This window comes from Labrenzia sp. VG12 (genome assembly GCF_002237595.1).
Classification (GTDB): Bacteria; Pseudomonadota; Alphaproteobacteria; order Rhizobiales; family Stappiaceae; genus Roseibium.
This window is the reverse complement of the sequence record NZ_CP022529.1, coordinates 3,380,854-3,436,984: the sequence shown is the minus strand read 5'-3', so window position 1 is coordinate 3,436,984 and position 56,131 is coordinate 3,380,854. Positions and strand designations below refer to the sequence as shown.

The window sequence follows — 56,131 nt, the reverse complement described above, 5'->3', positions numbered from 1 at the left end:
GTGGTGATCGCCACAGAAGACCAGCGCATTGTCGATCATGCTGCATCCTTCGGCGCCGAAGCCGTGCTGACACCGGAGAGCTGCCGCAATGGCACCGAGCGGACCTATGCCGCGCTGGCCGCGGCGGACATACAGGAAGAGGCGATCATCAACTTTCAGGGCGATGCATTGCTGACACCGCCCTGGGTTCTGGAAGCCATGGTCGAGGAATTTGACAGCGCCGACCGGTTCGACATCGTCACGCCCGCCGTCCGGCTGGATGACAATGCCCTGGCAGCCTTCATGGAGCACAAGAAGGACAACCCGTCGAGCGGCACCACAGTTGTTTTTGATGGCAAGAAAAACGCGCTCTATTTCTCCAAACAGGTCATTCCTTACCTCCGGAAAAAAGATGCTGCATCGGTTCACCGGCACATCGGGCTTTACGGCTACACGCGGGCCGGGCTGAAGGCCTATGTCGGCCTGCAGGAATCGCTGCTGGAACGCACGGAAGGCCTGGAGCAGCTGCGCGCCCTGGAAAACGGGCTGGTGGTGAGGGTCACCCTTGTTGACTACCGCGGCCGTACGCATGCCTCCGTCGACAACAAGGGCGACATCGAACTCACCGAACAGATTATCGACCGGGAAGGGGAGCTCGTCGGCGCATGAGGATTTTTCTTGTCCGGCACGGCAATACCTTTGGCCCCGGTGACAAGGTCGTGTGGGTTGGAGCTCGCACGGATCTGGACCTGACACCTGAAGGGCGCGCGCAGGCCAAAGCCGTCGGTAAAGCACTGAAGTTCCTGGGCGCTGCACCCGGAGCGCTCTATTTCGGTCCCCTGAAGCGCACAGTGCAGTCAGCCGAGGAGATCAATGAATTGTTCGGCCTTTCGCCAGACCGGTGCCACGTCTGCGAGGAACTTCGGGAAATCGACTACGGCACCTGGGAAGGGCGGTCCAACGACGACATCCGGGCCGATCATGGCAGCGAGGCCATTGACGGCTGGCAGAAGCGAAACGTCTGGCCCGACGGCTTCAACTGGTCACCTTCACTCGACCGGATCAAGGCGAACTGGGCGGGCCTGATTGGCAGGGTCATCGCCGGCCGCGAGGAGGGGGATGCGGTGATCGTGTCGAGCAATGGCATCTTCAAATTGGTCGCGGAAGAACTTGGGATTCCAAAGGAAAACGCAAAAATGGCAACCGGTTCCATTTCGGTGCTCAACGTGTCGGAGACCGGCGTGATCAGCGTCGAACTCTGGAGCCAGCGCCCGGGCCAGATCCTGCCAGACTGAGGGCCGAATAGCAGTTCTCTTCGCATCTTTCCGGGCGCGCTGGTCCGATTTCCTTGCGTAATGGCGGGTGTTGAGCTATCCCCATAGGTGGGCCACCCCTCCCCAACGAGGGGCTACTATCTGCGAGGGTAGACAGATATGACTGAGCTTACCGCAAAGCCGGACGTGCGTCCGGCCAATCCCAATTTTTCGTCCGGTCCCTGTTCCAAGCGCCCCGGCTGGTCTCTCGATCAGCTTGCTGGTACACCTTTGGGCCGCTCCCACCGCGCCAAACCGGGCAAGGCCAAACTGGCCGAAGCCATCGACCTGACCCGCAAGGTTCTTCAGGTGCCGGAAAACTACCGGATCGGCATTGTGCCGGCCTCCGACACCGGTGCCGTTGAAATGGCGCTCTGGTCCCTGCTGGGCGCGCGCGGCGTTGACATGCTGGCCTGGGAAAGCTTCGGCTCCGGCTGGGTGACGGACGTGATCAAGCAGCTCAAGCTCGACGATGCGCGGGTTCTGGAAGCGCCTTATGGCGAACTGCCGGATCTTGCTGCCGTCGACTTTTCCAGGGACGTGGTTTTCACCTGGAACGGTACGACGTCGGGTGTGCGGGTGCCGAATGGCGACTGGATCCCGGCCGACCGGGAAGGCCTGACCATCTGCGATGCAACCTCCGCCGCGTTCGCCCAGGATCTCGATTTCGACAAGCTCGACGTGGTGACCTTCTCCTGGCAGAAGGTCCTGGGCGGAGAAGCGGCCCACGGTGTCCTGATCCTGAGCCCGCGCGCCGTCGAGCGTCTGGAAAGCTATACGCCGAGCTGGCCGCTGCCGAAGATTTTCCGCCTGACCAAGGGTGGCAAGCTGATCGAAGGAGTGTTCCGCGGCGAGACCATCAACACCCCGTCCATGCTCTGCGTCGAGGATTATCTCGATGCCCTGAAATGGGCCGACGGACTTGGCGGTCTCGACGCGTTGCGCGGTCGAGCGGATGCCAATCTCAAGGTGCTGTCCGACTGGGTTGAACGAACCGACTGGGTGGATTTCCTGGCTGTCGACCCGAACACCATGTCGAACACGTCCGTCTGCCTGAAGGTAACGGATGCGGGCGTCCGGACGCTGTCGGCCGACGACCAGGCGGCGTTCGCGAAAGGCATGGTCAGTGCGCTTGATGCCGAAGGCGTCGCCTATGACATCGGCGCCTATCGGGACGCTCCGTCCGGTCTTCGGATCTGGGCAGGGGCAACCATTGAAGCTTCGGATCTCGCAGCCCTGACAGCCTGGCTGGACTGGGCGTTCCAGAGCGAAAAAGCGAAACTGCCTCAGGCTGCCTGAGACACTTCCCCAAACAGGATTCTTCTTCCGGGCGGCCTGCTGCCCGGAGCGTTCTTCGTATAAAGGGAGATGCTTTCATGGCACCCAAGGTACTGATTTCAGACAAGTTGTCGGATGCGGCCGTCCAGATCTTCAAGGACCGCGGCGTTGATGTGGATTTCCTGCCGGATGTCGGCAAGGACAAGGAAAAGCTGCTGGAAATCATCGGCCAGTATGATGGTCTGGCCATTCGCTCGGCCACCAAGGTCACCGAGAAGGTGATTGCGGCCGCCGACAATCTCAAGGTCATCGGCCGGGCTGGCATCGGGGTCGACAATGTCGATATTCCGAAGGCAACCGCGCGCGGCATCATCGTGATGAACACGCCTTTCGGCAATGCCATCACGACGGCCGAACATGCAATCTCTATGATGATGGCGGCCGCCCGCCAGATCCCGGCGGCAGATGCCTCGACCCAGGCCGGCAAATGGGAGAAATCCCGGTTCATGGGCCGGGAACTGACTGGCAAGACGCTGGGTCTGGTCGGCTGCGGCAACATCGGCTCCATTGTTGCCGACCGCGCCATCGGCCTCAGGATGAAGGTGATTGCCTATGATCCGTTCCTGACCCCGGAACGGGCTGTGGCGCTCGGTGTCGAAAAGGTCGAGCTGGACGGGCTCTTCAGCCGGTCTGACTTCATCACGCTGCACACGCCGCTGACCGACAAGACCCGCAACATCATCAATGCGGATTCGATTGCCAAGATGCGCAAGGGCGTCTACCTGATCAACTGCGCGCGCGGCGGCCTTGCCGACGAGGCGGCTGTACGGGCAGCCCTGGAGGAAGGCAAACTGGCCGGAGCGGCTTTCGACGTCTTTGTCGAGGAACCGGCGAAGGACAACGTGCTCTTCGGGGCTCCGAACTTCGTCTCGACCCCGCATCTCGGCGCCTCGACCGCGGAAGCCCAGGAAAATGTCGCGCTTCAGGTCGCCGAACAGATGTGCGACTACCTGCTCGACGGAGCGGTCCGCAATGCGCTCAACATGCCGTCGATCACTGCCGAGGAAGCGCCCAAGCTTGCGCCGTTCGTGCGCCTTGCCGAACAGCTTGGATCGTTTGCGGGTCAGCTGACCGAAACAGGCATTGAAGGGGTCCGACTGGAATATGCCGGTGCCGTTGCCGAAATGAATGTCCAGGCCCTGACGGCGGCTGCGCTCACCGGTCTGCTGACGCCCCTTTTGCAAACCGTGAACATGGTCTCCGCGCCGATCCTTGCAAAGGAACGGGGCATGAAGATCGAGGAAATCCGTCGGGAGAAGCAGGGCGCTTATGAAACCTATATCCGCCTGACGGTGATGACGGAACGCCAGGAGCGCTCTGTTGCTGGAACCGTCTTTGCCGATGGCAAGCCGCGCATCATCCAGGTGAAGGGCATCAACATGGAGGCCGAACTCGGGTCTCACATGCTCTACATCACCAATGAGGACAAGCCCGGCTTCATCGGTCATCTGGGCATGGAACTCGGCAACAACGGCGTCAACATCGCCACGTTCCACCTCGGACGGCTGGCGCCAGGCGATGACGCGATCTGTCTAGTGGAAGTGGATGGGGCCGTGTCGCAGGAGATCATGACGCGGCTGGAAACAGTGTCCCACGTCAAGCAGGTCAAGGCCCTGACGTTCTAGGGTCATGAGACTTCCCGGCGGCGGCTCACTGCCGCCGGGGTTTGCTCATGCCGTTTCCGTTACTTTCCGTTTGAACAGGCGGCCGTCGAGCACGACAAGGCCCGCCAGCAACACACCGAACCCGGCAAGCTGCAGCGGACTGAGATTTTCGCCGAGAATCAGCCAGCCGAAAAAGAGCGCGCTTGCCGGCACCAGCAGCGTGACCAGCGACGCATTGGTGGCGCCGGCGTCGCTGAGGAGCCGGAAGTAGATCAGATAGGCAAGCGCGGTTGCCAGGATCCCGAGCGCGATCACATTGCTCCAGGCGACCAGGCTGGTGTCAAAGGGTGACCAGTCGGATGCTGTAAAGAGGGCTACAGGCAGCATGATCAGACTTGAGCCGAGGAGCTGTCCCGTGGCGGCGACCTGGGTCGGCAGAGTTCTGAAGCGCCTGGCGAAGGTCGCGGCACAGGCATAGGAAATCGCTGCGTCCAGGCAGCAGAGCTGGGCCCAGAGCGGGTCCGTCGCCAGCCCGGAAAGACTGCTCGACAGCATCACGGCAACGCCGGCCACACCAAGCAGAACGCCGGCAATCTTGTGCATGTCCAGGCTTTCCTGGCGAACAAGAAGACCCGCAACAACAACGGTGAAAATCGGAGTGGTGGCGTTCAGGATGGACGCCAGACCTGCGCCGATGACAGTCTGGCCGAGAAACAGCAGCGAGAAGGGGACCGCGTTGTTCAGCAGACCCATGACAAGGAACGGTCCGGCCAGCCGCCACTCAAGATGATCCAGCAGTCCCTGATGCCAGAGAACGATCATCAGCGTCGTGCAGGCAATGAAAACCCGCAGGAAAACCAACACGAATGGCGGGATCTCGGCAACGGCGACCTTGGCAAACAGAAATGCCCCGCCCCAGATGGCACCAAGAACAACAAGCAGGATCCAGTTTCGCAGCGACATTGATTTTCTCGTTGAATGCGGGAACGATGGTATCGCCTATCACGGGGCCGCTCCGCCTGACACCCGAAACCGAGCAGCCGCACACCACAAGAAGAAGTCCTATGGCACAGCCCACATCACCTGTTGCGCAGCGTTCGCTGACGGGGCGCATCTCGCCGCTGCTGGCCGGCGCAGCCTGTCTGCTTGGCGCCAACGGTCTTGCCATGACCATGATTGCCGTCAGGGCGCGTGCGGAAGGTCTGCCCGATTCCAGCATCGGTCTGCTCGGCTCACTCTATTTCGCCGGTCTGATTTTCGGTGTACTGCTGACACCGTTTCTGATCGCCCGGGCTGGCCATATCCGGGTTTTCGCGGCACTGGCTTCCGTCAGCGCAATCTCCATTCTAGCGATTGCCTTCCTGCCGACCGGGTGGCTGTGGATGGGCGCGCGGCTCGTCAGCGGTGCCGCCTTTTGCGGCACGGCGATGGTGCTGGAGAGCTGGCTGAATGCGATTGCCTCCAACGCGTCCCGCGGCCGGATTCTTTCCGTTTACCGGATTGTCGACATGTCCGCCGTGATGGGAGGACAGTTTCTGCTGCCGGTGTTCGGAGCGACCGGCACCGACATCCTGATCGTGCTCGCCATCCTGTATTGCCTGGCACTGGTGCCGATTTCGCTCGCCAGCGAAGGCAACCCGCCCGCACCGCCGGCCCGGCTGGTCAATCCCCTGATGCTCTGGCGCGTGTCGCCGGTCGCCATTGTCGGCATCTTCACCATCGGGCTGACAAACGGGGCATTCCGCATGGTGGGACCGGTCTATGCCGAATCCATCGGCCTGGATCTGGAAACGGTTGCCGCTTTCATTGCTTTCTGGGTGTTGGCGGGCGCGCTCTTTCAGTACCCGGCGGGGTGGATGTCGGATCGGGTCGACCGGCGTCTGGTCCTGATTGCCTTCACGGTTGCGGCAGGGCTGTCATGTCTGTTGATCGCACAGGCCATCAGCGAAACCACGCTGTTTCTGGGCGTTTTCCTGTTCGGTGGATTTGCCCTGCCGCTTTATTCCCTGTCGGCCGCCCATGCCAATGATCATGCAGCTCCCGGACAATTCGTCGATGTCGCGGCCGGGCTGACCCTGTCCTTTGGATGTGGCGCCATGATCGGGCCGTTTATTGCATCCCTTTTAATGGGGGCCTTCGGACCGGCGGCTTTCTTCATCTATACGGCCAGTCTGCATCTGGCTCTCGTGCTGTTCATTGCGCTGCGCATGTCGCGCCGGGGGGCGGTGCCGGCCAGTCAGCGCCGCCGCTTTGTCTGGCTCCTGCGCACCTCGCCGATGATCTTCAGGCTTGCCGGTGGCGACCGGTCAGATGACGGCCAGGATTTGACAGAAAGCGCCGAGGAAAAATCCGGCAAATCAACCGATTAGAACAAGTGTTCGGCCTGGGGTGTCTGCAGGTTTCAGCAAGCATCCGGAAAATCCTTTCCGGCAGGTGTAATAAATCGACGCAGAGACTCGCCTGCGGGTGGAAACCTGTCTATAGTCCGCGCCGTTTGCCCCGGTCCGGTTGCCGGGGCTTGTCGTGTTGGCACCCGGATGCATGCCGGGGTGCAAAAGTTGCTGCAGGAGAGCAAAGTCTAGATGGCGAATGTGGTTGTTGTCGGTTCGCAGTGGGGGGACGAAGGCAAAGGCAAGATTGTCGACTGGTTGTCGGAACAAGCCGATGTCATCGTAAGGTTCCAGGGCGGACACAATGCCGGCCATACGCTTGTGATTGACGGTGTCAGCTACAAGCTGTCCCTCCTGCCGTCGGGTGTGGCCCGTGAAGGCAAGCTCTCCGTGATCGGTAATGGTGTGGTGCTGGACCCGCACGCGCTGGCCGAAGAAGTCGAGCGCCTCGGCGGCCAGGGGGTTGTGGTCACGCCGGAGACGCTTCGGGTTGCCGAAAATGCGACGCTGATCCTGTCCCTGCACCGCGAACTGGATGCACTGCGTGAAAACTCCAACACCGGGACACGCATCGGCACCACCAAGCGCGGCATCGGTCCGGCTTACGAAGACAAGGTCGGTCGTCGTGCCATTCGTCTGATGGACCTGAAGAACCTGACCACCCTGCCGGCCAAGATCGACCGGCTGCTGACCCACCACAATGCCCTGCGGCGCGGTCTAGGCCAGGAAGAGATTTCGGCCCAGGCAATCTATGACGAACTGGCAAGCGTCGCCGACAAGGTCCTGCCTTACATGGACAAGGTCTGGTATCTGCTCGACGATCTGCGCCGCCAGGGCAAGCGGATCCTGTTTGAAGGCGCTCAGGGCGCGCTTCTGGACATCGACCACGGCACCTATCCGTTCGTGACCTCCTCCAACACAGTGGCTGGGCAGGCTGCCACGGGCTGCGGCCTTGGGCCGGGCTCCGTCGATTATGTCCTGGGCATCACCAAGGCTTACACCACGCGTGTCGGCGAAGGTCCGTTCCCCACCGAACAGGAGAACGAGGTCGGTGAGTTCCTCGGCACGCGTGGCCACGAATTCGGGACGGTCACCGGACGCCGCCGCCGCTGCGGCTGGTTTGATGCGGTGCTGGTGCGCCAGACGGTCTGCACCTCCGGCATCAACGGTATTGCCCTGACGAAACTCGACGTTCTGGATGGCCTCGACGAGATCAAGATCTGTATCGGCTATGAGCTGGACGGAGAGAAGATCGATTATCTGCCGGCGTCCCAGGGCGCGCAGGAGCGGGTCAAGCCGATCTATGAGAGTCTGCCGGGCTGGAAGGAATCGACGGAAGGTGCGCGCACCTGGGCGGAACTGCCAGCACAGGCGATCAAATATGTGCGCCACGTTGAAGAACTGATCGGCGCACCGGTTGCCCTGCTGTCGACCAGCCCGGAACGGGACGACACAATTCTTGTGCAGAATCCCTTCCAGGATTGAGATATTTGTCTTTTAAAGGCCAATATTAAGAAATACGGCTGTGCGTCGCGAATCACTGCGGCGCACGTCCCCCATCGGCGGACCGCTTGAGGTTCGCCTGACCATGTTTAGTAGGAAGGAGTGCTGTAAGGACGATTGCCGGTGCAAACGCCCCGAAGAATTCGCACCGTCTATCCAAAACTTGATATAAGCCTGAGACCGAATGGAATTCTCAGGCCGTGGACCAGTTCCTTACAGTCGGCCGGTAGGCAGGAAGATGGCTGATTACTATTCAATTCTGAAGAAAACGATCGCGTCTTTGCCTGAAAACAATGGTGCTGCGCGCCGAAGTGTCTACAGCCGCGCACGCAACGCCATTGTCAACCAGCTGAAAGCCTACGAACCTCCCCTCGCACCGTCCGAAATCACCGCAGAGCAGCTGCGCCTGGAAGAAGCCATTCGCAAGGTAGAGGCGGAAGCAGCACGCGAAAGCCTTGGCCTTGGTGCACCGCCTGTCAAGGCGACACCACCTGCGGAGACACCACAGCCGGCAGCACCCGTCGTGGAACCTCCCGCAGTCGTCGATGAGCCGACCTCCGAGCCGCAGGCCGACAATGCTACGTCGCAGCCGGCCGAAGAACCTGTCGCTGCCCCTGTCGAACCGGAGACGCCGTCTCCGCTGAAGGAAACGCTGGCCGAGGCCGAGACGCTCGGCGCGGCCGCCAGCCAGGCAACACAAAGCGCCCGGGACGCTGTTGCGCCTCAGGACGACAATCTTGCGGCGGACGCAGCGCCTGTTCGTCAGGAGCCTGCGTTTGAAAGCCAGCCGGAGCCGGATGAGGGCCTGTTCGAGCCGGCGCAGCAAGCAGACATCACCCCGGACCCAAAGCCGGAGCCTGGATCAGACAAGGCTGCAGAAAAACCGGCCGCGAAAGCCGGCCGCGGCCGGCGTGCCCGACCGAGCGCTTCGGATGCGCTGAAGAGCGGCTCGTCAGGTGGCAAGATCGTGCCGATCGCCGCAGCGCTCGTGCTGGTGGTGATCCTGGCCGGCGTCGGGGCCTATTTCCTGCTGCCGGCGGACAACCAGACGCCAGACAGCACATCGGTGCTGCAGCCTTCAGATACGCAGACGGCGACGGCACCGGAACCCACACCGGCCGCTCCGGAGCCTGCCGCACCTGCCGAAACGCCAGCCTCCGATTCGTCCAAGAACACGGACCGGCTGCTTGATGACGGCAACGGTGATGTGGTTGCGCCCGACGCCCGAACCGTGACGACGACCCTCATCACGCCCGACCCTGCACCGGTCGCTCCGGAGCAGCCTGCGATTGCAAGCACTCCCGGAGAGGAGCCGGCGCCCGTAGCTGAACCGTCCGTACCTGCCATTGCAGAACAACCGGCCCTTGCCGCGCCTGGCGACAGTATTGCGGCGATCTCACCGGAAGAAACGACCCCGCCGGCAACTTCGGAAGGTGGTGCGCAACGGTCCATCCTCTATGAAGAAGGGGAGGATTCCGGTGGTGCCGGAACGGCTGCCCAGGGCGCAGTTGTCTGGACGCTGGACGAAGAGACCAATCTCGACGGTCAGTCGCAGGCCGTTCTCAGCGCGGAAATCGAAATTCCGGAACGGGATATCAAGGTCGACATTCGCATCAAGCCGAATGACGACACGTCGCTGCCAGCCAGCCACCTGGTCGAGATCAAATACGAGTTTCCGGAAAGCTTTGCTTCTGGTGACGTGGTCAACGTCCCGGGTCTTGTCATGAAGCCGACCGAGGAAGCCCGAGGCGACGCGTTGATCGGTGCGTCGGTCAAGGTGTCTCCGGGTTTCTTCTGGATCGCCCTGTCCAGTCTGCCGAACGAACAGCAACGCAACCTCGCACTTCTGCGCGAGCGCGGCTGGATCGACATTCCGATGCTGTATGAAAACGGCAAACGCGGGATCCTCACCCTGGAAAAAGGGTCGGCTGGTGCAGATGCCGTGGAAAAGGCGATTGCCGCCTGGCAAGCCGGCTAAGAACGAGCGACCTCCCCTAAATTTGAAAAGCCGCATCCCTGCGGCTTGCCTTTTTCCGTGTTTGCGGGCATGGTCCGCCCTGGTCCGAGGGGTGTTCCGTTTGACGGAACTGAGATGGCGTCAGCCGAACCCTTAGAACCTGATCCGGGTCATGCCGGCGAAGGGACGGAATCCTTAGCCTTATCCCGGATCTCCAATGTCATTTTCGGCCAAGTCCGAAGACGGGAGATCCTATGCGTTCGTGTCAGCCAAGGCGGCCCATGCCGTCCTGTCATCTGCCGGTTCCTGCTGTCACACCTGTCAATGGGTGCGGCCGACAGGAGCATGTGCGATGAAACCTGTCCTGGCATCGGCGGCCAAGACCGTCCTCGGGCTCGGAGTGACGGTTGCGCTCTGGGCGATGATCGTCACCGTTTTCGACACACCGCACTACATCCTGCCCGGTCCCGAGCGGGTGTTTGCCGCATTCGCAAAGAACGCTCCGTTTCTGATGCATCACGCGGGCATCACGGCCTTTGAGACCGTGCTCGGATTTGTGGTCGGGGCTGCGGCCGGGGCGCTGCTCTCGGTTTTTCTGTGGCTGTTCCCGCTGGCCGCCCGTTTCGCCATGCCGCCCATCCTCGTGACGCAGGCCCTGCCGGTCTTCGCCATCGCGCCGATCCTGGTGTTGTGGTTGGGCTTCGGCCTTGAATCCAAGATTGTCGTCGTCGTGCTGGTGATCTTTTTCACGGTGACATCGACGTTTTTCGATGGCTTGCAACGGCTTGACCCGGGACTTGGAGATCTCGCCCGGCTCTACCGGCTGCCGCGGCTGCGTGAATTGTGGCTGTTCCGGCTGCCGTCGGGATTGCCGGCCTTTGCGTCGGGGCTCAGGGTCGCCGCCGTCTTCGCCCCGATGGGCGCCATCATCGGCGAATGGGCCGGGGCCAAGGGCGGTCTGGCCTTCATCATGCTTCAAAGCAGCAATCGCATGCAGGCGGACATGATGTTCGCCGCTTTGATCCTGCTCGCGGCGATGGTGCTGATCATGCGCTTTATCGTCAATCGTTTCACCCAGTTTCTAGTACCTTGGCAGCCCGTCACCTGACGGCCGCCCAATTGGAGGACCCCATGAAAAAACAACTCCTGTCCCTTGCTTTCGCCGCCGGCCTGATGGCCGCTCAACCGGCGCAGGCAGCCGACAAGCTGACCCTCTTGCTGGACTGGTTCATCAATCCCGATCACGCCCCTCTGGTCACGGCACAGACCAAGGGGTTCTTCGCAGCCGAAGGCCTGGAAGTGGAGATCATCGAACCGGCGGATCCGGCCATGCCGCCCAAGCTTGTGGCCGCCGGACGCGGCGACATCGCCGTGTCCTACCAGCCGACACTGCATGCCCAGATCGAGGAAGAGCTTCCGCTGAAATGGATCGGCACGCTGGTGGAAACGCCGCTCAACTCGCTGATTGTGCTGAAGGACGGGCCGATCAAGGAGCTGAAGGAGCTGAAGGGCAAGACCATCGGTTTCTCCGTCTCCGGGTTTGAAGACGCCATGCTGGGCCAGATGCTGCGCTCGGTCGATCTGTCCATCGATGATGTTGAGCTGGTCAACGTGAACTTCGCCCTGTCGGGGTCACTCCTGTCCGGCCAGGTGGACGCGGTCATCGGTGCCTATCGCAACTTCGAGCTGACCCAGATCGAAATCGAAGGCAAGGAAGGCAAGGCGTTCTTTCCTGAAGAAAACGGTGTTCCGATTTTTGATGAGCTGATCTATGTGGTCAACAAGGACAAGACGGACGATCCCCGTTTCGAAAGGTTCCTGGCTGCTGTCGAAGCAGCAACCATTTATCTGACCAATCATCCGGACGAAGCCTGGAACGCGTTCATCGAAGCCTATCCGCATCTCAATGACGAGCTCAACAAGCGCGCCTGGGCCGACACGCTGCCGCGCTTTGCCAAGCGACCGGCTGCGCTGGATGAGGGTCGTTACCAGCGGTTTGCAGAGTTCATGGCTGAAGCAGGCCTGATCAGCAAGGTTCCGCCGGTGGAAAGCTACGCGATCGAAATCCGCTGATTTAGCGGCGGCGCCGCCTATTGGGCGGCGCTGCTCGCATCTTGAGCAGGATCGGAAACAGCAATCGTCGCTTCAAACCGATTGTAGAAGGCGGCCAGGTCCGGCGCGCAGGAACGCGCTGTTTCGAGCGTCTGTCTTGCCAGCACCGTGTTGTTTTCGCTGAGGGCCTGGAGCAAATGCAGGTGCGCCGCTTCCAGTTCCTTGAAACGGGGAGTTGATCTGAAGGTCTCGTCGCCCACCAGGGCAAAGAGCTTGATCGGTTCGCTCTTGCCCTTGAGCGGAATTTCCCCGGCTTCCAGGTAGGCGAGTCCGGGGGCGGCGTCCTTTGTCTCTTGCGAGACCAGCAGTTCCGCACCAACGGCCTTGCAGCTCGATTCAATCCGAGAGGCGACATTCACTGCGTCGCCGATGACCGAATAGTTGAACCGTCGCGCCGAGCCCATGTTGCCGACACAGGCCTCTCCACTGTTGAGACCGATGCCGATCTGCACGCTCTGCGCTTTCAGACCGCGGGCCTTGAAACCGAAGGCATCTTCGCCATTGAGCCGGTCGACGACCTTTAACATGGCAAGACCGGCCCGGCAGGCCTTCTCGGCATGGTCCGGTACGGATAGGGGCGCATTCCAGAAGGCCATGATGCTGTCGCCGATATACTTGTCGATGGTTCCCCCTTCTGCCTGAATGGCATCGGACAGGGGGGACAGCAGCGTGTTCAGGAAACTGACCAGTTCTTCCGGTGTCAGCTGCTCGGATATGGGAGTGAAGCCGCGAATATCCATGAACAGGATGGTCATGGGCCGGATTTCACCGCCGAGGGCGAGCTGTTCCGGCGCCTTTTCAAGCTGGGTGACCAGATCCGGCGACAGATACTGGCTGAAGGCCTGGCGGACAAAGCGTTTCTCGCGTTCCGTCAGGAAGTAGAGCAGGGCGGTCGAGGCTGCAAAGACGAGGATGGTGGTCACGCTCGGATAGATCGGGTCGATCAGCAGCCCGTCCTGAAGGAACAGATAGACCGAACCGCCTATGAGGCCGCTGATGATCAGGCTGCCGAGGACCGCCGTGCCGATGCTGCCGATCGCGGGCAGTGCCAGGATCAGGATGGCGCCGGCGGCAAAGGTGGCAATGACTTCCGCACCGTCTGCCCAGTCCGGGCGGGAGAGGAACTGTCCGAAAATGATCTGTTCGACTGCCTGGGCATGGATCGATACGCCCGGCACCTGCTCCCCAAGCGGTGTCGCCCTGATGTCGCGCAGGCCGACGGCCGATGTGCCGACAAAAACAATCTGTCCTTCAAGAAACGGCACCAGTTCGGCGGCTTTGCCGGGGTCGAAGAGGTGGTGTGCGGACACGTATCGTTCCGGGTGCTTCTGGTCCGAGTTGAAATAGAGCCAGAGCTCGCCCGCCGAGGTTGTCGGCGGCCGGAAGGCGCCGATCTTGAGAGCGTTGACGGCTGGTTCGCCCGTATCGGCCTCACCGCTTGCGCCGGTGGCGCGAATGACCAGGCCGCGCTCGCCCTGCGCCACACGCAGGGCCTCCGTGACGAGGCTTGGATAGAGTTCGGAACCGTCGCTGATGATCAGGGGCACACGCCGGACGATCCCTTCCTTGTCATCGTTTGAAACGGAGAACGAGCCGATGCCGCTGGCTTTTGCGCGCAACAGGTCCAGATTGGGGACCATGTTGTTGAACGGATCGAGAAAGTCTGCCGGATTCTCGCCGGCATAGGACGTGCCCGTCAGCTTCAGCGGGCTGCCGTCCGTTTCATCCGGTGTCACCGCAAACCCCAGAACGACGGGGGCTTCTGCAATCGCGGCTGCAAAGGCTTGGTCGTGGTCGGGAAGGCCGGCAAGAGCCGCGCGCAAGGCTGGATCGCTGTCTGCGGGAAGCGCTGCTGTCAGTTGTCTGGGAGAGGTCCGGTCCGGTTCGGAAAACACCATGTCGAAGACAATGACGGCCGCTCCCAGATCCGTCAGCGTGCGCACCATCTCCGCAAGTCTTGTGCGGGGCCACGGCCATTGGCCGATTTCGGCAATGGAGGCCTCGTCGATATCGACGATACGGACCGGGGCAGGTTCATGAGGGCGCGGTTTCAGGCGCTGATAATAGTCGAAGGTGAGTTCGCGCAGGGACGTCAGCACCTGCGGGTCGGCCAGACGCAGGCTTGTCATGCAGCCAAGCACGAGACAGGCTGTCGCGGCGACCAGAAGGCGCCTTGAAACAAGTGTTTTGATAATCCGGTGCATCACCCCATCCGGCATCGGTCCGACCCGGCAAGCCTAGGATCTGGACCAGGAGACAGCAAGCACCGCATGTGGGAGCGCAAAAGAAAAGCGCCGGGGCCGAAGCTCCAGCGCTTTTGCGGTGACCTGATTGTTCCGGACGTCAGGTTGCCGGTTGCTGGTCCATGGTGCGGGCGCTGTTGCGCACGGCCTTCTGGACCTTTTCAAAGGCGCGAACCTCGATCTGGCGCACGCGCTCGCGGCTGACACCGAATTCGCCGGAGAGATCCTCCAGGGTCATCGGGTCTTCGGCAAGGCGCCGGGCTTCGAAGATGCGCCGTTCGCGATCATTGAGCACATCCATGGCCTCGCTCAGCATCTTGCGACGCATGTCGAGCTCTTCCTGGTTGGCAAGCAGCGTTTCCTGGCTGTCGCCTTCGTCAACAAGCCAGTCCTGCCATTCGCCGGCGTCCGCCTCAGCGCGCACAGGTGCGTTCAGGCTGGCGTCGCCACCCAGGCGGCGGTTCATGGAAATCACTTCTTCCTCGCTGACGCCCAGACGCGTCGCGATCTCCTTCACCTGATGCGGCTTCAGATCACCCTCGTCCAGGGCCTGGATCTTGCCCTTGAGGCGGCGGAGGTTGAAGAACAGGCGTTTCTGGTTGGCCGTGGTGCCCATCTTGACCAGCGACCAGGAGCGCAGAATGTATTCCTGAATAGCGGCCTTGATCCACCACATGGCGTAGGTTGCCAGGCGGAAACCCTTGTCCGGCTCGAAGCGCTTGACCGCCTGCATCAGGCCGACATTGCCCTCGGAGACAACTTCTCCGATCGGCAGGCCGTAGCCGCGGTAGCCCATGGCGATCTTGGCGACGAGGCGCAGGTGGGAGTTGACCAGTCTTTCGGCAGCTTCAGGGTCCTCATGCTCCTTGTAGCGCTTGGCGAGCATGTACTCTTCCTGCGGCTGCAGCATGGGAAACTTGCGAATCTCGTCCAGGTAACGGCTAAGGCCGCCTTCCCCGGCTGTGAGCGTCGGTACGTTCTGGGCCATAGGATGCACCCCCCTTTCGTCGAATTTGCGTCCTTTTCCCTCCCGCTGCCCCGCAGAACCACGCAAGCAAGCCATGTTGGAGGGAGGACGGACGCAGAACAGTGTCCATTCAGGCACACAAGAGATACTAATATAGGTTGGAATTGGCCGATTACATGGTCATAAATCGGAAACACATCCTAAAATTTTTGTAATCCCGACAAAAGTTTTGCGAAATCAGCCGGATAAGGGCTCTCAAAACGCAAAGTTTTACCGCTGGCCGGGTGTTCAAATGCCAGCAGTCCTGCGTGAAGCGCCTGTCTGGTGAAGCCCTGAATGAGGCTCTTGAGCGGGTCTTCCAGGCGGTTGGCCTTGGTCTTGAAGCCGGAGCCGTAATCGTCGTCGCCGATCAGCGGGTGACCGATATGGGCCATGTGCACACGGATCTGGTGCGTGCGGCCTGTCTCCAGGCGGCATTCCATGAGCGAGGCGAGGGCCGGTTCGCCGGCATTGCCGAAACGCTCCTTGACCTGCCAGTGGGTAATGGCGTGGCGGCCGCTGGTCTTGACCACCGCGATCTTCTGCCGGTTGGCCTGCGAACGGGCGAGGTTGGCATTGATGGTGCCCTTCAGGCTCGAAGGTGCCCCCCAGACCAGCGCCGAATAGGCCCTTTCCAGCGGACCGGTCTTGCCATGGTCGGCAAATTGCGCCGCAAGTCCCTGATGGGCCTGGTCGGTTTTCGCCACGACCAGAAGGCCGGACGTGTCCTTGTCGATCCTGTGCACGATGCCGGGGCGCTTGACGCCGCCAATACCGGAGAGACTGTCGCCGCAATGATGGATCAGCGCATTGACCAGGGTGCCGGTCCAGTTGCCGGCGCCCGGATGGACAACAAGACCGGCCGGCTTGTCGATCACGATCAGGTGCTCGTCCTCGAAGACGACGCTGAGCGGTATGTCTTCCCCCTGGGGTTCCGGGTCCTCCGGCTCAGGTAAAGTCAGGGTCAGGGCATCACCTTCATTGACCCGGTATTTCGGCTCCACTATTTTCGCGCCGCCGACGGTGACGTCTCCTGACTTGATCAGAGACTGGATCCTGTTGCGGCTCAAGGCGTCCACATGCGCCGCCAACACCGCATCCAGCCGCTTGCCGGCATCGGCTGCATCAACTGTCAAACTGAAATCCTGGTCCAGCCCGGCCGGATCTTCGAGGGAATTGTCTGTCATGTCTCAACCTGAAAATCGTGCTGGAGGGCCAAGTGAGGCGCCGCTTGATCCGGAAGCCGAACGCATTCAGGCGAAATTGAAACGCCTTCTGTTCGGTTCGACCCTTGTCATGGTTTTGGGTCTTGTCGCTGTCTTTGCAGCAATTCTCTACAAGATCAATAGCGACGATGGCGTTCCCGTCGACGCGCAATTTGCTGCCACCGTCGCTGTCGGGGCCGACGCAGAGGTTCTGCAGGCCAATCTGTCGGACGGCTTGCTGCTGGTTCTGGTGCGCGAAGGCACCAAGACCGCATTGCTGCGCTTTGATCCTGTCACCGGCAAGCAACTGGGCCGCACCGATTTCGTGTCGCGGTAGGAGAACGGGATCCGCTGCGCGCACAAGGACTGTGAGAAATCGTGGGTCTTGTCAAAAAAATGAAAAATAGGGGTTGCGTCTTGGGCTGAGCAGCCGTATACGCACGGTCCTCGGCAAGAGGCTGATGCCTCCGAGTACCGCGCGCCCATCGTCTAGCGGTCTAGGACGCCGCCCTTTCACGGCGGAAACACGGGTTCGAGTCCCGTTGGGCGTGCCAACTTCTCCACAAGTTGAAAACAGATTTTGGACAGCCGGTGAACAGGTTGTCCACTGCCCTCGCGTTGACGCTATTCAATCGCAATGAAAGGGGGCGTCAGGCGGTTTCCTCGTGCGCCTGCAGGCCTGTCTCGATAAGCTTGACTTCAGCGTCTTCGGCAATTCTGGCAAAGCCCGGTGTCGGGCAATGGTCGGTGACGAAGGTGCTGACCTGCGACAGATGACCGACACGCACCGGAGCCGTGCGCTCGAACTTGGTACTGTCAGCGGCCAGGATGACGTGGCGGGCATTGTCCATGATGGTCTTGGTGACCTTGACTTCCCGGTAGTCATAGTCGAGCAGGGACCCGTCCGGGTCGATGGCAGAGGCGCCGATCACGGCAAAATCAACCTTGAACTGGCGCATGAAGTCCACGGCGGCCTCGCCGACGATGCCGCCGTCCGCATGACGCAGAACACCACCGGCAATGACGACCTCGATCTGGGAATAACCGCGCATCAGGCTGGCAACATTGATGTTGTTGGTGATGACCATCAGTCCGCGATGCTGCAGCAGTGCCTGGGCGACGGCTTCCGTCGTGGTGCCGATATTGATGAAGATCGACGCATTGTCCGGGATGAGTGCTGCAACCTGCTCGCCTATATCCGCCTTTTCCCGGCTGGAGATGATCCGGCGCGCTTCATAGCCGACATTTTCGATGCCGGAAGAGAGCAGGGCGCCGCCATGGGTCCTGGCGAGCAGACGCCGGTCGCAGAGTTCATTCAGATCCTTGCGGATCGTCTGCGGGCTGACGTCAAAACGCTTGGCAAGATCATCTACGCTGACCCGGCCAAGCTGGCGGGCAAGTTCCAGAATTGCATTGTGACGTTCGATCAGCATCTAGGTCTGCACCATCGGGCAATTATCGGTCTCACCACCTGAACGCCGTGCACGGCAAGGTCAAGCGACATCTTGTTTTTTCTGACTGGCCGTCTTGGCCTTGCGGGTCGATCCGGTGGCGCGCTTGGTCGAGGTCCCGGCATCGGCGGTGTCTGGGGCTGCGTTCGCCTTGGCCGTGTCTTTGCTGTTGTTGCGGCTGGAGGCGACAATGCGGCTGACAAGGGCTTCTGCCGCGGAGGCAATGTCCGCGGACTTGGCTGGCGACGCAGATGGTGCCGGTGCATCCGGGGCGGCATTGGCCACGGTGGCCTTTTTCGTCCGCTGGACTGACCTGGAACGGCTGCCGTTCACCTTGGCTTTTGGAGGTGTCGAACTTGCCGCAGTCTCGGCGGTATCAGCGCTGCTCTGCTCCAGGGGCTTTTTTTTCCTGGTGGCGGCGCGTTTCACAACGCGCTTGACGGCGACGGTATCGGCCGTGGAGATCCTGTCAGACAAGGCGCGGAAATCATCCCGCAACTGCCGCAATTCCTGCGCAGCGGCAAGGTCGTCGCGCAGCTTCCGGTTCTGGCCGTCGAGCCTGTCGAGCTTGCGCTGTTTTTCATGCAAGTCTGTCTGCTGGGCCGAAATCTCGGCAGTCAGTTGCTTCAGCTGCGTCTTGAGCTGTTCGTCAGGCGCTGTATCGCTGACACCAGCCGTTTCCAGCATCAACGACAGCCGGGTGACCTCGGCCTGTGCCGTGACATATTTGCTTTCGGTGTCGACCAGTTGAGCTTCAAGTTCGGCAAGGCGCGACTTGGTGCCATTCTGCAAGGAAGCTTCAACCTCGCTGGCGACCGTTGGTTCGTATTTGGCCAGTTTGGATTTGAGCGTCGCGACTTCGGCCTCCAGGCCGGTGATGGTTGCCAGTGCCATCGTGTCGGTGGCAGGCAGCCAGTCGTTGTCCGTATCCTGTTCCTTGTCCTTGGAAGGTGCTTCCTCAGAGGACGTCTCGGCAGCCGATGCCCAGCTTTCCGCCAGAGCCTTTTCGGACTCCGCCAGTTTTTCCTTCAGCGTCTTGATCTCGGCAGACAACATGTCGACGGCATGGTGTTCGCTGTCCTGTGCCGAGATCTTGGCTTCCAGTCCGGTAATCGCGTCCTGATGCGATTTCTGCAGCGCTTCGATCTCGGTGCGCAGGCGGGAGGCCTCAAGATGAAAACCGGCGGCTTTTTCGCGTTCCCGGTCGAGGCGCGTTTCCACGCGGGTGAGTTCGACGGCGTAGCGCGCCCGTTCCTGGTCCTGGGCGGCACGAACCTCGGCGTAGCTGGCCGGGTTGACGGCCCTGAGGGCTTCTTCGGTGAGACGGGCTGCGCGGCGATAGAATGCGGGCAGGATTGCCAAGCCGATCAGGCTGGCGGTGCAAAACCCCAGTGCCACATACATCGCTGCTTCAATCAAGTCCGGCTCCCGTTCAGGTGCGAGTTCCTTGCTTCATCATTAGACGAGTGCCGGTCGAACGCCAAGTCTCGTCATTTCCAAAGGTTCGGCATCGTCTTCACCTACAAACCTTGTACAAGCCTAGAACGGGTTCCAGGTCGGTTTGTCGGTGATCTTCAGATATCCCATGTTGATGCCGAGGCGCGCGCCGACACCGGCCCTCACGGGAACCAGCACGACTTCGTTCTTCAAGAGGACTGTCATGCCAACGCCGCCGACAAGGTACGCGGACCCGTTGACCCCGGCGAAGCGGTCATAGATCGAGTTCACGGTCGGCAGATTATAGACAAGCATCATGACCCGGGCGCCGTCTGCACCGAAATCCCAGCCGACGGACGGCCCCTGCCAGAACACCTTGTGATTGCCGGCATTGCGCGTGTAGAGGTGGCCCTCGCCGTAGCGCGCTCCGGCAATGAGGGCGCCGGACCCTTCTTCACCCAGAATGTAGCCGTTGGGTTCGCCGTAACGGGAGAAGGCCTTCTCGACAACCGAGGCGAGGCCGCCGGACACCGAGCCAAAAAACTGGTGGCCGGTCTTCACGATCTCGTCTTCGCCGTAGGTTGCACTGGGCGGAATGGGTTCGTTGCCCGAGCTCTGTGCATACGACAGGTTGGAAACGGCAAGCACACACAGGACGACGAGCGCGGCTGAGATCCGGGACGCGGCGCGCCACGATTTGAGTGCCATTCAAATTCTCCCAATTCCGTGTCCGGCGGACTGGCTGTTGCCGTCCGGTCAGACCGCAATGTTAAACTGATGCAATATCATGCTGATTCGCATGCTTTCTTGCACCTCACATAAGCCGAATCGATGAAAAGCTGGCCTGAAAAAAAGACAAGGATGTGTCTTTCCGCTGTTTTGACGCTGCTTTTGTGCGTTTTGGCGGGAAAAGGTCTTGCACGGCCCAAGGTCTTTGTCCCGGACCCTATCACCGGATATGCGATTGGCGGGCATGACCCGGTGAGCTTTTTCGTCGACGGACAGCCGCGCAAGGGCGAACGCGAGCATGCCTACCGATGGGGCGGTGCGGAATGGATCTTTGTCAACGAAGGCAATATGGCCGCCTTTGCCCGTGATCCGGAAGCCTACGCGCCGATGTTCGCCGGGTGCGGCGGTTATGCTCTTTCCGAAGGCTTCGCTACCGCCGGCAATCCCTTTATCTATGCTGTGGTCAACGGCCGGCTCGTGTTCTTTCACTCTGTGGTCAACCGCTTCCTGTTCGTTGTCAACGCGACCAGCCTCGTGAACGAAGCGCAGGACAACGCCGCCAGGGTCGGCTGCGTTCCCCTCCGTTAGAGCCTCAGGCCGTGCCGGAAATCAATTCGTCCAGGTAAACCGGGCAACTTTCATCTGGATGACCCGGATTGCAGCGCCGCATTGCCTTGGCAGCGGCTTGGCGGATGTGTAAATCTCAGGCGGATTACCGCGAATCAGTCCCTGCCGAGATCTTCAACAAGAGCCAACATCGCCATGTCTGCACTTAAAGAGCTTTCTTCTCTTGATCTGGCCGCTCTGGTGGCCAGCCGCGTCTGCCACGACATCATCTCTCCGGTGGGTGCCATAACCAACGGCCTTGAGGTGCTTGACGAGGAAGGGTCTGAGGACATGCGCGAATTCGCCATGGACCTCATTCGCAAAAGTGCACGACAGGCGTCAGCCAAGTTACAGTTCGCGCGGCTCGCGTTCGGCGCCGCCGGATCCGCCGGGGCGGAAATCGACCTGGGAGACGCGCAGGTCGTGGCAACAGGGTTTATGGAAAACGAAAAATCCGATCTAAATTGGCAACTGACCCGGCATCTCATGCCCAAGAACTACGTCAAGCTGCTGCTCAACCTGATCCTGATCGCAAACCAGTGCGTCCCGCGCGGCGGCGAAATCAAGGTTGAAATGGAGGGCGAGCCGCAGTCTCCGTCCTTTACGTTACACGCAAGTGGCCTGAACCCGCGCATTCCGCTGGGAATGAAGGAAACTCTTGGCGGAGAAGAGCCGGAACGCGTCGATGCGCATTCCGTACAGCCGATCTACACGCTGTTGCTTGCACGTGAAAGTGGCATGGTATTAACAATAGATAAACAAGAAGATCTGGTAAAAATTACAGCGCTTCCGACAGTGTAAACCGGCCTTTCAAAAGTCTCCGACCGCTTCAGCGTATCTTAACTGTTTGCCGTCAACCTAGCTCTCATGGACTTCTCGGTCCAGACATCCTTTTCGGGATGCGGAACCAGTAACAAGTCGGGTGAGAGCAGGCCATGGACGACCTCCTCAGGGAATTCATTACCGAGACGAACGAGAGTCTCGATGTTGTTGACGTTGAGCTCGTGAAATTCGAGCAGGAACCGAACAACGCTACTATTTTGGACAATATCTTCCGCCTGGTGCATACGATCAAAGGCACCTGCGGTTTCCTTGGCCTCCCCCGGCTTGAAGGCATAGCCCACGCTGCCGAAACGCTGATGGGCAAGTTCCGCGACGGTGCACCCGTCACGCAGGAAGCTGTGTCCCTTATTCTGATTTCGATCGACCAGATCAAAGATATTCTGGGCGAGCTGGAAGCAGCTGAAGGCGAAGAGCCGGAAGGCGATGACAGCGAACTGATCGGCAAGCTGGAAGAGATGTCCGCAAAGGCCGATGCGGCCATGGCGGGTGGCGGTGCCGAAGAGGAAGCTCCGGCTGAAGAGGTTGTTGCCGAAGCGCCCGCCGATGCGGAAGCCGAAGAAGAAGCTGTTTCAGTTCCGGATCAGGCTCTTGAACGGCCGCTGCGCCCGGGCGAAGTCTCGCTCGACGAGCTTGAGCGTGCCTTCCAGGAAACCGAAATCGAGGTAGAGGTCGCCGAAGCGGACCCGGTCGAGCTGGAAGAAGCTCACGAGGAGATCGAGGAACCGGAAGCCGAGCCGGCGCCTGCGCCGGCCCCCGCAGCTGCCGCACCGAAGGTGGAAGCAAAGGCAGAGGCCAAGGATCCGGAGAAGAAAAAGGCCGGCGGTGTCTCCAACCAGAGCATTCGCGTTGCCGTCGACACGCTTGAACACCTCATGACCATGGTGTCCGAACTCGTGCTGACCCGGAACCAGCTTCTGGAAATCGTGCGTCGGCACGAGGACAGTGAATTCAAGGTTCCGCTGCAACGCCTGTCGAACGTCACTGCCGAGCTCCAGGAAGGCGTCATGGCGACGCGCATGCAGCCGATCGGCAATGCCTGGCAGAAGTTGCCGCGCATCGTTCGCGACCTCAGCCAGGAACTGACCAAGCCGATCGATCTGGAAATGATCGGTGCAGACACCGAACTGGACCGCCAGGTCCTTGAAATGATCAAGGATCCGCTCACGCACATGGTCCGCAACTCTGCCGACCATGGCCTTGAGCGCCCGGAAGAACGCCGCGCTGCCGGCAAGCCGGAAAAAGGCACGATCACGCTCGCTGCCTATCATGAAGGCGGTCATATCATCATCGAAGTCCGCGACGATGGTAAGGGCATCGACGTTGACCGCGTGAAGGCGAAGGTCCTGGAGCGTGGCCTGGCGAGCGAAGCCGAAATCGAGAAGATGACGGATTCGCAGATCCACAAGTTCATCTTTGCGGCCGGTTTCTCCACAGCTGCCGAAGTGACCAGCGTTTCCGGCCGTGGCGTCGGCATGGATGTTGTGCGCAACAACATCGAGTTGATTGGCGGTACAGTCGATCTGCGCTCGCAGACCGGCAAGGGCTCCAGCTTCATCATCAAGATCCCGCTGACGCTGGCGATCGTGTCGACGCTGATTGTCGAGGCGAGCGGCGACCGCTTCGCGATCCCGCAGCTGTCGGTTGTCGAGCTGGTCCGTGTTCAGACCAATTCCGAACACCGGATCGAGCGGATCAAGGACACTCCGGTGCTGCGCTTGCGCAACAAGCTGCTGCCGCTCGTGCACCTGTCCCAGCTTCTCGGAATCTATGAAGGCGAGGACGTTGAGCAGGCAATTGATGCAGACAACGGTTTCATCGTTGTCATGCAGGTTGGCAGCCAGACATTCGGCGTTGTTGTCGACGGTGTCTTCCATACGGAGGAAATCGTGGTCAAGCCGATGTCGACGATGCTGCGTGCACTCGACATGTTCTCCGGAAACACAATCCTGGGTGACGGCTCGGTGATCATGATCATCGATCCGAACGGTATCGCCAGCGCCATGGCAAGCCATGCGTCCAGCGCGGTTGCAGAGAACCAGGAAGACGAACAAGAGGATCTGCAGCGCAAGGCCATGACCGGTCAGAACGCCATTTCGCTTCTGCTGTTCCGTGCCGGTGCACCGGAACCGAAGGCCGTCCCGCTGTCGCTGGTCACGCGTCTGGAAGAGTTCGAGGTTTCGAAGATCGAGCGCTCCAACGGCCGCGACCTGGTCCAGTATCGCGGTGCACTGATGCCGCTGGTCTATGTCAACGAGGGCGATTGCCACAAGACGGAGGGCACGCAGCCGATGCTGGTCTTCTCCGACGCCGGCCGCTCCATGGGTCTGGTGGTGGACGAGATCGTCGACATCGTCGAGGATCGCATGAACATCGAGGTCGGTTCGGAACGTCCGGGCATTCTCGGCTCCGCCGTTGTCAAGGAACGCGCTACGGAAATCATCGATCTCGGCTATTACCTGCCGCAGGCCTTTGAAGACTGGTTCATGCGCAAGGAGATGGACATAGAGGCCCTGACGAAGAAGGTTCTCTTCGTCGACGACTCGGCCTTCTTCCGCAACATGCTGACCCCGGTCCTGAAAGCAGCCGGTTACGATGTGACGACCTGTACCGGTCCGCAGCAGGCCTTCGAACTGCTGGAAAACGGCGACAAGTTCCACGCGATTGTCAGCGACATTGAAATGCCGGAGATCAACGGCTTCGAGTTCTGTGAATCGCTGCGCCGTGATCCGCGGTTCCGCAATATTCCGATGCTGGCCTTGTCGTCCCTGGTGACGCCGGCCTCCATCGAACGCGGCCGCCAGGCAGGTTTTGACGACTATGTCGCCAAGTTCGACCGGCCCGGCCTGATCGCCGCCCTCAAAGATGTCTTCTCAGGTGAAATGGGAGCTGCAGCATGAGTATGCTGGAACACAAACTTCCTGACGATCAAACAGCTGCAAGCGACATGATCCAGTATGTGACGGTCGTCATCGGCGGGCAGCTGTTCGGTTTGCCGATCTCCCAGGTCCATGACGTGTTTGTGCCCGAGAGCGTGACACGGGTGCCGATGTCGGCACCGGAAGTGGCGGGCGTGCTCAACTTGCGTGGCCGGATCGTTACCGCGATCAACATGCGCCGGCGTCTGCACTTGCCTCCGCTGGAGGAAGGGCAGATGATGGCAGTCGGCATCGAGTACAAGCAGGAAAGCTACGGCCTGGTGATTGACACCGTCGGCGAAGTTCTGACCCTGCCATCCGCCTCGGCAGAGCCCAACCCGTCGAACCTGGATCGACGTTGGGCCGAAATTTCCGGCGGAGTGCACCGGCTGGACGGCCAGCTGATGGTCATTCTCGATGTGGACCGACTGCTTGGCGCGATGTTCACCGAACCAATGGCTGCAGCATAAGTAGGCCGACAACGGCCGTCTAAGTGGAGTTACACCTTATGAAACAGTGCCTTGTAGTCGATGACTCCAGTGTCATCCGTAAGGTCGCCCGCCGCATCCTGGAGGACATGAACTTCGAGATCACCGAAGCCGAAGATGGCCAGCAGGCGCTTGACGAATGTCGCAAGACCATGCCGGATGCCATTCTTCTGGACTGGAACATGCCTGTCATGGATGGTCTTGAGTTCCTGACCAGCCTTCGGGCGGAAGAGGGCGGAGAGAATCCGATCGTCGTCTTTTGTACCACGGAAAACGACGTTGCTCACATCGCGCGTGCCATTCGTGCGGGAGCCAATGAATACATAATGAAACCGTTCGACCGTGAAATTGTCGAAGCGAAGTTTCAGGAAGTCGGTCTCATCTAGTCTCGAGTTGGGCAGTCTCTATGGCGTTTGCGCAGAGAAACATAACAGCGGGCACGAGTCCGGGCAGCGATCCCATCAAGGTCATGGTCGTCGATGACGCAGTCGTCATTCGCGGCCTTCTGACTCGCTGGCTCGGAGAAGACAAAAGTCTGAAAGTCGTCAGCTCGCAACGCAACGGCAAGCTTGCCGTCGAGGATATCGAAAAAAGCAATCCTGACGTTGTTGTTCTGGACATCGAGATGCCGGAAATGGACGGCATGACGGCCTTGCCGCTCATGCTTGCCAAGAAGCGGGATCTTGTCGTCATCATGGCGTCGACGTTGACCCGCCGGAACGCGGAAATCAGTCTCAAGGCCCTGTCGCTCGGTGCAGCGGACTATGTGCCAAAACCGGAATCGACGTCCGAAGTCACGACGTCGATCGACTTCCGGCGCGAGCTGGTCGAGAAGGTGAAGGCACTTGGTTCCCGGGCGATCCGCATGCGCGGTCCGGCGCGGACCATGCGGGCGGAGACCAACGCCGGCCGCACGGCACAGCCGGTCAGGCCCGTCACGGCCCGCCCGACCACGGATACACGTGCAAGCTTTCGCGGGGCTGCCCAGCCGGCCGCTGCAGCGACAGACGCGAAATTCAAGACAAAGCCTTATTCCTCGGCGCGTCCGCGTATCCTGGCGATCGGCTCCTCGACCGGCGGTCCACAGGCACTGCAGGAAGTGATGAAAGAAGTCGGGACTGCGATGAATGACGTCCCGGTCGTCATCACCCAGCACATGCCGCCGACCTTCACCGCTATTCTGGCCGAGCATATGGGCAAAGCCGCCCTGCGGCCGGCCAAGGAGGGCGAAGACGGCGAAGTGCTGAAGCCCGGCAACATCTATGTTGCGCCTGGCGGCAAGCACATGGTCCTGGAAAAGGATGCCGGCGCGGTCAAGATCCGCCTCACGGACGGACCACCGGTGAATTTCTGCAAGCCGGCCGTTGATCCGCTGTTCGACAGCGTGGCCAAGGTCTATGGCTCGGCCAGCCTCGGCGTTATCCTGACGGGCATGGGCCATGACGGTGCCGACGGCGTCCGGACAATTGCGGCTGGTGGCGGCAGTGTCATCACGCAGGACGAGGCCACAAGCGTTGTCTGGGGCATGCCGGGGGCGGCTGCCCAGACCGGTGTGTGCAGCGACATATTACCCTTGAAGCAGATCGGACCGAAGATCTCGCGCGTTCTGAAGGGGAACACAAGATGACCCCAAGCGAGTTCGAATTCCTGAAGAACTTCCTGAAGACGAAGTCCGGCCTGGTTCTGTCCAATGACAAGCAGTATCTGGTGGAAAGCCGTCTCCTGCCGATTGCCCGAAGCGCCAAGCTGGAAACGCTGAGTGCGGTGATCCAGAAACTGCAGCGGGGCGGTGACCGCGCACTGGAAACGGATGTCATCGAAGCGATGACGACCAACGAGTCGTTCTTCTTCCGCGACAAGACGCCGTTCGACCATTTCAAGGACACCATGCTGCCGGCGCTTCTGGAAAGCCGGGCGACACGCAAGCAGCTAAAAATCTGGTGTGCTGCGGCTTCGACCGGCCAGGAACCCTATTCACTGGCAATCTGCCTCAAGGAGGCTGCTGCCAAAATGGGTGGCTGGCGGACCCGGATCCTGGGCACCGACCTTAGCCAGGAAGTGCTCGAAAAGGCCAAGACCGGTCTCTACAGCCAGTTCGAAGTGCAGCGCGGTTTGCCGATCCAGATGCTGCTCAAGTATTTTGAGCAGAAGGGCGACATGTGGCAGATCAATGCCAGCATGCGGGCGATGATCGAATGGAAGAAGCTCAACCTCCTGGAAAGCTTCACACATCTTGGCGAATTCGACATCATTTTCTGCCGCAACGTGCTGATCTATTTCGATCAGGCAACCAAAACCGAGATCCTTGGGCGTCTTGCGAAGTCCATGCCGGATGACGGCTTCCTGGTACTGGGGGCTGCCGAGACGGTGGTGGGATTGACGGATGCGTTCAAGCCGGTCTCCGGCAAGCGCGGGCTGTTTCAGAAGAAGCAGGCCTTGCAGTCAAGCACAGGCACCATCGCCAGCCCACGTCTGGCTGTTGGGGCTGCGGGCGGCCTGCAGCGCTGACATCGGCGGACAATTGACAAGAACCATATCAGGGCGGTCAGGAGACCGCCCTTTTTGCATTGATAGCTTCCTCCGACAGCCACGCGCGCACGGCAGAGGCAAATTTTCGACTGACGGGAACCCTTGTGCCATCTCTGAGTGAGAGGAACTGACGACCTCCCTCCCGGAAGAGAGCGTTCACGGCCGCATAGGCGACCCAATGGCTCCTGTGCACCTGCATGCCGAGTTCCGCGGGAAGTTCAGCGACGATGTCGTTGAAGCGATAAAGCAGCATCTGGGTATCGCTCTGACTGACCAGGCGCACATAATGTTCCTGCGCTTCGATGCGTACCAGCGCGCCTGACAGCGGCCGTTCAAGATGGCGCTGGTATCCCGTAGTGCCGGTCTCTTCGAGCTCCTGCCGTGGGAGCGCTGCTGGAGGGTGAACCATCTCTGTTTCCGCAAACGGGGCAGGTTGAGTCTCGACTGGCTCAGTGGGCGGCTTCACTGGTTCCTCTGCGCGGCTGAAATCCGGCAGAAGGCGGGGTGCGGACAGCAACAGACAGAGCGCCAGATGATTGTCCGACAGGTATACGAGTTCGCGCAGGAACGACCCAACATGCGTTGCTCCTGCCATTGGAACAGGTGATGCCGTCATCCCGACGGTGCCGTCGAGTTCCGGAAGACCCAGGATCAGGTCAAGAGCAGTAATGGAAAGAACGAACGGAACAAGACTGACCAGCGCGGCAAAGGCGCAGGTGAGAAACGGACGCACCTGCAGGCCGGGCAGGCGGCCGATGAGGTCAGCAAATGCAAGGAAAAGGGTGGCCTCGATCAAGACACGGCCTGTCCAGTATCCGTAAACGGCTGCCAATGACCAGTCTGCGGGACGCCCGATCTGGTTTGCCGCGAGCAGCAGTGCTGCCGCCACAGCAAGGAACAGAACTTGGGTCGACTGGGTGCGTGTCATCGCGCTGATCTCGGGTCAAAGATGCCCTGAAGTATGGCGCAATGGGCCGGTCATTCAAGAAGCATGAAATAGTCGTCATGCAACGCCTTGAATTTATTATTATTTATTTGACGGAGTGTCGTTGAAGAAATCACGTATTTTCAAACGGTTCACGAAACGGTGTCTTTTCTTTTGGCTGCGCCGCGACAAGTTAAATCGGTCAGTTTTGCGACGAATAGCCATGCACAGGGCCCCATCCCCGGCTGTCGCAAGGAGAGCGAGGCTCCCGACATATTGAAATCGATCGGAGATACCTATGGACGTTAAAGTGGAATTGTCGCGCCGTGCTGCGCTTCTTGGTGCCGGTGGCGCCCTTGCAGGAGCAGGACTTGTGTCCGCGTCGCCTGTGCTGGCGGCCACCGAAAAACAGGGCGCGATGACGGCACCGGTCGCTCGATATGCGGTTGGTGGCTTTGAGGTGAATACGCTTCTCGACGGAGCCGTGACCGTGGGCGAACCGCAAAAGACGTTTGGCATGAATGTCGATGCGGACACGTTCGCGGCAGCTTCGGCCGACAATTTCATACCGGCGGACACCTTCAAGGCTTTCTTCACGCCGACACTCGTCAATACCGGCAAGGAACTGGTACTGTTCGACACCGGGGTTGGCGAAGGCGGTCGTCCGGCGCGCGGCAACATGCGTGCCGCTCTGGAAAGCGCGGGCTACACACCGGAGCAGGTTGATGTGGTCGTGATCACGCATATGCACCCGGACCATATCGGGGGTCTCATGGAAGGCGGCGCGCCGGCGTTCCCGAACGCACGCTATGTCATTGCACAGAAGGAATACGACTTCTGGGCGGGCATGGACCCGGAGGCCAACGGCGTCACCAAACTGATGGCGAAAAACGTCAGGCCGCTTGCCGAAAAGATGACCTTCCTCGGCGACGGCGGCAGTGTCGTGTCCGGTATCACCGCCATGGCTGCCAACGGTCATACGCCGGGCCATACCGTCTACATGCTGGAAGACGGTGGCAAGCAGTTGCTGTTGGCGGCCGATCTCGCAAACCACTATGTCTGGTCGCTTGCCCATCCGGGGTGGGAGGTTCGCTTCGACATGGACAAGGAAGCTGCAGCCGCGACACGGAAAACCGTGCTGGGCATGCTGGCTTCGGAAAAGGTTCCCTTCGTGGGCTACCACATGCCTTTCCCGGCGGTTGGCTATGTCGCTACACAGGGAGACGGGTTCCGGTATGTGCCGGCGTCCTACCAGTTGAGCCTCTGACGGGATGCGGATTCGGAGCGTCGCGGGACACCGGCCCGCGGCGATCCAACAGTCTATGGCACCCAACCGTTCCCGGCCTTTCAGAAAGATTAGGAAATTCTGGTAGTCTGGCCTGACAATCCTTGAGGTTTGTGCAGGAGGTCGTGAAGCATGGCCTGGCGTGTTTCGACAATTGCCATCTGGCTGATGACATCTCTCGGCCAGTTGACAGCTGCCAGTGACCTCGAGGCAGCTGATCTTCGCGTGTATATCGAAGAGTTTGCTCCTCTAAGCTATACGGCAGAAGACGGCTCCCTGCAGGGAGAGGCGATAGAGCTCTTCACCCGGATGGCCAACCGGGCAAGCCTCTCGTTTGAATTCGAAATGATGCCCTTTAGCCGCGGCTATCTGAATGTCCGGTCTAACGCAGATGCCTGCCACCTATCGGTCTGGAAAACCGCGGAACGCGAGGCCCTTTTTAGCTGGGTGGGACCGCTTTATACAGACGGACTTGCATTTTTTGCGCTCAAGGAGGCCGGGCTGAAGCTGACGAGCGTTGAGGACAGTTTCGACTATACGACGGGAACGGCACTTGGCTGGGCGACCACGCAGAAGCTGCAAGCGGCCGGACACCCCAAACTGTCGGTGGTCGAGGACAATCAGCTGAATGCCAATCTTCTTGCAATGGGCCGGATCGATCTCTGGATCGGCGGGCTGATCACGTCTCCCTATCTTGCGCGGCAGGAAGGCATTGATGTCGAACCCGTCCTTTTGCTGGAACAAGTCGATCTGTCGATCGCCTGCAATCCGCAAGTTGGTGAGGACAAGATAGATCGTCTGCAGGCAGCTCTCGATGCCCTGCGGACGGAGGAGAATGAGCAGAGTGACGGTTGAGCGCATCAAGGTCAGTCTGTCCCGATGAAAGTGACACGAAACTGTGCGACCTTCCTGTCGTTGATACGGGGAGGCGATGATGTCGGAACACGTTTATCAAGCCATCTGGTCGGAAGACGACCACCGGTTTTCGGTCAGTGCACGACAGGATGATGGCAACTTTGCCGACCCCGGTGCCGATATCCTTCTGGATGAGCAGGTCAAGGCACGGGGCAGCCGACAGATCGACCTGGCAACCAATCCACTGTTTCACCGCGTCAATTTCGAGAAGCTGGAAGAAAGCTCCCTCTACCGGAGTTTCATCGCGCTTCTGGACAATTATGCAGTTCATTTCCGGGATCCGGAACTCCTGTCCCCGGCGGAAGTCTCGGAAATCGAAACCTTCCTTGATCTCGTTCTGGCCAGACGGTCGATGCAGATCGCCTACGAATACATTGCATCCGACCTGGTGCCTAATCTGCCGCCGGACCAGTTCCGCAGGGACCTGGAGCAGATCTGGTTTCAGGTCTATACCAACTTCTATCGCGGAAAATCGACCCACTACTGCACCGGCTTCGAACATGTGTTCGTCGGCGAGGGGAAGTATACGAAAAACGCCAACGGGGTGACGGAAAAGGGCAAGATCTCAGGGTATCACTCCTGGGTGAAATTTGCCCTCGACGAGGTGAACGGCCGCGTCGACTATCTTGGTTACAAATACGATCTGGGCGGTCCGGGCCCAGGCAACCCGCATGTGGTGACATTGCAGATGCTGTGGAACCACATGGACATGCGCGGCAGGCTCGTCGCGGAACTCTTCAAGAAAAAGGGTGGATTTTTTGTTGGCTGCAGCCCCGCCTGCGAAATGGCACTTGCGACGCTGGCCTATTACGAAGGTCATCTGGGGTTGCTTACCAACCAGAAGAAGCGCGTGAAGTTCGGCGACGGGGTCTATGACCTGGTGATGTATCACGCAACCACGCAGGACGGCGGACTGGGGAAACATGTCCGGTCCTTTTTTCCGATCTATCTCGGAGATGGCAGCCAGGGTGCCGGCGGTTCCGGTGACGTCGTGGTCAAACCTCGGCCTGCCCGTCTTCAGAACTGTGGCGATCTGCGAATTCGTGCGGCGTTGCCCAACCCTCCCGGAGAGGATCAGGGCACGGAATGGGTGGAGATCTGGAACGCGAGCGGGTCGGATATCGTGCTTCAGGGATTTGAACTGCGGGACAAGATGAGCCGGCCGCAGCCGATTGCCGAGAAGGAATTGAAGGCAGGGCAGATCTTGAGGGTTGCCGTGACCCGGCAAACTGCCGACCACATGCAATTGTCAAATCGAAGGGGATTGATCAGCTTGCACGATGCGGCTGGCGAGATGCTCGCCGCCGTGTCTTACGGGCGGGCCACGGAGAACCAGGTTCTGGTCTTTGCAGAGCCAGGTGCTGCTGGGGCGGATTGAAAGGGAGCCCGGATGAAGCTCGTCAAGCGAGGGGCAGGGGCCAGTTTCCAAGGAGCAAACAAAATAAGCCCCGGCGCTGCCGGGGCTTTGTTCCAATCGAGGCCGGCCGATCAGGCGGCAGCTTCGACATCCGGCTCGCGCAGCACATAGCCGCGGCCCCAGACGGTTTCGATGTAGTTCTTGCCGGAGGTGGCAGCTGCCAGTTTCTTGCGCAGCTTGCAGATGAAGACGTCGATGATCTTCAGCTCCGGCTCGTCCATACCGCCATAAAGGTGGTTCAGGAACATTTCCTTGGTGAGCGTCGTCCCCTTGCGGAGCGAAAGCAGCTCCAGCATCTGGTATTCCTTGCCGGTCAGGTGGACGCGCTGGCCGCCGACTTCGACGGTCTTGGTGTCCAGGTTGACCTTCAGGTCGCCGGTGACGATCACCGACTGGGCGTGGCCCTTGGAGCGGCGGACGATTGCGTGAATACGCGCAACCAGCTCGTCCTTGTGGAACGGCTTGGTCATGTAATCGTCGGCGCCGAAGCCCAGGCCGCGAACCTTGTCTTCAATACCCGCGTTGCCGGAAAGGATCAGGATCGGTGTCTTGACCTTTGAAACGCGAAGTGTCCGGAGAACCTCATAACCGGACATGTCCGGCAGGTTCAAATCCAACATGATGATGTCGTAGTCGTACAGTTTGCCGAGGTCGATGCCTTCCTCGCCAAGATCTGTCGTGTAGACGTTGAAGTTCTCGGACTTCAGCATCAACTCGATGCTCTGCGCCGTGGCGCTATCATCCTCAATCAACAATACACGCATGCCAATCCCCTTGTTCTGCCTTTCCTGGGCAAGTCGCAACGGCTCTGTCGGTGCCTGCTACGAAGGACTGAGTTAACCCCGACTCAAAGCTATCGGTTAATGGTTAACAAAATATGATTCGTAACGGCAAGCTTCGAAGAGAGGAAACTGTGAACAACAGCCAACTTGTTGAATCCCCAGAAAAAAACCGGATTCACAAATCTTAATGTCGCACTTTAAGAAACGGGTCTAACCGATTCCGTTCAGATTCCTTTCAACAAAGCCGTTTTGACTTCGAAATGGCTCTCGCTTGTCAGCCTTCCAAAGGTTAAGATTAACCAGAGTCGTAAACGAACAGTTACCGAATCCGTTAACGAGGAAAGGAATCTTCCGTGAAGGCGCTTTTCGCCGAGATTGATTCGCTGATGCCGACCGAAATTTACGGCCGGGTTACGGCGGTTCAAGGCCTTCTCGTGGAGATCGCGGGGCCCATTCACGAGATGAGTGTCGGCTCGCGACTTTTGATCGACAACGGTGAGGATAACCCCAAAGTCCCTGCGGAAGTTGTCGGATTTCGAGAGGGGCATGCGCTGTGCATGCCGTTTTCGGGTCTCGAAGGTGTGCGCATGGGCTGCAAGGCGGTGATTCAATCGCGTGACAGCGTGGTGCATCCCGCCAATGCCTGGCTCGGCCGGGTGGTTAATGCACTTGGTGAACCGATTGATGGTAAAGGAGATCTTCCAAATGGCGGAGTGCCTCGCAAATTGCGAAGTTCGCCGCCGCCGGCCTCAGAACGTAAACGGGTCGGTCCGCCGCTGGATCTCGGCGTCCGGGCGCTTAACACTTTCGTAACCTGTTGCGAAGGCCAGCGCATGGGCATTTTCGCCGGCTCCGGTGTCGGCAAGTCTGTTCTGATGTCCATGCTGGCGCGCAATACAAATTGTGACGTCGCGGTGATCGGCCTGATCGGCGAGCGCGGGCGCGAGGTTCAGGAATTCATTGAGGACGATCTTGGCGAATCGGGCCTGGAACGGTCGGTGGTCGTCGTTGCGACGTCTGATGAAAGTGTCTTGATGCGGCGTCAGGCCGCCTATCTCGCCATGACCGTTGCGGAGCATTTCCGCGACGAGGGCAACAATGTCCTGTGCATGATGGATTCGGTGACCCGATTCGCCATGGCGCAGCGGGAAATCGGCCTGTCGATCGGCGAGCCGCCGACGTCCAAGGGCTATACGCCAACCGTCTTTACGGAATTGCCGCGCCTTCTGGAACGTGCCGGTCCTGGCAAGCAGGGCAGTGGCTCGATCACCGGCCTGTTCACGGTTCTGGTGGAGGGGGACAACCACAATGAACCCGTTGCCGACGCGGTGCGCGGTATTCTGGATGGTCACGTGGTGATGGACAGGTCCATTGCCGAGCGCGGCCGTTATCCCGCGATCGATGTGTTGAAGTCGGTTTCGCGGACGATGCCTCGCTGTGTGCCGTCCGAACAGCTTCCCGTCCTGAGGAAGGCGCGCCAGCTGCTGTCCACCTACACGGACATGGAAGAACTGATCCGTCTTGGCGCCTATCGGAAGGGGTCCGACTCGACGGTGGACGAGGCCATTTACCGCTTCACGATGATCGACGAGTTTCTGAATCAGGGAAAAGACGAGGCAACGTCACTTTCTGACGGGTATCAGCAACTTGCCAACCTTTTGGAAATGACTCCGGGATAGACTGCCCGTGTTAGGGGAGTATTGAGTAATGAAAACCCGAGACAGTTTGATCCGCCTGAAGCGGTTTCAAGTTGACGAAAAACGGCGGCAGCTCGCTCAGATCGAGAGCATGATTGCCGAGTTCAATCGCATGGCCGACGAACTCGACGATCAGATCAGGTCCGAGCAGGAACGTGTCGGCATTACGGATGTCACTCATTTTGCCTATCCGACTTTTGCCAAGGCGGCGGCTGACCGGCGTGATAATTTGCGCAATTCAGCGTATGAACTGGACGACCAGCTTCAGCGGGCTCAGGACGAGCTCAGTGAAGCAATCGAAGAGCTGAAGAAGTTCGAGCAGCTGGAAGAAAGAGACCAGCAGCGAGAACGGACCGCCCAGGATATGGCGGAACAGGACCAGCTTGACGAAGTGGCCGCCCGCGCCAGAGCGCGCTGACCCGCGGCCGGAATGCCGCAATTGGAGCTGGTCCCTTTCAAGGACCGGCACAGACTTTGACGCTTCCCATCTACCTGACCGGCTCCTCGGCGGTCAGGTTTTGTGCTTTTCAGCGCCAGTGATATAGGGAAAGGCAAGACGGGACCCTATCTTGGTGGAACCGGTTTGCGTTCAACACCCTCACGAGTCCTGACCAGTGGTCGGGATACGGCAGTCCAATGCGATTTCTCCTGGCTTTTCTGCTTCCTGTTTCAACCTTTTCTTTTGCCCTCGGTCTTACTCAGCCGCTGATGCGCTTCGAACGGCTGTATTTCCTGGAGGATCGGCCGACACTATTGGAAATGGTGCTCGGGCTCTGGCAAGAGGGTGATGCGGCGCTGGCTGCCGTCGTTGCCCTGTTTTCGATCGGCTTTCCGGCGCTCAAGATCCTGCTCATCCATGTCGCGGTGCTCAGTGGCACCAAGACACGCTCGCTGGCGCTGCTATCGATGGTCAGCAAGTGGTCCATGCTGGACGTGATGCTGGTTGCGCTCGTGCTGTTTGCTGCCAAGACCAGTGGACTGGCCGCCGCCGCCATCTTGCCGGGCCTGTGGTTCTATGCAGCGGCGACCTTGTCGACCGCCATTGCCGCAACCTTGTGTTCGAGAAGCTGAACACCTGTCTGTCGTTTGTCAGAGAGCCGAAACGCGTGTGCCGCGTTCACCTGCCGCGCGGGACTTCTTGGCCCGGCGGTTTGCCTGGAAATCGCCGCAGCGTGACTGTTTGGAAGCCGCGTTGCTATCAAGGAACTTCTTGTAGGCAGCTGTCCATTCCGATCCTTGCGCGGAGGGCACTTTCAGGTGGTCACAGCGGACCTTCGCAAACAGCGCGAAAGTGGCGGCATCCAGTCCGGCCTTGGCGGCCGTGCGCAGCACCAGGTCCTGCTTGCCGTTGTAGACAGCATCCTTGAGGGATTTCTGCGCCGTGCGGCCCCGCGCACTCAGAAGTTCTATCGCGTGATTGAAACGGCCGTCCTGCAAAAGCAGGATCATCAGTTCACTGACGCTGATGTCCTTGCGTTCCGCATTTCGCCACAAGAGGCTCATGTCGTTGCTGTCCAGCGCATCGCCGAACTCGCGCCGCAGAACTTTCAGCCTGGCAATCTGGTCCAGTTGGTCCTGGGACAAGGCGCCTTCGATGATCCGGTGCAGGCGTTTCTTGGTCTCGTCATCCACGAGAGGGAGCAAGGTTCTGCAGACCGCAGGCGACAAATCCGTTCGAAGACAGAGATCCTCGCGAAGCACTGGGTCTTCGGTGGCCAGTTTGACCAGGTTGACCATGGTGTTGCGCGACAGTTTGATTTCGCGGTTGCCGGCAAGGATGCGATGAACGGGCCGGTCGCCGCGCTCCGCAATCACGTCGGACACTTCGGCGGACAGGTCAGGCCTGCGCGCCAGGACCTGCAGGTGCGCATTGCTGAGGCGCTCGACAAAATTCAGCAGGTCTTCCTGAGAAAAGACGCGACAGTGCGCGAGCACCGGCATGGCCACATTGACCTCGTCCTCTGCAATCTTGCGGGCAAGCTCGACAGGTGTGTTGGCCTGGGCGGCCAGCTTTTGTGCAAGCCGTGCCCGGTCCGTCGCGGAACCGACGCCGTAGAGTTTGATGATCACTTCAGAAAAAATGGCAAGCTCTCGATCGGTGCGCTCGTCCAGGTTCGTAACGACGAGTTCGCTCACCTGCGCAAACAGGCGTTGGCGCGCTTCGTCGGTCCCTTCGAGGGCGAGTTTGATCAAGGACCTCGGCATCCTTCCTCCTCTTGAGTACTAAGTGACGCCTATATTGTTATTATTACGTTACCTGAATGGTTGATGCTGCATTATGACCTTGCGTAAATTTGCAGTTTCGGTTGATAAGTCCGAAAAAAAATGCGGCTACGTAATATCTGAGCAAAAAAGTCTTCAGTTTTCTTCGGCAGCACTATGTGCGGTGCAAAAACACCTGAACCGTTATTCATGACCTTTTCAAGCCGGGACCTTGTTCATTATGGTCCGTGTGGAAACGCATTTTACCCCTTTCACAGACCCTTGCCGAGTTTGAAATGACATTCTTGCGAACCTGTCTTCTTGCCGTTGCAGTGCTCCTGTTCCAGGCTCCCACACCTGCGTTGGCGCAAGACACGAAGGGCGAGACTGCCGGGGACGCGCAAGCGACGACGCAGGAAGTCGATCAGGCGAACGAGGCGCTGATCAAGGTGCTCAGCGATCCGGACAGTCGGGCGGCGTTTCTGGAACTCCTGAAAAAGAGCAGTACTGATCCGTCGTCGGGAGCAGCGGACACCGCAGCAGGTTCCACGGGCGAACAGGAGCCGGAGGCGCAGGACGCCGCCAAGAGCGAAAGCTTTGTCATTCGAGTCGGAGAGTATACGCGTGCTGTTGCAGACGAGGTGGGCGTTCTCATCGATCGGGCCGGGCACTCCCTGAAGGGGCTGTTGTTGATCCTGCAAGGCGACATTCCGGTCAAATGGGACCGGGTGCAGGGTGTCATCAGTCAGGTCGTTGCCGTGCTTGTCAGTGCCTATCTCGCCTTCTTCGTCGGTCAATACGTGGCAAAAAAGCTATACCCCAAACTGCAGCTTCGGGCCCGCTACGGAGGCGGCCTGATGCGCAGTTTCATCCTCTTGCTGACATCGGCCATTGACGCGTTGACCGTCGCGCTCGGTCTGGGGGTCGGCTATTTCGTCGCCTTGCTGGCATATGGAGGGTTTGAGGCCGGCGTCACGCTTCAGGAGAGCTTGGCACTAAATGCCTTTTTCATCACGGGCATGGCCAACGTGTCTCTCAGGTTCGTATTCGCACCCAACCGGCCGGAATTGCGGCTGCTGCCTTTCGATGATGCCAGTTCAAACTACTGGTACGCGCGCCTGCGGCTTTATATGTACTGGATCAACTACGGCGTTTTCCTGGCGGTTCCGGTTGCCAATCTGGCCGTCTCCTTCGTTTTGGGCAATGCGCTGCGCTTCCTGATTGTTCTCAGCGGCATGCTTTACCTGATGGTTCTGATCAAGCGGAACCGCGTAAGGGTCCGTGAAGGGACAAGGCGCTACGCGGAAACTCTGCAGAGCATGCTTGCTCAAAGAGCCGTCTCGAACCTCGGCGATCTCTGGCACATCGGCGCGCTGGGGTACATCATTGCGGTCTTTGTTGTCTGGGTGACGCGTCCATTTGATGCGACAACAATCATCCTGCGCGCCACGGGCCTCTCGATCGTGACAATCATGGCCGGCATGGTGATTTCGCTTGTGATGACGAAGGCCATCAAGGGCGGTATCCGGTTGCCGGACAGCGTTCAGCAAAAACTTCCGGCCCTGCAGTACCGTCTGAATGCCTTTGTTCCCCGGCTCCTGAAGATCATTCGCGCCGTTGTCTTTGCCGGAACGGTTCTGCTCCTGCTCGACATCTGGGGGCTCATCGGGGTCATCGACTGGTTCAACAGCGATGTCGGGGTGCGGCTTGTCAGCAGCTACGGCTCGGCCTTCTTTGTGTTGCTGGTCGCCTTCGTGATCTGGCTGGCTGTGATGTCCTGGGTGGACCTGCGTCTGCAATCGCGCGCCGGTTACATCGTCACCGCGCGGGAGCGGACGCTGTTTCAGCTGTTTCGGAATGCGGCCACGATCATCATCATCGTCATGGCCATCCTTCTGTCTCTTTCTGAAATCGGCGTCGATATCGGGCCGCTGATTGCCGGTGCCGGTGTGGTCGGTCTGGCCATTTCCTTCGGCGCGCAGACCCTGGTCAAGGACATCATCACGGGCGCCTTCATTCAGATCGAAAATGCAATCAACGAGGGCGACGTGGTGACGGTGGCCGGCATCACCGGCACGGTGGAAGGTATCACCATCCGTTCGGTGCGCATGCGCGACCTGAATGGCACCACGCATATCATCCCGTTTTCATCCGTCGACATGGTGTCCAACTTCATGCGCGGCTTCTCTTACCATGTGGCGCTGATCGGCGTGTCCTACGACACGGATATCGTCAAGGCGAAAGAGGCGATGATCGAGGCATTCGAACGTCTGAAGAAAACGGATTTCGGACCGAAGATCGTCGGCGACTTCGAAATGCATGGCGTGACCAATTTCGGTGCCAGCTCGATCGATATCCGGGCCCGGATCAAGACCACCCCGGGAGATCAGTGGGGGATCGGGCGGGCCTATAATGAATTCGTCAAGCAGGTGTTCGATGAACGCGACATCGAAATTCCGTTCCCGCAGGTCACCTATCACGCTGCGACGCCGCCCTTTGCGGAAGACGAACCCAAACAGAAACAGCGTCGCAAATTGCCACCGAGCGCAGGCGAACTGGCCGACGATGCGCCGGCGGACGATGGTGAACACTGACACTTTCACAGGTGCTCGGACTGGAGAGCGCAGGAAAGGCAGCTTGACACTGAGTGAATGGAGACGGTAAGCGTTCTCCCGTTGTGCGGGAAATCGCCCGCCAACCCAATCTGGAGCAGACGATGTTCGTGGTCGTTTTCAGTGCGCAAAATTCTCAAGACCTGGTTCAAAGCCGGGTTGAGGAAATGTGCGGGCTGCAAAGCGAGATGAATTAGACACATCAAAGTCTATCGTCAAACCAGCTAACCCGCCTTCGAGGCGGGTTTTTTCGTTTCGAAGGCATCTTGAAAACAAGGAAGCGTGGCCGAGTGGCTGAAGGCAGTGACTTGCTAAGTCGCAGGGCCCCGACGGGTCCCGCGGGTTCGAATCCCGCCGCTTCTGCCAATTTGGATCCCTCGGGGCATTGGTGTCTGGCCCGCCGCTGGTGTCAGGCGCCTTGATCTGGAGGGCGTTGTCTCCGCTCGTCTAATCGGCAGGACACCTGATTTTGGCTCAGGAAATCGAGGTTCGATCCCTCGGCGGAGAACCACTTGCACTGCTCAAACGATGAAATTCAGATCACGGTTTCCCGGTGCCGGCAAAGGGATCGCGCACGCCAAGGAGCAAGTGCGCGCGACTGTTTTTCAGCTTGTCGACACCGTATTAAAGGGCGCGCGCGCGGAAAAGTGAGACCTTTCGGTGATTGTTGATTGAATTTCAGGTGGTTTCGTTTTATTTTCATTTTAAGTTCAAAAGCGCAGATGCGCACAAGCCGGAGTCAGGGTATGGCGGCCGATTACGATCTTCTGGTCATAGGTGGTGGAATCAACGGAACCGGAATTGCCCGGGATGCTGTGGGCCGGGGCGCGTCCGTCCTTCTGGCCGAAATGGGCGACCTTGCCGGAGCAACATCCTCCGCGTCGACCAAGCTTATTCACGGCGGGCTGCGCTACCTGGAGTATTACGAGTTCGATCTCGTCAGGAAGGCTCTGAAGGAGCGTGAAGTGCTCTGGGGCATGGCGCCGCATATTGCCTGGCCTCTGCGGTTCATTCTGCCTCATCACAAGGAATTGCGCCCGGCCTGGTTCCTGCGCCTTGGCCTGTTCATGTATGACCATCTGGGTGGCCGCAAACTGCTGCCGGCCACAAAAACGGTCCGTCTCGACCAGGCGCCTTTCTCCCAAGGGCTGAAGAAGCTGTTCACAAAAGGGTTCGAGTATTCCGACTGCTGGGTCGACGACGCGCGGCTTGTTGTTCTGAATGCCCGCGACGCTGCGGATCGAGGGGCAGAGATCCGCACACGCACCAAGTGCATCAGTGCGCGGCGGGACGGTGATGTCTGGACGGCCACACTGAGGGACCTCGCAACTGGCAAAGACACCACGGTGACCGCCAAGGTGATCGTCAACGCCGCCGGGCCATGGGTCGCCGACATGCTGAGCGGGGTGGTCGGGTCGAACAACACCTCCAAGATCCGTCTGGTCAAGGGCAGCCACATTATCGTGCCGCGCCAGTTCGACCACGACCGGTGTTTCATTTTCCAGAACGGCGATGGCCGGATCGTTTTCGCAATTCCCTACGAAGACGACTTCACGCTGATCGGCACGACGGATGTCGACTTCCAGGATGACCTCGGCAAAGTCGAGATCTCCGAAGACGAGATTTCCTATCTTTGCAAGGCGGCGAGCGAATACCTGGAGAAAGCGATCACGCCGGATGATGTGGTCCATACCTATTCCGGTGTCCGCCCGCTATATGATGACGGGGCCAAGGATGCCAAGGCGGCAACCCGCGATTACGTGCTGGAGCTGGATGGCGGCGAAGACAGGCCGGCGGTTCTGTCCGTCTTTGGTGGAAAGATCACGACCTATCGAAAACTGGCCGAGCAGGTTCTGGCGAAGCTGGAATCGTTGCTGCCGTTCAAGCGGGGTGTCTGGACGGCGGGTGCACCGCTCCCCGGCGGGGATTTCAGCGTCACAGGTTTTGACGAGGAAGTTGCCGGTTTGCAGAAAGACCATCCGTTCCTGGACAGGTCCTTCGCCAAGCGTCTGACGCGGCTTTACGGAACCGACGCCCGTCTCATTCTGTCCGGCATGCAGGGACTTGAGGATCTCGGCCGCTGCTTTGGCTACAATCTCTACGAAGCCGAAGTGAAATGGCTGATGGACCGCGAATGGGCACGCTCGGCACCAGATGTGTTGTGGCGGCGAACCAAGCTCGGCCTGCGGCTGAGCCGGGAAGAAGTTGCAGACCTTGAGGCCTTTATGTCCGGCTATCTTGCGAAGCAGACCGGCGCTGCGGCATAGTTTTGAAAACAAGCGTCACATGATCTGCCGGCGCTGCCGGCAGTTTCCAGGACAAGAGCAAACGGGAGGAGCGCCATGGCCGGATGTGTTTTGGCGATTGACCAGGGCACGACGTCGAGCCGAGCCATCGTGTTCGACAGCGAGTTTCATCCAATCAGCGTGGGGCAGCAGGAATTTCCGCAGCACTTCCCGAAGTCGGGCTGGGTGGAACATGAACCTGCAGACATCTGGACCAGCACGCTGCGGGTCTGCCGCGAAGCCATGAACAAGGCGCCGGCGGGCGGTGCGGATGTTTCCGCCATCGGGATTACCAATCAGCGCGAGACAACGCTGATCTGGGACCGGTCCACGGGTGAGCCCGTTTACAATGCAATTGTCTGGCAGGACCGGCGCACAGCGGACTTCTGCGCCAAACTGCGTGCGGACGGTCTGGAAGAGACATTCACCGCCAAGACAGGCCTGTTGCTCGACCCATATTTCTCCGGCACCAAGATCGCTTGGCTTCTGGACAACGTGGAAGGTGTCCGCGCCCGGGCCGAGCGCGGCGAACTGGCTTTCGGTACCGTCGATACCTGGCTGATCTGGCAGTTGACCGGTGGCAAGGTCCACGCGACCGACGCCACCAATGCGTCGCGGACGCTGATCTACAATATTCACGACAATGCCTGGGACGGTGACCTCTGTCGGCATCTCAACATCCCGATGAGTCTCCTGCCGGAGGTGAAGGACAGCGCGGATGACTTTGGCGGAACCGATCCCGAACTGTTCGGACGGGTGATCCCGATCCTCGGGGTGGCAGGCGATCAGCAGGCTGCAACGGTGGGCCAGGCCTGTTTCAAGCCAGGCATGGTGAAGTCGACTTACGGCACGGGTTGTTTCGCGATCATGAACACCGGTACCAAGCCGGTGAAATCCAACAACCGGATGCTCACGACCATTGCCTATCGGCTCAATGGCGAGACGACTTACGCACTGGAAGGATCGATCTTTGTTGCCGGTGCGGCCGTGCAGTGGCTGCGCGATGGTCTCGGCCTGATCGAATCGGCCGGCGACTCACAGGCGCTCGCCGAACAGGCGGATCCGAATCAGGATGTCTATCTCGTGCCGGCCTTTGTCGGGCTCGGGGCGCCCCACTGGGATGCGGATGCGCGCGGAGCGATGTTCGGGCTGACCCGGAACACCGGTCCAAAGGAAATTGCCCGTGCCGTGCTGCAAAGTGTGGGGTACCAGACCAGTGATCTGGTAGAGGCCATGCAGGCAGACTGGCCGGAGGCTGAAAAACCGGTACTGCGGGTCGATGGCGGCATGACTGCGTCCGACTGGACGATGCAGTTTCTGGCCGACATTCTCGGTGCGCCGGTCGATCGGCCGACCGTGCCGGAGACGACAGCACTCGGCGCTGCGTGGCTCGCCGGTCACAAGGCCGGCATCTGGCCGGGCCCTGACATCTTTTCCAATGAGTGGAAGCTGGAAAAACGGTTCGAGCCCCGCCTTGCAGAGCCTGAACGGGCCAAATTGCTGGCGGGATGGCAGGATGCTGTCAAACGCACCCGCACGACGCAGGGTTGAGGATGGCAGGGGCTCTCGCATTTGCGAGAGCCTTTTGTTTTCAGGTGGTTACGGCAGAGGAAAAATATTCTTCCGCAGCGGTATTTGTTTCCAGAAAGTTAATGGTATCGCGTTAAAAATTTACGGCAGCATGCCTTACCTAGCAAAAATATTTCAATAACCACGTCAAATTAGAAATATGTTGGCAGTTGATTTTCTGCCGAAAAAACGCCTTAGTTTGCGCTGGCTCGGGCTCAACTCCTTTGCACCTTCCAACGATGCAAAAGCCCTGGCTCTTCATCAAGGGGAGAACAGTTTGATGAATTTCCAAAAAACCTTGAAGGCATCCCTTCTTGGCGCCAGCCTTGCTGTGATCGCAGCAACCGGTGCTTCCGCAAAAACCCTGGTTTATTGTTCCGAAGGCTCGCCGGAAGGCTTCGACACCGCGCTTTACACCGCAGGTACCACGTTCGATGCGTCCTCCAAGCCGCTCTACAACCGGCTTGTCGAGTTCAAGCGCGGCACCACGGAAGTGCTTCCGGGCCTGGCTGAAAGCTGGGAAGTTTCCGAAGACGGTCTGGAGTACACCTTCAACCTGCGCAAGGGTGTGAAGTATCACACGACCAGCTTCTTCACGCCGACCCGCGACTTCAATGCCGACGACGTCGTCTTCTCCTTCGAGCGCCAGCTGAAGAAAGACCATCCGTGGCACGAATATACCCCGGGCACCGCTTGGGAATATTTCAACGGCATGTCCATGCCGGACCTGATCAAGGAAATCGTCAAGGTTGACGACCACACGGTCAAGTTCGTGCTGAACCGTCCGGAAGCCCCGATGATCGCCAACCTGGCGATGGACTTCGCTTCCGTCGTGTCCGCTGAATATGCTGCCCAGCTCGAAGCTGCAGGCACCAAGGAACAGCTGAACCAGCAGCCGGTCGGTACCGGTCCGTTCAAGTTCGTCGGGTATCAGAAAGACGCCGTGATCCGTTATGGCGCTCATGAAGATTACTGGAATGGCAAGGAAGCCATCGACAACCTGATCTTCGCGATCACGCCGGACGCTGCCGTTCGCCTGCAGAAGCTGAAGGCCGGCGAGTGCCATGTCATGCCGTATCCGGCTCCGGCCGATATCGCCGACATCAAGGCCGACAGCAACCTGACGCTCATGGAGCAGCAGGGCCTGAACGTCGGTTACCTCGCCTACAACACCAAGGTGGCTCCGTTCGATAAGAAGGAAGTCCGCAAGGCGCTGAACCACGCGATCAACAAGCAGGCGATCCTCGACGCGGTCTTCCAGGGCTCCGGCCAGGCTGCCAAGAACCCGATCCCGCCGACCATGTGGTCCTACAACGACGCGATCGAAGACGACGACTACAACCCGGAACTGGCCAAGGAAATGCTGGCAGCTGCCGGTGTCTCCGACCTGTCCATGAAAATCTGGGCCATGCCGGTACAGCGTCCGTACAACCCGAATGCCCGCCGTATGGCGGAAGTCATTCAGGCTGACTTCGCTAATGTTGGCGTGAACGTCGAAATCGTTTCCTACGAATGGGGTGAGTACCTCTCCCGCTCCAAGGATGTTGATCGCGACGGTGCCGTGCTGCTCGGCTGGACCGGCGACAACGGCGACCCGGACAACTTCCTGGCCGTTCTTCTCGGCTGTGACGGCGTCGGCGGTTCCAACCGTGCCCAGTGGTGTAACGACGACTTCGAGGCCCTGATCCAGAAGGCCAAGACCGTGACCGACAAGGCAGAGCGCACCAAGCTCTACGAAGAGGCACAGGTCGTCTTCAAGGAAGAGGCTCCGTGGGCAACCGTCGCTCACTCCGTCGTCTTCATGCCGATGTCTTCCAAAGTCACCGGCTACGTCATGGACCCGCTTGGTGGTCACTGGTTTGACGGCGTGGACATTGCGGAGTAAATCCCGCTAACTTGAAGGAGGCGCTGGCAGGGATGCCGGCGCCTTCAAACATTCTGACCGGCGGATGCTCTTGCGTTTGAGTGACGGTATCCGCTGGTTCTTCGTATCTGGAACCTGACATGCTCCGTTTTCTTCTAGGCCGGCTCGGCCTGTTGATACCGACATTCATCGGCGTCACCCTCGTCGCCTTCTCCTTCATCCGATTGCTGCCCGGTGACCCGCTCGACCTGCTTGCAGGGGAACGCGGCATCTCCGACGAGCGCAAGGCTGAGCTGATGGCTCAGATGGGCTTCGACAAGCCCTTGTGGCAACAGTATCTCGACTATGTCCTCGGCGTCTTTCAGGGCGATCTCGGCACGTCGTTTGCCTCGAAGAAACCCGTTCTCGACGAGTTCATGACGCTGTTTCCGGCAACCGCGGAACTGGCCCTTTGCGCCATTATCCTTGCGGTCTGCATCGGTATTCCGGCCGGCATCTTCGCCGCCGTTAAGCGCGGCTCGATCGCCGACCAGGCGATCATGGGAACCGCGCTGGTCGGCTATTCCATGCCGATCTTCTGGTGGGGCCTGCTGCTGATCATCCTGTTCTCCGGCATCCTGCAATGGACCCCGGTCTCCGGCCGTATCTCGCTGATGTATTTCTTCCCGTCGGTCACCGGTTTCATGCTGATCGACAGCCTGCTTTCAGGAGAAAAGGGCGCCTTCCTGTCGGCCGTCCGGCACCTGATCCTGCCCTCGATCGTGCTGGCGACCATCCCGCTTGCCGTGATTGCGCGCCAGACGCGCTCTGCCATGCTGGAGGTTCTGGGCGAAGATTATGTGCGGACCGCACGTGCCAAGGGCCTGACGCCGCGCTCGGTGATCGGCTTGCATGCCCTGCGCAACGCGCTGATCCCGGTGATCACCACGATCGGCCTGCAGGTCGGTGTGTTGCTCGCCGGGGCTATCCTGACGGAGACAATCTTCTCCTGGCCGGGTATCGGCAAATGGCTCGTCGACAGTATTTCCCGCCGCGACTATTTCGTGGTCCAGGGCGGGCTTCTGCTGATCGCGGGCATCATCATGCTGGTCAACCTGATCGTGGACGTGCTTTACGGCCTGATCAATCCGCGTATCCGCCACAACTGAGCCGAGGGTCTAGAACATGACAAACACCTCCCCGGCCACCAAGGCCGATACCTCAAAACTCGAAGAAGAAAGCCGCAATGCCACCAAGGCCCGGCTGATCGAGTTCTGGTACTACTTCTCGCAGAACAAGGGCGCCGTGCTCGGCCTTGTCATCTTTGTGCTGCTGGTGCTGATGGCAGTGTTCGCACCGCTGATTGCTCCGCATAATCCGGACTTCCAGTATCGCGACAGTTTCCTGGTGCCGCCGGTCTGGCAGGAGGGCGGCAAGGCCGCGTTCCTTCTGGGGACCGACGCCGTCGGCCGCGATATTCTGTCCCGCCTGATCTTCGGCGCGCGTTTCTCGCTGTTCATTGGCGTCGTGGTGGTCTCCATCGCCCTGGTCGGCGGCATCGTCATCGGCCTTGTTGCCGGCTACATGCGCGGCGCGGTCGACACGTTCATCATGCGCGTGATGGACATCATCCTGGCCTTCCCGTCGCTGCTGCTTGCCCTGGTGCTGGTGGCGATTCTCGGCCCGGGCCTGATCAACGCCATGATCGCAATCGCCATTGTTCTGCAGCCGCATTTCGTCCGCCTGACCCGCGCTGCGGTGCTGACGGAACGCAGCCGAGATTATGTGGTTGCGGCCAAGGTGGCCGGGGCCAGTCACATGCGGCTGATGTTCAAGACCATTCTGCCGAATTGCCTCGCGCCCCTGATCGTTCAGGCGACGCTGTCCTTCTCCAACGCCATCCTGGATGCGGCCGCACTCGGCTTTCTGGGCATGGGCGCACAGCCGCCCACACCGGAATGGGGCACGATGCTCGCAGAGGCACGGGAATTCATCCTGCGCGCCTGGTGGGTCGTGACGTTCCCGGGTCTTGCCATCCTGGTCACCGTTCTGGCCATCAACCTGGTCGGCGACGGCCTGCGCGATGCGCTCGATCCGAAGCTGAAGAGGAGCTAAGCTATGTCTCTTCTTGAAATCAGAAATCTCCGGGTCGAGTTCGACACCGCCAAGGGTCCGTTCCGCGCACTGGACGGTGTCGACTACACGGTTGATGCCGGTGAAGTGCTGGCGATCGTGGGCGAGTCCGGTTCGGGCAAGTCCGTTGCCATGCTGGCGACCATGGGTCTTCTGCCGGACACGGCGACGATCACGGCCGACAAGATGGAGTTCGAAGGCCTCGACCTGCGCACCCTGTCCGCCAAGGCCCGCCGCAAGGTGATCGGCAAGGACATCTCGATGATCTTCCAGGAGCCGATCGCCAGCCTCAACCCGTGTTTCACCGTCGGCTTCCAGCTGGGCGAAACGCTGAAAGCGCACACGGACCTGAAAGGCAGGCAGATCAAGGACAAGGTGATCGAGCTGATGACTTCGGTCGGGATCCCCGATCCGGCCGGACGCGTGAATGCCTTCCCGCACCAGATGTCCGGTGGCCAGTGCCAGCGTGTCATGATCGCCATGGCGATTGCCTGTTCGCCGAAGCTCCTGATTGCCGACGAGCCGACCACCGCGCTTGACGTGACGATCCAGAAGCAGATCCTGGACCTCCTGGTTCAGCTGCAGCAGGAAAGCGGCATGGGGCTCATCATGATCACCCATGACATGGGCGTTGTGGCGGAGACCGCCGATCGTGTGATCGTTCAGTACAAGGGCCGGAAGATGGAAGAGGCGGATGTGCTCTCGCTCTTCGAAAGCCCGCAGAACCCGTATACCAAGGCGCTGCTGTCGGCCTTGCCGGAAAATGCCACCGGCGACCGGTTGCCGACCGTCAGCGACTTTGCCGAAGCGGGAGGTTTCTAAATGTCAGAAGATGTGATCCTCAAGGTCCGCGACCTTTACCGGACTTATGACATCAAGGGCGGCATGTTCAAGAAGGCGTCCACGCTGACGGCTGTGAAAGCCGTCAATCTGGATGTCGAACGCGGCACTACGCTGGCCGTGGTCGGTGAAAGTGGCTGTGGCAAGTCCACGCTGGCCCGCATGCTGACCATGATCGATGCGCAGTCCTCCGGCTCTATCGAGATCGACGGATTGCCGATCGACATTTCCAAGACGGGTATCTCGAAGGAAATGCGCCAGAAGGTGCAGATCGTCTTCCAGAACCCTTATGGCTCGCTCAATCCGCGCCAGAAGATCGGTCATGTTCTGGAGGAGCCGCTGCTGCTCAACACGGATATGCCGGCGGCCGAACGCAAGGACCTGGCCCTGCAGATGCTGGAGAAAGTGGGCCTGCAGCCGGAGCATTACGGCCGTTACCCGCACATGTTCTCGGGCGGCCAGCGCCAGCGTGTGGCCATTGCCCGTGCAATCATCATGAAGCCGAAGCTTCTGGTGCTCGACGAGCCGGTCTCTGCGCTCGATCTCTCCGTCCAGGCGCAGATCCTCAACCTATTGGCCGACCTCCAGGAAGAAATGAACCTCACATATGTGTTCATTTCTCACGACCTGTCTGTGGTTCGTTACATCGCCGACAAGGTGATGGTGATGTATTTCGGTGAGGTGGTGGAATACGGCACGCGGGACGAAGTCTTCGACAATCCGCAGCACGACTACACCAAGACGCTGTTTGCGGCGACACCGCGCGCGGATGTTGAAAGCATCAAGAAGCGTCTGGCTGCCAAGGCTGCCTGAAATTAGACGCTGACCGGAGCTGTCCGGTTCTGCCAAGTGGTGTAGGCTCCCGGTGAAAGCCGGGAGCCTTTTCATGTCTTTGATCACCGAGACGAACCGGAAATGGTGGCTCCTGGGAGCTGTCAGTTGCGTGCTCGGCCTGGTGCTGCTGGATGAAACCGTCGTCGGCATCGCGCTGCCGACCATCCAGAAGGAATTCGGTCTTTCCAACAATGAAGCCCACTGGGTGGTGAATGCCTATCTGCTGACCTTCGCCTGTTTCGTGGCTGTGGGCGGCAAGATTGCCGATCTGTTCGGGATCCTGCGTGTCTTTCTTGTTGGTCTGGCGCTGTTTTCGATCTGCTCGATTGCCTGCGGGTTTGCGCCGTCCGGTGCCTTCCTGATCGGGGCGAGAGCGCTACAGGGCCTTGGCGCGGCGATCATTTTCCCGATCTTCCTGGCCATGATTACCATGACCTTCAAGAAGGAGGTGCGGGGTGCTGCCATTGCCACCAGCGGTGCCGTCGGGACCACCTTTCTGGCCCTTGGCCCCCTGGTTGGCGGACTGTTTACCGACTTTCTGTCCTGGCGCTGGGTTTTCTGGATCAATCCGATTGTGGCGATCGCCGTTGCCGTCATCGTGACGCTGACCTGGCGGGACGTGAAGCGCCCGGCCGGCCGCAGGATCGACCTGCTCGGGTTGTGGCTGATTGCGACGGGCATGTTCTGTCTTGTCTACGTCCTGATGGAGGCGGACAGCCAGGGCTGGCTCGATCCGCTGATCCTGGCGAGCTTCGCCGCAGGCATAGTGTTCCTGAGTGTGTTCTGGCGCGTGGAGCGATCTCTGGAGGCGCCGCTGATCGAAGTTGATCTCTTTGCCAGCCCCGTTTTCACCGGCAGCAACCTGACCATCTTCACGGCCCAATACGCCAAGATGCCGCTGTTTGTGTTTGTCGCGCTCTATGCGCAGACAGAGCTCGGCCTCAGCCCGTTCCTGGCGGGTGTTGTGGTGATGCTGGCGCCGCTTCTCCAACCCGGAGCGGCTGTCGTTTGTGGAAGATATGCGGACAAGATCCCGAAACGGCAGCAGGTTCTGATCGGGCTCGGCATTCTGGCACTGTCCTTTCTGTGGCTTGTGGTGACGGAAGCCTTCAATGATGTCTACCTGTTTGCCCCTGGTCTGCTGGTGGCCGGCCTCGCATTTCCGTTCCTGTTCACGCCGACCCGGGCAGCCATTTCGGAGGCTTTGCCGGAACACAAGCACGGTCAGGGCGGCGGGATCGCCATGACGTCGCAGACGATCGGCGGCACTGTCGGGCTTGCTGTTTCCAGTGCGGCCTTTGCCCTTGGCGGTTATGCGCTTGTGTTCGGACTGACCGCCGTGCTGGCCGGGCTGGTATTCGGTTATGCGCTGATTGCCTTTCGCAACGTCTAGCGAAAAGTCTCTGGCTCAGGGTTGCGCTATTCGGTATTTCGAGTATTCTCGAATTATGGAAAAAGACGATGCCTTGAACGCCTTGGCAGCGCTCGGTCAGGAAACCCGCCTCGACGTCTTTCGCCTTTTGGTGAAAGCCGGAAAAGAAGGCATGTCCGCCGGTGCCATTTCAGAAGCGCTCGACGTGCGTCCAAATACCCTGTCGACCCACCTGGGCGCTCTGTCCCGTTCCGGCCTCGTGCACGCCGAACGGGACGGGCGCTCGATCTGTTACAGCGCCAGCCTGGAAACGATGCAGGTGCTGGTGACTTACCTGCTGCAGGATTGTTGCGGCGGAAATCCGGAGCTCTGCGCTCCGATCGCCAGCATGGCTGCTGGCACAGTTTGTGACACGGAAGAAACGTGCTGAGAGCACGTTCATTGGTGGGGCTCAAATTCAAATGCGTAATGTACTCATCGTCTGCACGGCCAATTCTGCGCGTTCGGTTTTAGGCGAGGCGCTGTTTCGGCATCTCGGGCAGGGGAAATTCCAATCCTTTTCAGCCGGTTCCACGCCGCGCGGATCGGTGAACCCGGATGCGCTCACCTGCCTGGAGCGGCACGGCCTTTCCTCAGACGGGTTCCGCTCAAAAAGCTGGGACGAGTTTGCTGGCCACGAGGCGCCCAAGATGGACCTGATCATCACGGTTTGCGACAGCGCAGCCGGGGAATCCTGTCCGGTCTGGCCCGGTCATCCGCTCGTTGTCCATTGGGGCATCCCGGATCCGGCGGGCGTCGAGGGGGATGACGACACCCGGGGCGCAGCTTTCGATCTTGCCTACAAACGTCTCGAGCGCCGCATCAACGCCATGCTGGCCCTTGGCGACAGTGTTTTCACCGCCGAAGACGGCAAAGCGCGGCTTAACGCCATTGGCGCGACGGCCGATACCCAGGATTAATCAAATGTCAGACTTCAGTCTCTCCCGACGTCTCACCGCCGAGGCGCTGGGAACCGCCATGCTGGTCGGCACCGTCGTTGGATCGGGCATCATGGCCGACCGCCTTTCCGATGATGTCGCCGTTTCTCTTCTTGGTAACACAATCCCGACCGGCGCGATCCTGGTGGTGCTGATCACCATTCTGGGGCCGATCTCCGGCGCCCATTTCAATCCGGCGGTGACCTTCGTGTTCTGGCTGAAGCGGGAACTTGGACTGGCGGTCGCCGGTGCCTATATCGCCTCGCAGATCCTGGGCGGCATCTGCGGTTCCCTGATTGCCCATGTGATGTTCGAGCTGCCGGTCTGGCAGGCCTCGACAACGGTGCGCACCGGCGCCGGGCAATGGGTGGCGGAAGTGGTGGCCACTTTCGGGCTTCTGGCCAGTATCCTGGCCGGCATCCGGTTCCGCGAAGCCGCCGTGCCGTGGCTGGTCGGCCTTTACATCACGGCCGCCTACTGGTTCACGGCGTCGACCTCCTTTGCCAACCCGGCCGTTGCGATCTCGCGCGCCTTCACCGACACGTTTGCCGGGATCCGTCCCGTGGATCTGCCCGGGTTTATCGTGGCGGAACTGGTGGGAGCAGCCCTGGCGCTGGTGTTGTTCTCCTGGTTGCTCACGTCTGAAAAGAAGTAAGCCCTGGACGGCAGGTTTGCTTCGCCGTGTTCAAGGAAGAGGCTCCGTCCGGAGCCTCTTTTTCATGAACCAGCGACGATGCTCGGTGGGAAAAGTGTCGGCGTCGTTTTCGAGGACGCCGAAATCGCTGTAGCCCAGCTTCAGGTAAAACGCATGCGCCGCCGGATTTGACGTGTCGAGCCAGGCGTTGGAACAACCGAGTTCCAATCCCTTTGTTTCAGCTGCTGCGACCAACTGCTTGCCAAGTCCTTTGTCACGGTGGCTGTCTTTCACCCAGAGCGTCTTGATCAGCAGCCAGCCATAGGAAGTGGCTGCCGTCAGACCCGCTACCATGTCTCCGTCCGGCAATGTCACCGACAGCACAAACGGCTCGTTGCGGCTCTGGGTGTTTGAGTGTGCGAGCGCGGCCAGCAGGTGACGCTCGATGTCTGCGGCCACGCTGTCTTCATCCCCGGCAGGAACCAACGTCACCTCGACCGACATTTTCAGCTCCCTGTCTTATTGCGGTCCGCTGACCAGAGTTGTCGCCTGCCGCCTGAGATAGAGCATCAGATTATCGGCATGTTCGCTGGCGGCCCGTTCGTCGCCGGCGGCAACAGCACGCATCACCTCCAGGTGGCTCCAGGCTGCCGGGTTAAGGTCCTCTTCGCCGAAATGACGGTACCAGAAGCGCCGGCTTTGGGTTTGCAACGGCGCCAGTGCCTTGGTGGCGAAGGGATTGCACGAGGCTTCCGCCACGACATCGTCAAAGGCCTTGTCGTGGCGCAGGTAGTCTTCGACATCCGAACGGGCGGCTGCCTCCCGCAGATCCTCCGCACAGGCCTCCAGCGTCCGGCGCTCCTCCTTGCCGGCAAGGCGCGCGGCAAGTCCTGCGACGAGTCGTTCCAGGCCGTGACGGGCTTCCAGGACTTTCAGAAAATCCGAGGGGTTCATGTCGGCAACGATGATGCCGAGGCGTGGACGGATTACAAGGAGGCCCTCCCAGCTCAGCCGCTGGATGGCTTCGCGGATCGGTGTTCGCCCGAGACCCAGCCGCTTGGTCAGACCGGCTTCCGTCACCGGTTCCCCCGGTTTCAGCCGCAGCGTGACGATTTCTTCCTCAAGTCGCAGATAGGCCTGTGCGGATTGGCTGAGGTCGCTGGACATCTGAAAAGTCGCTCATGTCTCATTTGGATGTATGGCTGATATATCAGTTGTGCGCCTGGCAGGCGAGTCTTTTGCCCTTTCATCCGTCTCGTGTGCTGGCGAGACAAAACATGGCCTTGCAGCGCCGACGGCGCTCTGAAACTGTTTGGAAGATCCAACAGCGGGAATCAGGACCAGAGGGGCAGATGAGCAAGGGACGGGTACATGTCATCGGTGCCGGGATTGTTGGTCTGGCGACGGCAGCCAGCCTCGTCCAGCGCGGGTACGAGGTGACAATTCTGGACCGGGAAGGCGTGGCAGCCGGAACCAGCCAGGGCAATGCCGCAGCTATTGCCTGGACGGATGTTGCGCCGCTGGCTTCACCCGGGCTTTGGAAGCAGGCGTTGAAATGGCTGGCAGACCCACTTGGTCCTCTGACTGTCCGCCCGGCCTATGTCTTGCAGATCCTGCCCTGGATGATGCGGTTCCTGGCGGCCTCCCGGCCTGAAAAGGTCGCCCGCAGCACGGAGGCATTGGCGGCATTGAACGGTGCCGCGCTGCCTGCCTGGGAGAATCTCTGGCGTGTTTCGGGAACCCATAACCAGGTGCGCCGCGACGGATGCCTTGAACTCTTCGATACCAGGGCGTCGCTTGAAAAGGCCCGCCGGGGCTGGGCCGAGCAACGGGACTACGGCATCGAGATCGAGGAAGCCGACCCGGCGCGACTGCGCGATCTGGAACCGGACCTGTCGGACCGGATCATCGGTGGTGCCTTCGTGCCGGGCTGGATCCAGATGGACGAGCCGAAACAGCTCTGCCTGTCGATTGCCGATTGGCTTCGGGGGCAGGGCGTCACGGTCGACATTGGCGAGGTGATGCAGCTTGAACCATCGGAGACCGGGTGCACCGTCTCACTGAAGGACGGCACGTGGTTCCAGGCAGAGCATCTGGTGATCGCCTGCGGCGCCTGGTCCAGACACCTGGCTGCGCAGCTTGGTGACCGGATCCCGCTCGACACCGAGCGGGGCTACAACATCACCGTCGCCGACCCCGGCGTTTCGGTGAGGCGCATGATCATGCTGCCAGGTCACGGATTTGTCCTGACACCTCTTTCGACCGGCCTGCGCGTTGGCGGGGCTGTTGAGTTCGGCGGTTTGAAATTGCCGCCGAACTGGCGCCGGGTTGACGCCATGGTCGCCAAGGCGCGGCTGTTTTTTCCGAAGCTGAAAACGGAGGGTGGTGAGCGCTGGATGGGTTTCCGGCCCTCCATTCCCGACAGCCTGCCGGTGATCTCACCGGCGAGTGGACACGGCCGGGTCTACTACGCCTTCGGTCACGCACATCACGGCCTGACGGAATCTGCTGTCACAGGCGAGATGATTGCCGCAATGATCGGCGGCGAGCAGCCTGTGGTTGACCCGGCGCCGTTCCGGGCCGACCGGTTTTAACGATCACAAGGAGTGAAGCGGCGGCTGGAAGGCCGCCGCTTCTGGCTCAGGGTTTCATTGCCATCTTCACGCTGATCTGCCGGGACAGGTCGTGGAAATAGGCATCGGTTTCAACAAAGCCGTAGGCGTCGTAGAACCGGCGTCCGATCCGGTTTTCCCGGAAGACTTCCACCGTGAGCGGACCTTTCTGCCTGACCGCATGGTCTACCAGGGCACGGCCGAGGCCGCGTCCATGGAACTGCGGGTCAAGAAACAGTCCGCCGATGTGATTGTCCAAAAGCGAGATGAAGCCGACAGGGGTTCCCTCGACCTCGACGACATAGGTTTCCGCCTGCGGTAGATAGGTGTCCCGGATAGCGCTGGCCGCCATGTCGTGAAACGCATCGCTCAAGAACGGATGGGCGAATTCGCTGGCTGTGCGCCAGACGCGAAGGATCCGGTCAGCGTCTTCGCTGACATAGGGTCTGATCATTTTGGATACTATTGTCCTGTTCCGATCATGAGGCATGATCGGGTGTTGTTCTTCCAGTACGGCAAAGGCATCCCGGATGCAGGAAGCGGCTTTGCGAGGGGCGCCGACGGGCGCCCGAGAAGTCAGGACATAAAATCTCCGAGTTGAACGGACGCGGCTTTACCACGGCTCGGCGCCTCTCGCCAAGCTACCTTCCTTCGTTTTTCGGCAGCTCTTGTCTCAAATCCCCTGCATGGGGGACTTGCGCTGTTCGCGATAGGCCTGGTCGAGGCGCAGCGTGACAAAGGCAAAGATCACCCAGCTCAGGTGAAAGACCAGACCGGCAAGCATGACAAGTGCACCGGGAATGGGGCCGATGGACGCGCGTTCAAACGCCTGGGAAAGACTGATCAGCGGCTCGGGGTGGATGGCAATCTTGCCGTAATAGGCAACGGCCTGGATGGCGAGAATCCAGGAATAGTTGGAGCGGAGCCGCCGTCCGGCGGCCCGTACCAGGCTGATATGGTAATGCGGCATCTCGTAGTCATCGGCGAGCATCCTGCTCCACGCGCCGGACCACGGCACTTTCCGTCCGTTGAGGATCGGTGCGTAAAGATCCGACTCCATGAGACGGGCCCGGGCCCGGAACATGTTGTAGTAGCGGTACCGCCGCGCCTCGAAAATCAGGAAGACGGTCACGAGCAGTCCGACCAGCACCATCGGAAGCGGCGAGGCGTCCTTGTTGGAGAAGGTGGCCGACAGGGCAATGCCGGTGGTGACCACGGCCCAGTTGGTGGTGTTGTCGAGGCGGGTGCGCCAATGGGTGCTGCGGAACACTTCTGCGCGGTATAAATGCGCAAGCGCACCCAGTGTGCCGGACTCGATGTCCTGTTTCGGCCAGTCCTTGTCGGGGCGTTCCTCCGTCATGCCCTTAGCCTCGCATCAGCTGATTTTAGAAAAGCTTAAAAGCAAAGCCGCGCGTGGTCGAGCCTTGTGGAAACAACCTGTTGGGTGTGGCGTTTGCATTCCTCTTGAAAGTGTCCGATACCGCCAAGACTGACAGGAATGAGACAGGCCAAATGACAGAAACGAAGAGCACGATTTCGCGTGCAGTCG

At 59.9% G+C, this 56,131-nt stretch carries 51 protein-coding genes, 3 tRNA genes and 1 riboswitch (2 of these 55 running past the window's edge); of the genes, 40 read left to right on the top strand and 14 right to left on the bottom strand.

What is annotated here, in order from left to right; translation table 11 throughout:
- The 4 genes from CHH27_RS15820 to serA all read left to right on the top strand — a co-directional run.
- On the top strand, window positions 1–648 hold the 3' portion of the coding sequence (locus tag CHH27_RS15820) for a 3-deoxy-manno-octulosonate cytidylyltransferase (RefSeq protein WP_094072442.1). The gene continues 135 nt to the left of window position 1, outside the view; only the last 648 of its 783 coding nucleotides appear in the window; its start codon lies beyond the left edge, outside the window; the stop codon is at window positions 646–648.
- The gene (locus tag CHH27_RS15815) at window positions 645–1,274 is read left to right on the top strand and encodes a histidine phosphatase family protein (RefSeq protein WP_094072441.1); all 630 of its coding nucleotides are present in this window, start codon (window positions 645–647) and stop codon (window positions 1,272–1,274) included. The genes CHH27_RS15820 and CHH27_RS15815 overlap by 4 nt, the downstream gene beginning before the upstream one ends.
- Before the next feature lie 138 nt (window positions 1,275–1,412).
- A complete protein-coding gene (locus CHH27_RS15810) occupies window positions 1,413–2,591 on the top strand; it encodes a phosphoserine transaminase (protein WP_094072440.1) in 1,179 nt (392 codons plus the stop codon).
- Between the two features lie 77 nt (window positions 2,592–2,668).
- The gene (gene serA, locus CHH27_RS15805) at window positions 2,669–4,255 is read left to right on the top strand and encodes a phosphoglycerate dehydrogenase (protein ID WP_094072439.1); all 1,587 of its coding nucleotides are present in this window, start codon (window positions 2,669–2,671) and stop codon (window positions 4,253–4,255) included.
- A gap of 45 nt (window positions 4,256–4,300) precedes the next feature.
- Here serA and CHH27_RS15800 read toward each other — a convergent pair whose 3' ends face one another.
- On the bottom strand, window positions 4,301–5,197 hold the full coding sequence (locus CHH27_RS15800; RefSeq protein ID WP_094074795.1) for a DMT family transporter: 897 nt from the start codon (window positions 5,195–5,197) through the stop codon (window positions 4,301–4,303).
- A 101-nt stretch (window positions 5,198–5,298) separates the two neighbouring features.
- On the opposite strand from CHH27_RS15800, the gene CHH27_RS15795 reads away from it, so the two are divergent.
- From CHH27_RS15795 to CHH27_RS15775, 5 genes are all read left to right on the top strand, one after another.
- Window positions 5,299–6,603: an MFS transporter gene (locus CHH27_RS15795; RefSeq protein WP_157738953.1), complete on the top strand. Its 1,305-nt coding sequence runs from the start codon at window positions 5,299–5,301 to the stop codon at window positions 6,601–6,603.
- Between the two features lie 213 nt (window positions 6,604–6,816).
- Window positions 6,817–8,109, top strand: coding sequence for an adenylosuccinate synthase (locus tag CHH27_RS15790; RefSeq protein ID WP_094072437.1), 1,293 nt, complete (start codon window positions 6,817–6,819; stop codon window positions 8,107–8,109).
- Between the two features lie 256 nt (window positions 8,110–8,365).
- Window positions 8,366–10,105 (top strand): hypothetical protein, encoded by a 1,740-nt coding sequence (locus CHH27_RS15785; protein WP_094072436.1) that lies wholly within the window; start codon window positions 8,366–8,368, stop codon window positions 10,103–10,105.
- A 77-nt stretch (window positions 10,106–10,182) separates the two neighbouring features.
- A riboswitch (TPP riboswitch) is annotated at window positions 10,183–10,288 on the top strand.
- Window positions 10,289–10,436: 148 nt separating this feature from the next.
- Window positions 10,437–11,192, top strand: a complete 756-nt coding sequence (locus CHH27_RS15780) for an ABC transporter permease (RefSeq protein WP_094074794.1) — start codon at window positions 10,437–10,439, stop codon at window positions 11,190–11,192.
- Window positions 11,193–11,215: 23 nt separating this feature from the next.
- The gene (locus CHH27_RS15775) at window positions 11,216–12,157 is read left to right on the top strand and encodes an ABC transporter substrate-binding protein (protein ID WP_094074793.1); all 942 of its coding nucleotides are present in this window, start codon (window positions 11,216–11,218) and stop codon (window positions 12,155–12,157) included.
- Window positions 12,158–12,174: 17 nt separating this feature from the next.
- Here the strand turns inward: CHH27_RS15775 and CHH27_RS15770 are convergent, their stop codons facing one another.
- The 3 genes from CHH27_RS15770 to CHH27_RS15760 form a co-directional block, all read right to left on the bottom strand.
- On the bottom strand, window positions 12,175–14,400 hold the full coding sequence (locus CHH27_RS15770) for a CHASE2 domain-containing protein (RefSeq protein WP_094074792.1): 2,226 nt from the start codon (window positions 14,398–14,400) through the stop codon (window positions 12,175–12,177).
- Between the two features lie 139 nt (window positions 14,401–14,539).
- Window positions 14,540–15,427: an RNA polymerase sigma factor RpoH gene (gene rpoH, locus CHH27_RS15765; protein WP_094072435.1), complete on the bottom strand. Its 888-nt coding sequence runs from the start codon at window positions 15,425–15,427 to the stop codon at window positions 14,540–14,542.
- Between the two features lie 179 nt (window positions 15,428–15,606).
- Entirely contained in the window at window positions 15,607–16,632 is a 1,026-nt protein-coding gene (locus CHH27_RS15760; RefSeq protein ID WP_094072434.1) for an RluA family pseudouridine synthase, read from the bottom strand.
- Here CHH27_RS15760 and CHH27_RS15755 point away from each other — a divergent pair.
- Window positions 16,631–16,987 carry a hypothetical protein gene (locus tag CHH27_RS15755; protein ID WP_094072433.1) on the top strand — a complete coding sequence of 119 codons (357 nt, stop codon included), beginning with the start codon at window positions 16,631–16,633 and terminating at the stop codon, window positions 16,985–16,987. The two genes, CHH27_RS15760 and CHH27_RS15755, sit on opposite strands and share 2 nt — an antisense overlap.
- Before the next feature lie 141 nt (window positions 16,988–17,128).
- Window positions 17,129–17,204: transfer RNA gene (locus CHH27_RS15750), tRNA-Glu, on the top strand.
- A 96-nt stretch (window positions 17,205–17,300) separates the two neighbouring features.
- Here the strand turns inward: CHH27_RS15750 and CHH27_RS15745 are convergent.
- The 3 genes from CHH27_RS15745 to CHH27_RS15735 form a co-directional block, all read right to left on the bottom strand.
- Window positions 17,301–18,083: a DeoR/GlpR family DNA-binding transcription regulator gene (locus tag CHH27_RS15745; protein ID WP_094072432.1), complete on the bottom strand. Its 783-nt coding sequence runs from the start codon at window positions 18,081–18,083 to the stop codon at window positions 17,301–17,303.
- A gap of 60 nt (window positions 18,084–18,143) precedes the next feature.
- Window positions 18,144–19,520 (bottom strand): hypothetical protein, encoded by a 1,377-nt coding sequence (locus CHH27_RS15740; protein WP_157738952.1) that lies wholly within the window; start codon window positions 19,518–19,520, stop codon window positions 18,144–18,146.
- Between the two features lie 120 nt (window positions 19,521–19,640).
- On the bottom strand, window positions 19,641–20,246 hold the full coding sequence (locus CHH27_RS15735; RefSeq protein WP_094072430.1) for a DUF1134 domain-containing protein: 606 nt from the start codon (window positions 20,244–20,246) through the stop codon (window positions 19,641–19,643).
- Window positions 20,247–20,399: 153 nt separating this feature from the next.
- Between CHH27_RS15735 and CHH27_RS15730 the strand changes: the two genes are divergently transcribed.
- The 7 genes from CHH27_RS15730 to CHH27_RS15700 all read left to right on the top strand — a co-directional run bounded on the left by CHH27_RS15730 (window position 20,400) and on the right by CHH27_RS15700 (window position 27,627).
- Window positions 20,400–20,855 (top strand): YHS domain-containing (seleno)protein, encoded by a 456-nt coding sequence (locus CHH27_RS15730; protein WP_094074791.1) that lies wholly within the window; start codon window positions 20,400–20,402, stop codon window positions 20,853–20,855.
- Between the two features lie 174 nt (window positions 20,856–21,029).
- On the top strand, window positions 21,030–21,674 hold the full coding sequence (chpT, locus tag CHH27_RS15725) for a histidine phosphotransferase ChpT (protein WP_094072429.1): 645 nt from the start codon (window positions 21,030–21,032) through the stop codon (window positions 21,672–21,674).
- 134 nt (window positions 21,675–21,808) lie between these two features.
- Window positions 21,809–24,613: a hybrid sensor histidine kinase/response regulator gene (locus CHH27_RS15720; RefSeq protein ID WP_094072428.1), complete on the top strand. Its 2,805-nt coding sequence runs from the start codon at window positions 21,809–21,811 to the stop codon at window positions 24,611–24,613.
- Between the two features lie 2 nt (window positions 24,614–24,615).
- Window positions 24,616–25,101: a chemotaxis protein CheW gene (locus tag CHH27_RS15715; protein ID WP_208988969.1), complete on the top strand. Its 486-nt coding sequence runs from the start codon at window positions 24,616–24,618 to the stop codon at window positions 25,099–25,101.
- Between the two features lie 38 nt (window positions 25,102–25,139).
- Window positions 25,140–25,505, top strand: a complete 366-nt coding sequence (locus CHH27_RS15710; RefSeq protein WP_006932059.1) for a PleD family two-component system response regulator — start codon at window positions 25,140–25,142, stop codon at window positions 25,503–25,505.
- 20 nt (window positions 25,506–25,525) lie between these two features.
- A complete protein-coding gene (locus CHH27_RS15705; RefSeq protein ID WP_094072426.1) occupies window positions 25,526–26,746 on the top strand; it encodes a chemotaxis response regulator protein-glutamate methylesterase in 1,221 nt (406 codons plus the stop codon).
- Window positions 26,743–27,627, top strand: a complete 885-nt coding sequence (locus CHH27_RS15700) for a protein-glutamate O-methyltransferase CheR (protein WP_094072425.1) — start codon at window positions 26,743–26,745, stop codon at window positions 27,625–27,627. Before CHH27_RS15705 ends, CHH27_RS15700 begins: the two co-directional genes overlap by 4 nt.
- 37 nt (window positions 27,628–27,664) lie before the next feature.
- On the opposite strand, the gene CHH27_RS15695 is transcribed toward CHH27_RS15700, so the two are convergent.
- Complete coding sequence (locus CHH27_RS15695) at window positions 27,665–28,576, bottom strand: LytTR family DNA-binding domain-containing protein (RefSeq protein ID WP_094072424.1); 912 nt, start codon at window positions 28,574–28,576, stop codon at window positions 27,665–27,667.
- A gap of 295 nt (window positions 28,577–28,871) precedes the next feature.
- On the opposite strand from CHH27_RS15695, the gene CHH27_RS15690 reads away from it, so the two are divergent.
- The 3 genes from CHH27_RS15690 to CHH27_RS15680 all read left to right on the top strand — a co-directional run bounded on the left by CHH27_RS15690 (window position 28,872) and on the right by CHH27_RS15680 (window position 32,151).
- Window positions 28,872–29,840 carry an MBL fold metallo-hydrolase gene (locus CHH27_RS15690; protein WP_198338231.1) on the top strand — a complete coding sequence of 323 codons (969 nt, stop codon included), beginning with the start codon at window positions 28,872–28,874 and terminating at the stop codon, window positions 29,838–29,840.
- A 150-nt stretch (window positions 29,841–29,990) separates the two neighbouring features.
- On the top strand, window positions 29,991–30,713 hold the full coding sequence (locus CHH27_RS15685; protein ID WP_094072423.1) for an ABC transporter substrate-binding protein: 723 nt from the start codon (window positions 29,991–29,993) through the stop codon (window positions 30,711–30,713).
- 79 nt (window positions 30,714–30,792) lie between these two features.
- On the top strand, window positions 30,793–32,151 hold the full coding sequence (locus CHH27_RS15680) for a hypothetical protein (protein ID WP_198338230.1): 1,359 nt from the start codon (window positions 30,793–30,795) through the stop codon (window positions 32,149–32,151).
- 110 nt (window positions 32,152–32,261) lie between these two features.
- On the opposite strand, the gene ctrA is transcribed toward CHH27_RS15680, so the two are convergent.
- Window positions 32,262–32,954, bottom strand: a complete 693-nt coding sequence (gene ctrA / locus CHH27_RS15675) for a response regulator transcription factor CtrA (protein WP_031270498.1) — start codon at window positions 32,952–32,954, stop codon at window positions 32,262–32,264.
- Window positions 32,955–33,325: 371 nt separating this feature from the next.
- Here ctrA and fliI point away from each other — a divergent pair, with 371 nt between their 5' ends.
- From fliI to CHH27_RS15660, 3 genes are all read left to right on the top strand, one after another.
- Entirely contained in the window at window positions 33,326–34,651 is a 1,326-nt protein-coding gene (gene fliI, locus CHH27_RS15670) for a flagellar protein export ATPase FliI (protein WP_094072421.1), read from the top strand.
- A gap of 28 nt (window positions 34,652–34,679) precedes the next feature.
- Window positions 34,680–35,087 (top strand): flagellar export protein FliJ, encoded by a 408-nt coding sequence (gene fliJ, locus CHH27_RS15665; RefSeq protein WP_094072420.1) that lies wholly within the window; start codon window positions 34,680–34,682, stop codon window positions 35,085–35,087.
- Window positions 35,088–35,305: 218 nt separating this feature from the next.
- Complete coding sequence (locus CHH27_RS15660; protein ID WP_094072419.1) at window positions 35,306–35,740, top strand: paraquat-inducible protein A; 435 nt, start codon at window positions 35,306–35,308, stop codon at window positions 35,738–35,740.
- Between the two features lie 18 nt (window positions 35,741–35,758).
- Here CHH27_RS15660 and CHH27_RS15655 read toward each other — a convergent pair whose 3' ends face one another.
- Window positions 35,759–36,874: a DUF2336 domain-containing protein gene (locus CHH27_RS15655; RefSeq protein ID WP_094072418.1), complete on the bottom strand. Its 1,116-nt coding sequence runs from the start codon at window positions 36,872–36,874 to the stop codon at window positions 35,759–35,761.
- Window positions 36,875–37,167: 293 nt separating this feature from the next.
- Between CHH27_RS15655 and CHH27_RS15650 the strand changes: the two genes are divergently transcribed.
- From CHH27_RS15650 to CHH27_RS15585, 14 genes are all read left to right on the top strand, one after another.
- The gene (locus CHH27_RS15650; RefSeq protein ID WP_094072417.1) at window positions 37,168–39,465 is read left to right on the top strand and encodes a mechanosensitive ion channel domain-containing protein; all 2,298 of its coding nucleotides are present in this window, start codon (window positions 37,168–37,170) and stop codon (window positions 39,463–39,465) included.
- A gap of 294 nt (window positions 39,466–39,759) precedes the next feature.
- Window positions 39,760–39,849 (top strand) — tRNA-Ser (locus CHH27_RS15645).
- Between the two features lie 70 nt (window positions 39,850–39,919).
- Window positions 39,920–39,994: transfer RNA gene (locus CHH27_RS15640), tRNA-Gln, on the top strand.
- Between the two features lie 235 nt (window positions 39,995–40,229).
- Window positions 40,230–41,750 carry a glycerol-3-phosphate dehydrogenase gene (gene glpD, locus CHH27_RS15635; RefSeq protein ID WP_094074789.1) on the top strand — a complete coding sequence of 507 codons (1,521 nt, stop codon included), beginning with the start codon at window positions 40,230–40,232 and terminating at the stop codon, window positions 41,748–41,750.
- Between the two features lie 75 nt (window positions 41,751–41,825).
- Window positions 41,826–43,319: a glycerol kinase GlpK gene (gene glpK / locus CHH27_RS15630; protein WP_094072416.1), complete on the top strand. Its 1,494-nt coding sequence runs from the start codon at window positions 41,826–41,828 to the stop codon at window positions 43,317–43,319.
- 298 nt (window positions 43,320–43,617) lie between these two features.
- The gene (locus tag CHH27_RS15625; RefSeq protein WP_094074788.1) at window positions 43,618–45,222 is read left to right on the top strand and encodes an ABC transporter substrate-binding protein; all 1,605 of its coding nucleotides are present in this window, start codon (window positions 43,618–43,620) and stop codon (window positions 45,220–45,222) included.
- A 119-nt stretch (window positions 45,223–45,341) separates the two neighbouring features.
- Window positions 45,342–46,349, top strand: a complete 1,008-nt coding sequence (locus tag CHH27_RS15620) for an ABC transporter permease subunit (RefSeq protein WP_094072415.1) — start codon at window positions 45,342–45,344, stop codon at window positions 46,347–46,349.
- Between the two features lie 16 nt (window positions 46,350–46,365).
- On the top strand, window positions 46,366–47,295 hold the full coding sequence (locus CHH27_RS15615; RefSeq protein WP_208988244.1) for an ABC transporter permease subunit: 930 nt from the start codon (window positions 46,366–46,368) through the stop codon (window positions 47,293–47,295).
- A gap of 3 nt (window positions 47,296–47,298) precedes the next feature.
- The gene (locus CHH27_RS15610) at window positions 47,299–48,135 is read left to right on the top strand and encodes an ABC transporter ATP-binding protein (protein ID WP_094072414.1); all 837 of its coding nucleotides are present in this window, start codon (window positions 47,299–47,301) and stop codon (window positions 48,133–48,135) included.
- Window positions 48,136–48,966: a dipeptide ABC transporter ATP-binding protein gene (locus tag CHH27_RS15605; protein ID WP_094072413.1), complete on the top strand. Its 831-nt coding sequence runs from the start codon at window positions 48,136–48,138 to the stop codon at window positions 48,964–48,966. It abuts the gene before it with no gap.
- Window positions 48,967–49,039: 73 nt separating this feature from the next.
- A complete protein-coding gene (locus CHH27_RS15600) occupies window positions 49,040–50,380 on the top strand; it encodes an MFS transporter (RefSeq protein WP_094072412.1) in 1,341 nt (446 codons plus the stop codon).
- 55 nt (window positions 50,381–50,435) lie between these two features.
- Complete coding sequence (locus CHH27_RS15595; RefSeq protein WP_094072411.1) at window positions 50,436–50,789, top strand: helix-turn-helix transcriptional regulator; 354 nt, start codon at window positions 50,436–50,438, stop codon at window positions 50,787–50,789.
- A 31-nt stretch (window positions 50,790–50,820) separates the two neighbouring features.
- The gene (locus CHH27_RS15590; protein WP_094072410.1) at window positions 50,821–51,318 is read left to right on the top strand and encodes an arsenate reductase ArsC; all 498 of its coding nucleotides are present in this window, start codon (window positions 50,821–50,823) and stop codon (window positions 51,316–51,318) included.
- A gap of 4 nt (window positions 51,319–51,322) precedes the next feature.
- Window positions 51,323–51,991 (top strand): MIP/aquaporin family protein, encoded by a 669-nt coding sequence (locus CHH27_RS15585; protein WP_094072409.1) that lies wholly within the window; start codon window positions 51,323–51,325, stop codon window positions 51,989–51,991.
- A 30-nt stretch (window positions 51,992–52,021) separates the two neighbouring features.
- Here CHH27_RS15585 and CHH27_RS15580 read toward each other — a convergent pair whose 3' ends face one another.
- Window positions 52,022–52,474: an N-acetyltransferase gene (locus CHH27_RS15580; protein WP_094072408.1), complete on the bottom strand. Its 453-nt coding sequence runs from the start codon at window positions 52,472–52,474 to the stop codon at window positions 52,022–52,024.
- Window positions 52,475–52,489: 15 nt separating this feature from the next.
- Entirely contained in the window at window positions 52,490–53,137 is a 648-nt protein-coding gene (locus CHH27_RS15575; RefSeq protein ID WP_094072407.1) for a GntR family transcriptional regulator, read from the bottom strand.
- A 185-nt stretch (window positions 53,138–53,322) separates the two neighbouring features.
- On the opposite strand from CHH27_RS15575, the gene CHH27_RS15570 reads away from it, so the two are divergent.
- Complete coding sequence (locus tag CHH27_RS15570; protein WP_094074786.1) at window positions 53,323–54,564, top strand: FAD-binding oxidoreductase; 1,242 nt, start codon at window positions 53,323–53,325, stop codon at window positions 54,562–54,564.
- A gap of 46 nt (window positions 54,565–54,610) precedes the next feature.
- Here CHH27_RS15570 and CHH27_RS15565 read toward each other — a convergent pair whose 3' ends face one another.
- Both CHH27_RS15565 and CHH27_RS15560 read right to left on the bottom strand, forming a co-directional pair.
- The gene (locus CHH27_RS15565; protein ID WP_094072406.1) at window positions 54,611–55,036 is read right to left on the bottom strand and encodes a GNAT family N-acetyltransferase; all 426 of its coding nucleotides are present in this window, start codon (window positions 55,034–55,036) and stop codon (window positions 54,611–54,613) included.
- Window positions 55,037–55,255: 219 nt separating this feature from the next.
- The gene (locus CHH27_RS15560) at window positions 55,256–55,942 is read right to left on the bottom strand and encodes a DUF2270 domain-containing protein (protein WP_094072405.1); all 687 of its coding nucleotides are present in this window, start codon (window positions 55,940–55,942) and stop codon (window positions 55,256–55,258) included.
- Between the two features lie 152 nt (window positions 55,943–56,094).
- Here CHH27_RS15560 and CHH27_RS15555 point away from each other — a divergent pair, with 152 nt between their 5' ends.
- Window positions 56,095–56,131, top strand: partial view of a hypothetical protein gene (locus CHH27_RS15555; RefSeq protein WP_157738951.1) — the 5' end (the start) only. 743 nt of this gene lie beyond the right edge of the window; 37 of the gene's 780 nt are visible here — the first part of the coding sequence; the start codon lies at window positions 56,095–56,097; its stop codon lies off the right edge, out of view.

What these genes read in the sequence shown, in the direction of transcription:
- CHH27_RS15600 (WP_094072412.1), top strand. Translation starts at nt 49,040, where the DNA reads ATGTCTTTGATCACCGAGACGAACCGGAAATGGTGGCTCCTGGGAGCT.
- CHH27_RS15720 (WP_094072428.1), top strand. Translation starts at nt 21,809, where the DNA reads ATGGACGACCTCCTCAGGGAATTCATTACCGAGACGAACGAGAGTCTC.
- CHH27_RS15625 (WP_094074788.1), top strand. Translation starts at nt 43,618, where the DNA reads ATGAATTTCCAAAAAACCTTGAAGGCATCCCTTCTTGGCGCCAGCCTT.
- CHH27_RS15575 (WP_094072407.1), bottom strand. Translation starts at nt 53,137, where the DNA reads ATGTCCAGCGACCTCAGCCAATCCGCACAGGCCTATCTGCGACTTGAG.
- CHH27_RS15570 (WP_094074786.1), top strand. Translation starts at nt 53,323, where the DNA reads ATGAGCAAGGGACGGGTACATGTCATCGGTGCCGGGATTGTTGGTCTG.
- CHH27_RS15700 (WP_094072425.1), top strand. Translation starts at nt 26,743, where the DNA reads ATGACCCCAAGCGAGTTCGAATTCCTGAAGAACTTCCTGAAGACGAAG.
- CHH27_RS15580 (WP_094072408.1), bottom strand. Translation starts at nt 52,474, where the DNA reads ATGTCGGTCGAGGTGACGTTGGTTCCTGCCGGGGATGAAGACAGCGTG.
- CHH27_RS15800 (WP_094074795.1), bottom strand. Translation starts at nt 5,197, where the DNA reads ATGTCGCTGCGAAACTGGATCCTGCTTGTTGTTCTTGGTGCCATCTGG.
- fliJ (WP_094072420.1), top strand. Translation starts at nt 34,680, where the DNA reads ATGAAAACCCGAGACAGTTTGATCCGCCTGAAGCGGTTTCAAGTTGAC.
- CHH27_RS15795 (WP_157738953.1), top strand. Translation starts at nt 5,299, where the DNA reads ATGGCACAGCCCACATCACCTGTTGCGCAGCGTTCGCTGACGGGGCGC.
- CHH27_RS15755 (WP_094072433.1), top strand. Translation starts at nt 16,631, where the DNA reads ATGTCTCAACCTGAAAATCGTGCTGGAGGGCCAAGTGAGGCGCCGCTT.
- CHH27_RS15620 (WP_094072415.1), top strand. Translation starts at nt 45,342, where the DNA reads ATGCTCCGTTTTCTTCTAGGCCGGCTCGGCCTGTTGATACCGACATTC.
- CHH27_RS15780 (WP_094074794.1), top strand. Translation starts at nt 10,437, where the DNA reads ATGAAACCTGTCCTGGCATCGGCGGCCAAGACCGTCCTCGGGCTCGGA.
- CHH27_RS15730 (WP_094074791.1), top strand. Translation starts at nt 20,400, where the DNA reads ATGTGTCTTTCCGCTGTTTTGACGCTGCTTTTGTGCGTTTTGGCGGGA.
- CHH27_RS15615 (WP_208988244.1), top strand. Translation starts at nt 46,366, where the DNA reads ATGACAAACACCTCCCCGGCCACCAAGGCCGATACCTCAAAACTCGAA.
- serA (WP_094072439.1), top strand. Translation starts at nt 2,669, where the DNA reads ATGGCACCCAAGGTACTGATTTCAGACAAGTTGTCGGATGCGGCCGTC.
- CHH27_RS15660 (WP_094072419.1), top strand. Translation starts at nt 35,306, where the DNA reads ATGCGATTTCTCCTGGCTTTTCTGCTTCCTGTTTCAACCTTTTCTTTT.
- CHH27_RS15655 (WP_094072418.1), bottom strand. Translation starts at nt 36,874, where the DNA reads ATGCCGAGGTCCTTGATCAAACTCGCCCTCGAAGGGACCGACGAAGCG.
- ctrA (WP_031270498.1), bottom strand. Translation starts at nt 32,954, where the DNA reads ATGCGTGTATTGTTGATTGAGGATGATAGCGCCACGGCGCAGAGCATC.
- CHH27_RS15590 (WP_094072410.1), top strand. Translation starts at nt 50,821, where the DNA reads ATGCGTAATGTACTCATCGTCTGCACGGCCAATTCTGCGCGTTCGGTT.
- CHH27_RS15770 (WP_094074792.1), bottom strand. Translation starts at nt 14,400, where the DNA reads ATGCACCGGATTATCAAAACACTTGTTTCAAGGCGCCTTCTGGTCGCC.
- CHH27_RS15650 (WP_094072417.1), top strand. Translation starts at nt 37,168, where the DNA reads ATGACATTCTTGCGAACCTGTCTTCTTGCCGTTGCAGTGCTCCTGTTC.
- CHH27_RS15690 (WP_198338231.1), top strand. Translation starts at nt 28,872, where the DNA reads ATGGACGTTAAAGTGGAATTGTCGCGCCGTGCTGCGCTTCTTGGTGCC.
- CHH27_RS15735 (WP_094072430.1), bottom strand. Translation starts at nt 20,246, where the DNA reads ATGGCACTCAAATCGTGGCGCGCCGCGTCCCGGATCTCAGCCGCGCTC.
- chpT (WP_094072429.1), top strand. Translation starts at nt 21,030, where the DNA reads ATGTCTGCACTTAAAGAGCTTTCTTCTCTTGATCTGGCCGCTCTGGTG.
- glpD (WP_094074789.1), top strand. Translation starts at nt 40,230, where the DNA reads ATGGCGGCCGATTACGATCTTCTGGTCATAGGTGGTGGAATCAACGGA.
- CHH27_RS15745 (WP_094072432.1), bottom strand. Translation starts at nt 18,083, where the DNA reads ATGCTGATCGAACGTCACAATGCAATTCTGGAACTTGCCCGCCAGCTT.
- CHH27_RS15705 (WP_094072426.1), top strand. Translation starts at nt 25,526, where the DNA reads ATGGCGTTTGCGCAGAGAAACATAACAGCGGGCACGAGTCCGGGCAGC.
- CHH27_RS15560 (WP_094072405.1), bottom strand. Translation starts at nt 55,942, where the DNA reads ATGACGGAGGAACGCCCCGACAAGGACTGGCCGAAACAGGACATCGAG.
- CHH27_RS15760 (WP_094072434.1), bottom strand. Translation starts at nt 16,632, where the DNA reads ATGACAGACAATTCCCTCGAAGATCCGGCCGGGCTGGACCAGGATTTC.
- CHH27_RS15685 (WP_094072423.1), top strand. Translation starts at nt 29,991, where the DNA reads ATGGCCTGGCGTGTTTCGACAATTGCCATCTGGCTGATGACATCTCTC.
- rpoH (WP_094072435.1), bottom strand. Translation starts at nt 15,427, where the DNA reads ATGGCCCAGAACGTACCGACGCTCACAGCCGGGGAAGGCGGCCTTAGC.
- CHH27_RS15810 (WP_094072440.1), top strand. Translation starts at nt 1,413, where the DNA reads ATGACTGAGCTTACCGCAAAGCCGGACGTGCGTCCGGCCAATCCCAAT.
- CHH27_RS15715 (WP_208988969.1), top strand. Translation starts at nt 24,616, where the DNA reads ATGCTGGAACACAAACTTCCTGACGATCAAACAGCTGCAAGCGACATG.
- CHH27_RS15710 (WP_006932059.1), top strand. Translation starts at nt 25,140, where the DNA reads ATGAAACAGTGCCTTGTAGTCGATGACTCCAGTGTCATCCGTAAGGTC.
- CHH27_RS15610 (WP_094072414.1), top strand. Translation starts at nt 47,299, where the DNA reads ATGTCTCTTCTTGAAATCAGAAATCTCCGGGTCGAGTTCGACACCGCC.
- CHH27_RS15595 (WP_094072411.1), top strand. Translation starts at nt 50,436, where the DNA reads ATGGAAAAAGACGATGCCTTGAACGCCTTGGCAGCGCTCGGTCAGGAA.
- CHH27_RS15565 (WP_094072406.1), bottom strand. Translation starts at nt 55,036, where the DNA reads ATGATCAGACCCTATGTCAGCGAAGACGCTGACCGGATCCTTCGCGTC.
- CHH27_RS15815 (WP_094072441.1), top strand. Translation starts at nt 645, where the DNA reads ATGAGGATTTTTCTTGTCCGGCACGGCAATACCTTTGGCCCCGGTGAC.
- CHH27_RS15790 (WP_094072437.1), top strand. Translation starts at nt 6,817, where the DNA reads ATGGCGAATGTGGTTGTTGTCGGTTCGCAGTGGGGGGACGAAGGCAAA.
- glpK (WP_094072416.1), top strand. Translation starts at nt 41,826, where the DNA reads ATGGCCGGATGTGTTTTGGCGATTGACCAGGGCACGACGTCGAGCCGA.
- CHH27_RS15585 (WP_094072409.1), top strand. Translation starts at nt 51,323, where the DNA reads ATGTCAGACTTCAGTCTCTCCCGACGTCTCACCGCCGAGGCGCTGGGA.
- CHH27_RS15775 (WP_094074793.1), top strand. Translation starts at nt 11,216, where the DNA reads ATGAAAAAACAACTCCTGTCCCTTGCTTTCGCCGCCGGCCTGATGGCC.
- CHH27_RS15785 (WP_094072436.1), top strand. Translation starts at nt 8,366, where the DNA reads ATGGCTGATTACTATTCAATTCTGAAGAAAACGATCGCGTCTTTGCCT.
- CHH27_RS15605 (WP_094072413.1), top strand. Translation starts at nt 48,136, where the DNA reads ATGTCAGAAGATGTGATCCTCAAGGTCCGCGACCTTTACCGGACTTAT.
- CHH27_RS15695 (WP_094072424.1), bottom strand. Translation starts at nt 28,576, where the DNA reads ATGACACGCACCCAGTCGACCCAAGTTCTGTTCCTTGCTGTGGCGGCA.
- CHH27_RS15680 (WP_198338230.1), top strand. Translation starts at nt 30,793, where the DNA reads ATGTCGGAACACGTTTATCAAGCCATCTGGTCGGAAGACGACCACCGG.